Here is a 57,671-nt window from a genome sequence, read left to right on the forward strand (position 1 = left end):
CGTGTAAGAAGAAACCTCTGAAGCCTGAAGCACTTCTGAGCAAAGGTTTGAGAATTTCACTCGTGAAATATGGTTCAAGGCATGCTCTCTGTTTACATTATCTTGGAACATGATATATGGATAGCCTGATTCTGAGCGTAGAACAGCCAATTTTTCAAGAAGCTTTCTCGGATTGACTTTTTCTTTTTTGACTTTCGGGTTTTCTACAAGCTCGTCATACATTTCTTCCATGTCCATCTCATCAAGATGCTGTCCATATTCTTTATAGACTGTATGCGGATAGAAGGTGTAGGCTGTTTTATCTTCTCTAGCAAGCTCGATAAATTTATCCGGGATGACGACTCCGATGGATAGTGTTTTCACGCGAACATCTTCATCGGCAGAGATTTTTTTCGTATCTAAGAAATCATTGATATCTCTGTGGAAAATATTCAAGTAGGCGCTGCCTGATCCTTGTCTTTGCCCCATTTGATCTGCATATCTGAATGCATTATCAAGAAGCTTCATCACGCCGACGACACCTTTTGTCGCGTTTTCGACATCTTTGATTGCTTCGCCTTTTGCACGAAGTTTTGACAGGTTCAAACTGACGCCGCCGCCTAATTTTGACAGCTGCATGGAAATATCAATCGCTCTTGAAATATCGTTTAGTGAGTCATTTACTTCAAGCAAGAAGCAGCTCACAAGCTCACCGCGTCTTTTACGTCCGGCGTTCAAGAAAGTTGGTGTACTTGGCTGGTACTCTTGATTGATCATCAGTTCTACAAACTCAAGTGCTTTTTCTTTATCTCCACCCGCAAAGAAAAGTGCTACAACTGAAATGCGGTCTTCATAGCGTTCAAGGATTTTCTTTTTATCATTTGTTTTCAGTGCATAGTCATTGTAAAACTTAAACGCACTCATAAATGATGGGAATCTAAATTTTTTGGCATATGCAGCTTCAAAGACTTCTTTAATATCTGCCATGCTGTATTGTCTTAAAAATTCTTCCTCATAGTAGTCGTTTTCTATTAAGTAATCAATCTTCTCTTCTAGATTGTGAAAAAAGACCGTGTTTTGATTAATGTAATCTACGAAATAACTATGTACAGCTTCTTTGTCCTTATCGAACTGAAACTTTCCTTCTTTTTGAATCATAATTTCGTTATTTAATTGTATCCACTTTGGAACCTGATTTTGTGACAATTCTTTCTACCTCCTGTGTAAACAATTCAACATCCCTTTTTGTTCCGCTTAGTTCAAAGGTGTGCAAAATAGGAACTTGATATTGTTTAGAAATCGTATCGGCGCTTTTTGCAAAATTATCTCCCCACACTTTGTTGCCACTCACCGCAACACCTAGTAAAAGGTGAGCATTTTTCTCTAAAAAGGACTGAGTGGTACTAGGGACTTGTCCAAATCCTGTCGTAAAGGTGACGAGAATAAACGGCGTATCCAAAAACTCTTCTCCAGTCAATTTTCGTTTGTCTGTAAAAGGGGTCTTGTCCAAAAAGCGTTGAACATTTCCTGTTTTTGAATCAAATACGATTTGAATCAATTCCATCACGACCTAGTTTTTAGTATTGTTGATCATTTCGTTATTCACTATATATAGTATACTATGTTTTTTCAAAACACAACATATAGATGTTCGAAACGAAAAAAATCAACCAACCCGGCCGAACCTTCATAGCCGAACTCGTACGTTCAAATAAATAGAGCAGAACAGGATCTAAAAATAGACTGCTCTACTCCCTATTCAACTGAAACCGAAATCTATCATAACACGAAAAAAAATCGCTTAGTAGACTAGACTTTTTGTTTTATTTTTTGTAGGCATCGCACTGTAAATCTTCTGACACTTCTGTAATTTCCACTTCAACACCTAATTCTTTTAGCACCGCTTCAAGCGCAGAGACGATTGAAGCTTCTCTCACTAATTCTTTCCCATTTACAGAAACGCTTGTTCCATATTCGAAACAGGAATCGTCTTCACAAGTTTGTTCCCAATGATTAATTTTAATTTTATGTGTCATGAACTCATCCTTTTCTGTCTAGATGTCTGATGCATGATTATAGTGTAGCGGCTTCACATTCATTTGTAAATTTACGTGCTTACTCTTCTTCATCAAGGTCATCATCATATTCTTCGTCGTCCCATTCATCTATGTATTTCGTTGTAACGAGAGTCAGCTCTCCTTCTTTTTCATCAAATCGGTACACATGTACTTGATCATCTTTCACAACAGCAAAATGATTATTTTTTAGTGCAGCAGATGATGGTAAAACGCCATCTGCATTTTCATGAGAATGGTTATTCCAATTTTCTTGTCTCGTTTCAATGTTTGAGATAGCGCACGATCCAAACAAGACAACAATTCCAATCAAAAGGAGGATCACTCTAATCCTTCTTAATTCAAGCTCTGCATTTTCCATATGAATCCCCTCACCCTTCTAATATCCAATAAGGAATGATACGGAAAATTGGCAGAAAAGTTTCATTGCATGCAAAATAGCCCCTCTGCACTGACAAAAAACGTAGCGGGTTCCGGCCGGTTTATTCGCAGAGGCATGGGGCTATTTTAAATACAACATATCCTATTCTAATTCTAGATTTACATTCTTTTGAGGTGCAAATGTAGAAATGGCGTGTTTATAAATAAGCTGCTGCTTCCCTTCTGTTTCAAGCAGCACCGTGAAATTGTCAAACCCTTTCACTTGACCGCGAAGCTGAAAGCCATTCAGCAAGAATACTGTGACAAATGTATTGTCTTTGCGGATCTGATTCAAAAACTGCTCCTGAATATTAATCGGTTTCATGTTTCGTCCTCCTTGATTCTGATAACTACAGTTTCGCTTTAAGTCCAAGCTTTCCTGCTATATATGCGAAAATTTCCTCTTTTTTGTCTGAAAAGTGGCAAGGCGGTGTCATATCAAACCAAGTGACCGCCATTTTATTACGGAACCACGTGAACTGACGCTTCGCATATCTACGGGAATTTTGCTTTAATTGCTGGATGGCTTCATCAAGTGAGCAGTCACCTTGAAAATAGGCATACAGCTCTTTATAACCAATGGCTTGAACAGACTGACAATCCTTCAAACCAGATTGATAAAGTGCTCTCACTTCTTCAATTAAGCCTTCATCTATCATCATATCAATTCTTTGATGAATGCGCTCGTACAAAACCTCTCGATCCATTTTCAGCCCAATGAAGGCTGTATCATAAAGAGGAACTTCTTGATGCCCGTTTTGCATCTCCGACATTTTCTGACCTGTTGTATGAATCACTTCCAGCGCCCGGATCACGCGGCGGACGTTATTTGGATGAATAGCGTTTGCCGCATCAGGATCTACTGCCTTTAGCTTTTCGTGCAGCAAAAGCGCGCCGTGCTGCTGTTCAAAGAGCGTCATTTCTTCTCTAAAAGCAGGATCACTTTTCTCATCCGTAAATGTGTAATCATATAAAACAGATTGGATATAGAGGCCTGTTCCGCCGACAATCATTGGCGTTTTCCCTCTAGCGGCAATCTCTTTGATTTTCGCACGAACCAGCTGCTGAAATTCAGCTGTAGAAAAAGATTCGTCCGGCTGTTTAATATCAATTAAATGATGCGGGATGCCATTCATTTCTTCGGGAGTGATTTTAGCTGTTCCGATATCCATCCCTTTATAAATCTGCATAGAATCCCCGCTGATAATCTCTCCATTAAATGCTTTGGCTATATCAATGCTCAATTTGGTTTTGCCGACAGCCGTCGGCCCTACTAACACGATTACTGGCTGCTTCGCTTTATTCATAACATCACTCACTTTTACAAAACTGCCTACAGTATAGCATAACTTTTCTTACTCTCCTATCTCCTGCCCATTACCAGCCAAGCGGTTCATTTCCAACCACTTCATATGTTTTTCCTTTTAAACGATGCTTATGTGTTGGCCGCTTCTCATCTGGACTATAGACGACACCTCCATATGGAATGGGAACAGAATCGAGATAGGCTGAATAGGTGACTTCCTCGATCTCGTGATAATGTGTTCCATCCACTCTTGGAATTGCCGGCCCTGTGACCCCGTAGTACCTGTGAAAATGACCTCTTTCAAAGGAGGTGATCCCGCGATAAAAATGAGTATGCCGGTCGGTACTGCTACCATTTACAGGCTGAGAAATACCTTCTATTAAATGATAATGCCCCTCCGTTATATCTGTACGTGCTTTATATGCATGAGCATGCGGCGGACACTTTGCCCAATCAGATGGATACAGGCCCATTTCTAACATTCCTCCTTATATTAGGCGTTCACCCAAACATCTGTAGGCTGCTGGAATACACTGATGTCAGTTACAGTGATTTTATGAGAAAGGAGCCTTTTATTATGAATTATTTTGACGCACCTCCGTTTATTCAAGAAGACATGAGAAGACCTTTTGGATTTGGGTTTGGCCGACCTGGGTTTGGATTTGGGAGACCTGGGTTTGGCTTTGGCCGCCCAGGCTTTGGCTTTGGAAGACCTGGATTCTTTGGACCTCCATTTTTAGGTGGTTTTGCTGGAGGCCTGCTTGCTGGATCTCTGCTTGCGCCAGGATATGGCTATGGATACCCTTATCCGCCATACCCGCCATATGGACCATACCCTTGGTATTAAATATGACGTTTAAGTGAAAACATCCGTTCATAAAATGAATCGATTGACACACTCTTTTTTCATGGGTTAACATTTACTTTACCGACTGTTCAGTAAAGTAGGTGTTTTTTTTTATGTCTAAAACCAAAAAAGAGCAAATTTTTGATGCAGCTGCCAGTACGATTTTAAAAGAAAGGTTAAGCCAGCTCACCCTTCAGCAGGTGGCAGAGCATGCAAATATGACCAAAGCCGGTCTGCTTTATCATTTTTCAAGCAAGGAAGAGCTCATCCAACAAATGAATGAGCATGCGATTCTTTGTTTTCGTCAGCAGCTCGAGACGTATCAAGAAACATACAAACACGAAAAAGCGCCTTATGTACGCGCATATCTATTGGCCACATTACATGATTTAGACATGCAGCATACGACCCAGCTATGTACAAGTATGCTGGCTACCATGTCATTTGATAATGCGCTGCTGCACCCTTGGCGTGCTTTTTATGCGGAGTTCAAAGAAAAAGCAGCTGAGGAAATAAGCGATCCTGCACTGAGTCAGCTGATCCGCCTTGCATGTGATGGGATATGGTTTTCAGAAATGTTTCAGCTAGAACCGCTGAAAAGAGAGGAAAAAAACCTTTTACTTCATCGGATTTTACACCTATTAGAGGAGGGATGATCATGATCCTCGGATATCTTTTTTTGGCTGTGGCCATTTTTTCAGAAGCCATTGGCGCCGCGATGTTAAAATTATCTCATGGTTTTACGCGCTGGAAGCCTAGCGCGGTTGTTGTGGCTGGCTATACACTTGCTTTTTATATGCTGTCATTGACACTGAACATTATTCCGCTTAGCATGTCTTATGCAACATGGTCTGGGGTTGGTACGGTCCTCACGGCTATTTTTGGCGTGCTCTTTTTCAAAGAAACCTTGAACCAAAAAGCCGTCATTGGCATGGCGATGCTTGTCTCAGGGGTCGTACTATTAAATATGTCATAAAGGATGTGGGAGATGATGAAAGGAATACTCTACTTAACAGGAGCCATTTTGACGGAGGTTTTTGGCAGTACAATGCTGAAGCTTTCTCAAGGCTTTTCGCAGCTGCTGCCGAGTATCGGGGTACTGATCGGATTTGGATGCGCCTTTACTTTCCTGAGCTTGGCACTTAAAACCATCGAGCTCTCGTCTGCCTATGCAACCTGGTCTGGCGTTGGAACAGCTCTCACTGCTCTTGTAGGACTTGTGCTGTTTAACGAAACGATCAGCACGAAAGGCTACATCGGCCTTGCACTTGTCATCTGCGGCGTGATTGTCTTAAATCAATCCAAGAAGCAAAAGAACGAAACCAAAGCACAACTCGATCAAACCGAATGGACGTCATAAAAAAAGTCATTTTCTCCATATTTCTAGAGAAAATGACTTTTTTGTTTTAACGGCCGACTTGAATGGTTTCTTCTAAGGAAATGTTCACATTCCCCTGAACAGCTCTTGAAATCATACATGAGCTTTCGGCTTTATGCGCAAGCTTTCGGGCCAGCTCAATATCATGTGCGGAAGCGGACTCTTTGAGGGTGATGACAGGCCGATGAATGATTTCCTCATAAGTAAACACACCATTTGTCACATCTACGACGGCTTCAGAGCTCATCGATAGATCCTCTTTGTCTAATTGACTCCGCTCCATCATGGCTGCAAGTGTAATGATATAACACGTAGCCGCTGCACCTAAGAGCATCTCATCTGGATTGGTTCCAATACCTGGACCGTCCATTTCCTTTGGAATCGAAATCTTTGTTTTTAATTGTTCACATGCGATTGTACCCACATCGTTACGCAGACCGGGCCAGCTTGCCTGAAGATGAAAATGATGACGCGCCATATCCGTCTCTCCTTTTGTTATCACTGTTCATAGTGTAACAAGAATTCCCCTGCTTGTCTTAACATGTGCACAGCCCTTACGTATATTCTTCATCCAGCACTGTCCGAATCGCCCTGACATAACGATAGAATGTCTCGTTTTTTGTACTTGACCGTCTCCGAAAATCGAAACTGTCAAATAAAGCTTCACGCTGACTTCTACTAATCTCAAGCTGCACACTTTGCCCTGTTTTTGTAAGATTATTAATATTATGATTGCTTGTCCCGCTCAGGGTTGCGTGTGCGACAGCTAGTTCAGCAGAAAACCCGTTCCGCTCTAATGAGCTCACAATTTTCTCTGCACGATCGTAATCTGTTCCGCCGACGAGAGTATGGTCAATTCCTTCCTCGCCTTTGTATCCATGCACTGCTAAGATGTAATCATGTGCTTTTGCCTGCGCGACGCCGATTGGCTCATCAAAGTTTGTACTTGTAATATGAAGTTCTGATGCATTCTCTCTTAGACCTTCAAATAAATAGGTCGAAAAATCGTTGTCAAAAAAATGGACGATCTCGCTCACGCCGCCTTCGATCCTCCCGCCATGAGGTGACATCACAAGAAGGCGGCTGCCAGGCACTGGGTTGGCTGTAATGTTATAGCTGCTTGTTGATTCGTTTTCTTCAAGTTCTTTAAAATTTCGATAAATATCATTTGAACCGCTTTCGTCTTCCCCACCTGATGACACTGGCTCATCATGTTCCTGTGCTTGCATAGTATAATAAACGCCCCATCCGATCGCAAGCAGGAGAAGCAAAGCAAAAAACTTCTTCATTCCCGTTCTCCTTTAACAGATTTCTAAGCCGTTTCTATGATTAATATTGAATCATCATTTCTTATCATTTTTTCCACATTTTCTCTTCACGTTTGATCATAACACTCTAGATCATGAGATTCCTCAAAAATAAGATAATTGCATTTATATACACAGAAACGCCTCTCCTCTTTGAAAACAGAGTTAGAATAGTATGACAAAAAAATGACGTTATGTTTAATATGACCTAGTCCTATCCAGTCTGTTTTCTTTAATTCGGCTTTTTTTGATAAGGATTTGATGTTTTCCATCTGTCACGCATCACATTTATATGAGCATTGACCCTGTCCACAGCCCTCCTTTTTCTGCAAAATCCTTTGTTTCACTGGTTCTCTCAGAAGAACTCTCCCACCTATCATCGGCAGATTCTACGTGAATTCCACCTTTTTCTATTATTTTACAAAATGTAAGCGCTTTTCTTTTTTTGAAAGACATAAGCAAGCCGCCAATATAAAGAAAAGGAGGGACAAGAATCCGAACCAAGCAGTTCTCATTCTCATAACGTAAGAGTGTACGAGAATGGATAGCTGGAATGGAGGGCATCACATGTTTGGATTTTCTATGGTGCAGATGGTCAGAACACATGCTAGTAAACTAGATCAGCCTTTAAGAGAGACCGTTCTTCACCTTTATAAACCTTTTAAATGGACGCCATGCTTTCTTCATCGTTTTTTCGAAGGCAGGCTGAAGAAGAAAAAGAAGCTTCGTGTGATCATTGAATTTAAGGAAGGTGCAGCCGAGGCAGGGATTCAAAGCACAAAGCAGCTCATGAAAAAAAGCAGAAAAACAAATATAAGACGGCATTTTTCACATATCGACTGCTGTGCTGCTGATTTAACGCCTGCTGCTTTAGAGGAGCTATTAGCAAATGGTGAGCATATTCGTAAAATTTATTTAGACCGGAAAGTTCATGCGCTGCTGGATGTAGCCACACAAGCAAGCCATGCTGAAGAAGTCATCCGAAACGGGACAACTTTAACAGGAGAAGGCATTACGGTCGCTGTCATTGACACGGGAATTTATCCACATGAAGATTTAGATGGAAGAATTCGAGATTTTGTGGATTTAGTCAAACAAAAAACAAAGCCTTATGATGATAATGGCCACGGTACTCACTGCGCGGGAGATGTCGCTGGAGATGGAGCCGCCTCAGACGGCTTATACAAAGGACCTGCCCCAAAAGCAAATCTGATTGGCGTGAAAGTGTTAAATAAACAAGGGGCTGGATCACTTTCTACTATTATAGAAGGTGTTGAATGGTGCATACAATTCAACGAAGACAACCCGGATGATCCAATTCATATTATCAGTATGTCGCTGGGCGGAGCTGCGCAGCGTTATGATGACGAACAGGACGATCCAATGGTGCGTGCTGTCAATGCGGCTTGGGATCAAGGGATTGTTGTATGCGTCGCTGCCGGAAACTCTGGTCCTAACAGCCAGACGATTGCAAGCCCTGCTGTCAGTCAAAAAGTCATTACGGTCGGAGCCTACGATGACAGAAATACACCAGAATCAAGTGACGATGTCGTGGCACCGTTTTCAAGCAGAGGACCAACGGTTTATGGGGAGGCAAAGCCTGATATCCTCGCACCTGGAGTAAACATCGTTTCTCTCAGATCACCAAGATCCTTTCTGGATAAACTTGATAAATCAAGCAGAGTCGATCGTGATTATACAACGTTATCTGGCACATCGATGGCAACACCGATTTGTGCTGGTATTTGCGCTCTACTACTAGAGCATTCACCAGATTTAACACCGGATGAAGTCAAAACCCTGTTAAAAGAAAATACAAGCAAGTGGTCTGGGGATGACCCGATGGTTTATGGAGCAGGTGCAATTGACGCAGAAAAAGCAATCAAAGAATAAAGAAAAAAGCCCTTTACGTTTTGCGTAAAGGGTGTTGTTTGTCTCATTTTTAAGTGTGAAGTCTTTCATCTACTTGAGCAGCTGACATGTTATGCTTCGTTCTCATACATCTCATCTCCTTTTTGAATGTGCGTACGCGCTTCGATCACAATCTCAAAAAAAGTGGAGGATTCCTTGTACATGTCGCGTTCCTTATAATAATTAGCCGCATCAAGTGCTAATTCCTCTAAATCAGCAAACATTTTTTTATTTCTCAGACCAAAAAGGGCCGACCTCAATTGCTCACAGCCGTCTTTCTCTATATAGAGCGCCTGCAAAAATTGGAATTTCAACTGATAAATTTCATCTTCCAATACACAAGCCTCTTTCATTCCTGTAGATATGGCCTCGCCCGCCCGCTTGATATCTCCGAGTTTAAAACAAGTAAGGGCAAGTGAAAACAACGATTTGATCATCGTGGATGCTTGATCTTTCTGATAAAGTGAAATGGCTTGTTCAAAAAAGACAGTCGCTGTATGATACGTTCCCATACTATAATGACAAGTGCCTAAGTTATTAAGAGCCATTGCTTTAAAATAAGATGTGCATTCTTTTTGTTCCATCGCTTCACAGACCTTTAACGCTTTTTCTAAATAAGGAAGCGCTTTTTGATACTGATTAACATCAATCCAATTACCTGCCATGACAAAATCACATTGAATGCTTCTTTTTCCATAAAGCTGATGTTTCTTGTAGATGTCTCTTGCCTTTTTAGCGTAGTGCATGGAGAAATAGGTTTGTTTCATATGATAGTATACTTCTGCGATTTTATAGTAAAATTCTGCTTTTTCGATCTCATCTGTCACTAAAATCAGTTGATGTTCCGCATGCTTGTAATATGAAATGGCCTCGATATACCGGCGCTGGATAAACGCATACATTCCATGAAAAAAATGAAAATAATAGCCGAGTAAGCCTGTCATTTCATCTTCTGCATCGTCAATTTCTTTAGGAAAGGACACTGCTTGAAGCGTTTCACTCCCTGCATGGACTGGCGCTAAGTGCTGAAGCATCATTTGATGGCGAAAATCCATTAGAGAATAGTATAGGAGTAAATCTTGATCCTCTTCCATATCATGAATTTCTTCTTCAACAAGGCGCTTCATGCCGTTTGCCTGTTCAACTTCAAATTTGCAAATATGCGTGTACCATTGATTGATCTTTACACCTACTTCGGAAGATGGTATTTTGTGTGCCATCCACTTCAGCCCCATTCTATCATATCAAACTGATAACTATTATTTTACATAATTTATGTTTTCAAGGCAAATTGTAAGTTATTACATATTTTATGTTCAAATCGCATATTCCTATCTTTTTTACCAAGTTTAAATAGAGCACTTTTGCCCATCAAACTTTTTTACGAAGACGGATCGAATTCTCTTAGTACTTCTTTTAATGCATTAATATAGCGTCTAAATGCTTTTTTCTTTCCTTTTCTCGTCTCAAAATTATCAAAAAAAGCTTCTCTTTGCGCTGTACTAATTTCGAGCTGAACGCTTTCACCACTCGCATTTCGATTATTTATATTTTTGGGATCTGTACCAGAAAGCCGTTCGCCTTTTTGTACCATTTCTGCGGAAAATCCCCGATCTTTTAGTTCTCGTACAACGGCTCTTTGCATTTTTTCATTTGTGCCGCCAACGAGCGTGTGTCTTTTATCACTTTTATAGCCGTGGATGGAAATTGAAAAAGGATACGTTTTAATCATTTGAACCAAAATGGGTTCATCAAAATTGGTACTCGTGATATGCAGGTCCCGGTTATTGTCTTGCTTTGTACCTTCAAACAAATACGTAGAGTAGCTTTCTTGAAAGGCTTCTACAATTTCACTTGTTCCTGGTTCAATTTCACCTCCATGAGGAGAAAATACAAGTAAATCACTTCCGCCCTTTTCGTGAAATTCTATCTCATAACCGTCTCTTTCATATCGCATGAGCTGTTTAAAGCTTTCATATTGATCGCCTTGTTTTCGCTCTTTTTGATACTTTTCTACCTCTTGATGATGCTGCTTTTGCTCTTTTTTTTCTTGAACAGAATGGCTGCATTTCACCATTAAAAGAGTACACAGAATAAGAAAGATGAATCCACATATTAGTAGCCTTTTCATTTCACCGCTCCTTTTTTCTCTTAGGTGTCATCTTACCGCAATATTTTACTATCAATGGCTTAGAAAATTCAAAGGTTGTCCGGCTCATTTAAATGAATCAGGAGAAGTTACCTGTTTTTCATATGATCTAGGTATTTCAGAGGTCTTTAAATTTTTGTTGTGAACGTAAAAACTAAATCGTATGACCTCATTTCAATTTTAGTTAAAACCACCTACAAAAATGGCAATATTACTCTTTTTTTCAAACAAAAAAGCTGTAAACAAAAGAAGTAGTCCCCTTCAGTTTACAGCTAGTCTCTGTATATCATCATTACATTCTTAATTCATTCTCTAAAGCTGTCATCACTTCATCTTGCGTCAGTCCCTGTGCAAGTGAAATCTCACTCACTAACATGCCTCTTGCATCTTCAAGCATCTTCTTTTCACTTGAATTTAACGCTTTCTTCTGATTTCGTCTCATTAGATCTTTGACAACGTCTGCACCATCTTCGATCGCACCTGTTTTTAGCTTTTTCAGATTTTCATCATATCTTTGCTTCCAAGTAAGCGTGTCGTCGTTTGTTTCTTCTGCAAAATTGTTCATCACAACTTTCAGCGTTGCTTGGTCTGCTACCGGACGTATACCTAGTTGATTGATTCTGCCTTTTGGGACCATCATCTGCATATTCGGCATTTGAATCAGGAAATATTCCTGCGTCTTACCTAAAATCTCTTTTTCTTCCATTCCTTCAATCACACCGGCTCCATGCATTGGATAAACAATTTTATCACCTATTTGAAACAAATCCGCCACCTCCGAAAGTATTCACAATATCATTATAACACATTTCTTCAGAGGATAAAAATTTATATTTTATCATGTTAATTTAGCACTAGTCAATTCTTTTTATTTGAGTTTTTTCAGAAAAAGCCTTTTTTTATAAAAGAAGCATGAGCATCCAGTCCTCATGCTTCTTTCTTGCATATACTAGCATTGAGTCACATTTAGGAGGGATGACAATGTGCAAATGCAAGTGCAAACATTCCCACTCACACTGCCATAAAAAGCATGACGATCATTGCCATGAGGATCCATGTAAAGAAAAAAAGTTTTGTCATAAAAAAGATAAATGGTTTGAGAGCGATTTTTGGGATACCTCTCGAAGCTACGATCCCTGTTATTTTCCTAAAAGTGTCTGCAGCAGATGTAAAAAGCGTCGCAGAAGAAGACACAGCTACACAATTTAACGCTTGACGCTTTACCTGCTTTTCCTTTTCCCGGCTGAAAAGCCGGTTTTTTTCTTTTATATGGATAGGCTCATGAAGCAGAACTGTCTCATAGGATATGGCAACCTGACATAAAGGATGAGATATACATGAACGATATGAACAGCCAAATGAATCATTATCACCAAGAAAATCCCTATCACACATTTGAAAATGTGTATACAGCCAATCATGAGCATATGGTCGCGCCAAACATGCATGATCATATGAATATGCCAAACCATTATCATAGCGGCAAAAAAGATATGTATAACGCGCACCATCCACATCATCATTCAGTTTATTCACCGTTCCCAAATCAGCATGATACCTTTTCAAAGCATGTTCCAATGAAAGATCACCATCATCTAGGCCATTATGGTGGATATGGGATGATGCCACACCATCCATATGGTTATCAAGATATGCATATGATGATGCCAACAAACCAGCAAATGCCAGGCCATTATTACGGAATGAATCAACCAAATGCGCTATTTCCCCGCTATTACTAAAGAATGACAAAATAAGGGTATAATTTCCCATTTAATACCATATGGTAATATGGTAACATTATAGGTAAATAATGGGTGTAATCATCTATTATTTACCTATATTCAACAAGGGGGAAGGAAAAAATGAAAAAAACGTGGACGATTCTTATGATGGGGATGCTCACATTGGTTATGGCACTGTCTGTACCGCTTTCTGCATCTGCTGAGGAAGCCGGCAAAGCAACAACCAATGCAAAACCAGCTGCACTTTACGCAAAAATTACAGGAGCAAGTAAGCAGGAATGGTCTTTTTCTGACATTGAGCTGACGTACAGCCCAAATTCTGTTCTAAGTCTTGGTGCGGTTGAGTTCACTCTGCCAAAGGGTTTCCAAGCAACGACTAAAGACATTATGAACGGTAAAGCATTAAAAGACAGCTACATTTTGAACAACGGACAAACCGTTCGTATTCCGCTCAGACTGGATTTACTTGGAATTTCCAAATATACATTAAAGCTTTCACATAAAGTACTCCCTGCTGCAGGTACATACACGTTCCGTGCAGAAAATCGAGCCATCAGCATCGGTTCCACATTTTATGCAGAAGATACGATTGATATTAATACACGACCAGTTGTGGTCACACCGCCAGATCCTTGCGGATGCTAAATAAAAAAGCGCTCTGATTAGAGCGCTTTTTTTATATCACATCACCCGTTTAAACATTTTCTCCATCTCATATGTCGAGTGATGAATGATGATCGGCCGGCCGTGCGGACAGGTGAATGGGTCCTTCGTTTGCCGAAGTTCATCTAATAAGGCTTTGATTTCATCATGACGCAAATGACGATTTGCTTTGATTGAGCCTTTACAGCTCATCATAATCGCCGCTTCTTCTCTCAGTTTCTTGATATCAACACGTTTTTCATCAAGCACTTGCTCTATAATCTCTTCGATCAATTCAGCCTCTTCACCTTTTGGAAACCACTGCGGATGCGACCGAACGATGTAGCTACCTGAACCAAAGGGCTCTAAGAAAACCCCCACTTTCGCGAGAATATCCTTATGCTCTTCAATGATCAGCATATCGTTTTTAGAGTAGTGAAATGTTAAGGGGACGAGCATTTCTTGCACTTCCTGTTCGATCTCTCCCACCTTCTCACGATAATACTCATACTTGATTCGCTCTTGAGCCGCATGCTGGTCGATGATATAAAGCCCTCGTTCATTTTGAGCCAAAATATATGTGCCATGCATTTGCCCAATTGGATACATCACAGGGACGCGTTCGTTTTCAGGAATCGTTTCTGTCACATCTTCATGCAGTACCGTCTCTTCATATTCAAGTGAAGCGGCGGATTCCTCTAAATGAACACGCTCAGATGAGGCTTCTTCATAAAATACTGGTGATGATGCTTCTGCCTTCCCTTGTTTAGGCATTCCGTATGCATCGGTATGACTTGTCTCGTATACGACCGACTCGTGCGGCTCCGGCTGATAGGTTAGCGGTGTTTCCGCTGGGCTTGCGTTCCTTTGTTTCGCATCAAAGGTTAAGGATTGCTGCTCATTTTTCACAGCTGGCATTGGTGCTTTTTTTGGTACTGAAGCACTTGGAATGAGCTGCTGCTTTTGAAATACTTCCTTAATTCCTTGTTTAATCAAATCATGAAGTTCCTGTTCTTTACTTAGCCTCACTTCTAGCTTCGATGGATGAACGTTCACGTCCACTAGAATGGGATCCATCTTCATCTCAATGAATGTAATTGGATGACGGCCAATCGGAAGCAGCGTGTGATACCCTTCATGGATCGCTTTCACGAGCGGAAAATGTTTGACATATCGGCCGTTTACAACAGAAGACATATAATTCCGTGATGCCCTCGTCACTTCTGGTAAGGAAATATATCCTTTCACTTCAAAATCAAGTGATTGTACGTGAATCGGCAGCATTTTTTTAGCCACAGCTGTCCCGTAAATGGCCGCAAGTACATGACGCACATCTCCGTTTCCATTCGTCTGTAGCAGGACTTTCCCTTGATGACGCAAACGGATCGATACTTCGGGATGAGCTAGCGCAATTCGATTGACAACATCCGATATATTGCCAAGTTCCGTATGAACGGTTTTCATATATTTTAGACGGGCTGGTGTATTGTAAAATAAGTTGGTGACCACAATCTCGGTGCCGCGGCGGCCAGAGGTTTTTTTCTCTGAAATAATCTTCCCGCCTTGCAAAGCTAAGTGTGTCCCAGCTCCTTCACCAGTACTTGTTTTCATTTCTAGATGAGAGACGGATGCAATACTTGGCAGCGCCTCTCCCCTGAATCCGAGGGTTCTGACACGGAACAGATCATTTTCATCTTTGATTTTACTCGTTGCATGGCGCTGGAAGGCGAGCTTACAATCTTCAGCATCGATTCCAACACCATTATCAATAATCCTGATAGAAGAAAGACCTGCTTCTTCTACATCGATTTCAATGACTGTACTTTTTGCATCGATCGCATTTTCCACAAGCTCCTTTACAACAGAAGCCGGGCGCTCGACCACTTCACCTGCAGCAATTTTATTGGATAGGTCATCGGATAACTGAATAATCTTTGCCATTTCTGCTCACCTCACCTTACATTATAATTTCTTTTGCAATTCATACAGCTTTGTCATTGCTTCAAGCGGCGTCATATCCATTAGGTTGTAAGACTTTAATTCGTCGATGACCGCTTGATCCTTCTGTTTTAGCACAGCTTTCGGCTGCGGTTTTTCTTCTACTTCAAAGAAAGAAAGCTGCTGTTTTTCTACAGTCTTTTCTGCTTTTGGTGCTGCAGATACGGTTGGAGTCACGTCATGTGATCCGCTCTCAAGCTCCGTTAAAATAGTCTGGGCTCTATTAATGATGGCATCAGGCAATTCAGCAAGCTGCGCTACATGAATACCATAGCTTTTATCAGCTGCACCTTCTTTGATTTGATGTAAGAAAACGACCGTGCCTTCATGCTCTTCAGCTCGCACATGAACATTTTTCAGCTCGCTTAATTGGGATTCAAGGACCGTGAGCTCATGGTAATGTGTAGAAAATAGGGTTTTGGCCCCAATATGATCATGAACAAATTCAATGATCGCCTGCGCAAGAGCCATTCCATCATAGGTGCTTGTCCCGCGTCCAATTTCATCAAATAAAATCAAGCTGTTTTTCGTAGCATGCACCATCGCATTTTTTGCTTCGAGCATCTCTACCATAAAAGTACTTTGACCAGAAATCAAATCATCTGCTGCACCAATACGTGTAAAGATTTGATCGAAGATTGGAAGTGTCGCCTTTGACGCAGGAACGAAGCAGCCAATCTGCGCAAGAATCGAGATGAGCGCCATTTGTCTCATATACGTACTTTTCCCTGACATATTTGGTCCAGTGATGAGTAAGGTTTGTCTTCCTTTTCCCATATGGCAGTCATTCGGTACATATTCCTGGTGATCCAGCACTTTTTCAACGACAGGGTGACGGCCATCTTTGACATCCACGTCATCCTCTGAGAATTCCGGCCGGATATAACGGCGCTTTTCACTGACAGTCGCAAAGCATTGAAGCGCATCAAGCTCGCTCATTTGTTTTGCGAGCAGCTGTAATCTAGGAATATAGCCTTTCACTTGCTCCCTGAGAGCTGTAAATAGTTCATATTCCAATTCGTTAATATTTGATTCTGCTTCAAGAATCAGTGCTTCTTTTTCTTTTAATTCAGGTGTGATATACCGCTCTGCATTGGCAAGCGTTTGTTTTCTTTCGTAACGCCCTTCCTCCAGCAGATGTGTATTTGCGCGTGTCACTTCGATATAATAACCAAACACTTTATTAAACCCGACTTTTAAGGAGCGAATGCCGGTATATTCTCTTTCCTGCTGTTCAAGCCGTGCAATCCAGTCCTTTCCGTTTCGGCTGGCATCACGGTATTCATCTAATTTTGCATTGTAGCCATCTTTAATCAAATTGCCTTCTTTTATTGTCATCGGCGGATTTTCATGAAGTGCATCTTCTAATAAATCAAGGAGGTCACCACAAGGATCAATCTCATTCGCTCTTGATTTCGCCATTTCCTCTGGTAATGAATGAACGAGTTGTTTAATATCCGGTACTTGTTTTAAGGATTCTTTGAGCTGGATGAGATCACGGGCATTCACGTTGCCAAATGCCACGCGGCCCGCTAAACGCTCAAGATCATATACTTGCTTTAATCGTTCGCGCAGATCCTCTCGCTCAAAGAAATGATCCATCAGGATTTGCACCATTTCCTGACGCTCATTAATTTGCGAAAGGCGAATGAGCGGCCGGTCGATCCATTGCTTGAGCAGTCTGCCGCCCATCGCTGTTTTTGTTTCATCTAACAGCCATAATAAAGAGCCTTTTTTGCTTTTTGAACGAATCGTTTCTGTTAATTCAAGGTTTCGTTTTGAGTAAAGGTCGATTTTCATCGTTTGTTCAAGTTCAAACACTTGAACTTTCTGAAGATGATCCAAACTTCTTTTTTGCGTTCTTCTTAAATAGGCATATAGTGTTAAAAATGACGTTTTTAACTTTTCGTCTAGATGGGAAACGAGCCGTTCAGCTTCATCTAATAATGCATCACTATCTTCGTATGAAATGGTCGCTTGGCAGCGTTCTTTAAGGGTTTTGATTGTTTCCTCATCCAGCTGCTTTGACACCACAATTTCTTTTGCACCGACAGAATAAATTTCTGATACGACTTCATCTAATCGATCGATGAAAGCCGCCATGTTTTCACCCGTTGATAAATCAGACAGCGCAAGACCGTACCCATTTTGAAAGCTGGTAACAGACGCAATAAAGTTGTTCTCGTTTTCACTTAAACCTTTACCATCCATGACGGTTCCTGGTGTAATCAGTTGAACGACTTCCCTTTTGACTACACCTTTTGCCGTTTTAGGGTCTTCCACCTGCTCACAAATGGCGACCTTGTATCCTTTTGAAATCAACTGTTCTATGTATGCAGAAGCAGAATGATAAGGAACGCCGCACATTGGAATTGTGCCGCCGTCTCTGCTTGTTAACGTAATTTCTAGTTCTTGCGCGGCTTCCTTTGCATCATCAAAAAACATCTCATAAAAATCGCCTAGGCGAAAAAATAAAAAGGCATCTTGATAATCTGCCTTGATCTTTAAATATTGCTGTATCATGGGCGTATAACTTGCCATATTTCTAATCCCTCACTATATTACTTTCGAATTCATACCATCTCTAATTATAGCATAAAAAATCACCTTTTTTCTCCTAGATCAAGCACAAAAAAACTAGGGGGATATGCGCCCTAGTCATTCCTTACTCTTCTGTCTCACCTGCTAGGAATTCTGGATGAATATCCTCTAACTCCTCATCCACTTCTTCTTCCCACTCGTGATCATCTTTTTCTTTCCAGCTTGAATCGACCTCTACGACAATTTTTGTTTCACCGACTACCTCAGCAATGAATTCACGCTCTGCCTGAACGATAATTTTATTGCCATTTGGAGAAATGGTCACTTCTAAGCAATTGGGCTGCTGCAATACTTTCGCAATTACTTCGTGCTCATCATCAAGGAAATTTTTATCTTTATATCTCAGTTTAATGATGTCTACATACTTCACACGCTCTGTGACGACTTCTGTTTTCGTATTGTCGGCGTAAGAGTACCATACGTTAATATCAAATGTTCCTTCGATCTCAACGGTTTTACCGACCTTTTCAGCATCATACTTATGATTAATGATCCAACCACCTAGGATGCTGGTTGGTTTTTGCGATGGAGAAATGGTGTGTGTGCTTTGGGTGAATTTCCTCCCTTTTGCAACCACCGCTTTTGTAATAATTTCTCTGTATTCAGACATTCCGGCATGCCTCCTTGTTCTTGATCGTTTTATCTTATGCTGGGCATTCGTCTAGTGTGTCACGATTTTGAACTTCATGTTTAATTAAATTCATTTCTGTTTCAGTGTATGCATGGTCGCCCATAAACTTGCCTTGAAAATTGGAAAAGTTGGAGAGTGAGAGATTGGGGTTGACTGAAATGGTGTCATTTGATGTAATAAAGATAGTAGCCCTTCTTTATATAAGGAGGAGATATTATGAAACAATTTAATATTATAATAAACATTTTTGGATTAAGCATTGAGCTTCAGTTCAAATCTTTTAATCTGTAGAATCAATTCATTTTTAGTTGATAACACTTCAATATAATATTTATTTTTTACGAAATATAAGGGCTACTGCATCAACATTTTGTTGTTGATGCAGTAGCAAAATACAAATAACATATATTCTATATAATAAAAACCCCGCATCTGCGGGGTTTTCTCATTTAATGGAGCAACTTGGTGATGAGTTTTTTACTTTTGAACCGGTTTCTCCTAATAAGAGGTCGCCGCCGGTTGAAAGAATGATTTCATCTGTTACTTGATTCGAAATTGTGTGCGCTACAAGCTGAAGCAGGGAATTGACTTCCATTTGTGATTCTTTGAATTCTTGAATGACTGGGATGTCATCCAGTTCTTCTTGCAGGGCATCGATTTTTTCTTCGACTTGCTTTAAGGCTTCATGTTTGCCGTAATGCTTTAAGTTCACAGCTTGTTTTTGAAGCGCCTTAATTTGATTAATGATCGTTGAAATTTTTGTATTTTCATTGATTTGCGCTTCTGCTTTTTTGAAGAAATCAACTTCTTCCGTTTCAGAAATCATTTTAGCGAGCTCTCTTGCGCGCTCGACAATCTCTTTCTTTGAATAAAGTGTCATTTTAATTCACCTCGATAGCTTCTCCAACCATTTCTCCGTCAAGAGACCAAGTTTTGGCTTGTGTGATTTTCACTTTGACGATGTTGCCAATCGCTTCTTTTGGTGCTTTAAAATTCACAAGCTTGCTTTTACTTGTATATCCGGCTAGGATCTCAGGGTTGTTTTTACTTTCACCCTCTACTAATACTTCGACAATCTGCCCTTCATATTCCTTCATTTTTTTCGCAGAAATTTCATTCACAAGTGCATTTAGGCGCTGCAGACGTTCTTTTTTCACACGCATTGGCACGTTGTCTTTCATTTTCGCTGCCGGCGTTCCTTCTCTTGGAGAATAAATGAATGTATAAGCAGCATCAAACTCAACCTCGCGATAAAGCGAAAGTGTTTCTTCAAACTGCTCATCTGTTTCATTTGGGAACCCAACAATAATGTCCGTTGTTAATGAAGCATTCGGCATAGCTTCTTTGATTTTGCGCACAAGATCAAGGTAACGCTCACGGTCATATTTTCTCGCCATAAGTTTCAGCACAGAAGAACTTCCGGATTGAACTGGCAGGTGAATATGATCGAGAAGGTTTCCGCCCTTGGCAAGCACTTCAATTAAGTGATCATCAAAATCACGCGGGTGACTTGTTGTAAAACGGATACGCGGAATATCAATTTTTCGCAGCTCATCCATCAGGTGGCCAAGACCATATTCCATATCTTCAAAATCTTTTCCATATGCATTCACGTTTTGACCAAGAAGGGTAATTTCCTTATATCCTTCTGCCGCTAAACGTCTGACCTCTTGAATAATTTCATCTGGGCGGCGGCTTCTTTCCTTGCCGCGCGTGTAAGGCACGATACAGTATGTACAGAATTTATCACAGCCGTACATAATGTTCACCCAGCCCTTGATTTTACCTTGACGGGCTCTTGGAAGGTTCTCAATCACGTCGCCTTCTTTTGACCAAACCTCAATGACCATTTCTTTTGAAAGGTAGCATTCAGATAACAGCTCTGGCAGGCGGTGAATGTTGTGCGTGCCAAAAATCAAGTCAACAAATGGGTGTTTCTTCAAAATACGGTTCACGACAGATTCTTCTTGTGACATACATCCGCAGACACCTAAAATTAAATCTGGCTTTTCACGTTTTAATGCTTTTAAATGTCCAAGCTCTCCAAACACTTTATTTTCTGCATTCTCACGAATAGCACAAGTGTTTAATAAGATAACATTTGCATCTTCCGTTGAGTTTGTTGGTTCATAGCCAAGCGCCATAAAAATACCAGCCATCACTTCTGTGTCATGCTCATTCATTTGACAGCCATATGTGCGAATATAAAACTTGCGGCCGTTTCCTAACCCTTGAAACTGCTCGTTAATTTGAAATTGATTGTATTCAACTTCTTCTTTACCCCGTTTTTTTGCATCTTTTAAGGAAGGCGGAATGTACACAGCTTCAAAATATTTGCTGTAGTCCTTCTCGGATTTTTTGTCCGATGAACTTACTTGTCCGCTCGCTTTTCTCTGCTCTTCATTCATGAATTTGTACTCCTTTCAAACCAAGTTCCACCCTACAGTATAGACTATTTTGTGATGAATTGAAAATAAATCATATACGGTTCTTCTATGAAAATTGCCTATTAGTCATAACCATTTTTCACAAAAAGAAAAAAGAGAGCCTGCGCTCTCTCAATCAAGTATGTTTAGTTTTTTTGCTTCTTCTTCAATGATTGTCAGTGCCCGGTCTAGTTCTTCTTTTGTGTGCTCGGCTGTGATGATGGCTCTAATTCTTGCCTTGCCTTTTGCTACAGTTGGGAAGGCGATGCCTTGGGCAAACACGCCTCGTTCTATTAAAGCCTTTGAGAATCGAAAAGTAAGTGCTTCGTCTCCAATCATGATTGGGATAATCGGTGTCTCTGTTGGGGCGACTTGAAATCCTAGGCTGATGACCTTTTCTTTAAAATAAGCGGCGTTCTCCCAAAGTGTATCGATTCGTTCCGGTTCATCTAACAGCACTTCAATCGCTTCTTCACACGCTCTAGTTACAGCTGGCGGATGAGAGGTGCTGAATAAAAACGGTCTTGCTTTATGCTTTAAATAATCAATTAAAACCGCTGAACCAGCCACATAGCCGCCGAGCACTCCGACAGCCTTACTAAGTGTCCCGACCTGAATGTGCACTCTGCCGTCCAGTTTAAAATGGTTGACCGTCCCGCGGCCATTCTCACCAAGCACGCCCGAGGCATGCGCATCGTCTACCATCACAAATGCATCATATGCCTCTGCGAGCCTGACGATCTCAGGAAGTGGCGCGATATCTCCATCCATCGAGAATACACCGTCTGTAACGATGAGGCGGACGCGGTAATTCATTGATTTTTTCAAAATCTTCTCCAGCTCTTCCATATTGGAATGACCGTATACCTTTTTATCTGCTTTTGTTAATCGGATGCCATCAATAATTGAGGCATGATTCAGTTCATCCGAAATGACAATATCATCTTTTGTCAAGATACTGGATAAGACCCCTTGATTGGTCGTAAAGCCTGATTGGAACACAAGTGCTGCTTCTGTCTTTTTAAATGCAGCAAGCTTTTTTTCAAGACGTTCATGCATCGTCATTGTGCCGGCGATGGTACGTACAGATCCTGTACCCGCACCGAATTCATCGATTGCCTCTTTTGCTGCTTTCATCAGCCTTGGGTGTGAGGTGAGGCCTAAGTAGTTATTTGAGGAGAGTTGTATGACAGATTGTTCATTTAATGTCACAGTGGATGATTGTTTTGAGTCGATCTCTTTCAAAGTTTGGTGGGTGCCTTGCTGCTTCATTGTGTCCAATTCATCTTGTAAATACGTGAATTCTTTCATCATTTCTTCCCCCTTTGATATGATGGCATCATCAGTACGACTTTCCCGCACGTACCGCTTTGCATAAGTTCAAATCCCTTTTCGAACTCTTCAAATGGCAGTGTATGAGTGATAACTGGCTTTACATCAATGGTATTCGTTCTTAATAGCTCAGATACTTGACGCCACGTCTCAAACATTTTTCTCCCCGTGATCCCTTGCACGGTTAATCCCCTAAAAACAATTTGATTCGTAATATCAATTGTCACTGGCCGTTCTGGCAAGCTTAGTATATTGACTTTTCCTCCATTTGCACAAGCTTCGAGTGCTTGATTAATGGCAGCTGGATGACCTGACATCTCACACATTACGTCTGCCCCTTCCATCCGCGTGAGCTGCTTAATTATCGCGACTGGATCACCTTTTCCAATATCCACGATATGATCTGCACCCATTTTTCGGGCAAGATCGAGCCTGTATTCATTTTTATCAACAGCGAACACTTGAACAGCCCCGGAGGCTTTTGCAACAGCGATTGCCATTAAACCGATTGGTCCGCAGCCAAAAATCGCCACTGATTTACCTGAAACAGGTGTGTGCAGTACTGTATGGACTGCATTTCCTAGCGGCTCTTGTATAGAGGCAAGCTCAACCGGCATTTGAGCTGGATTATGCCACACATTTTGTTCAGGTACTTTGACATATTCAGCAAAACAGCCATCAATGTCTACCCCTAAAATTTTCGTTTCACTGCACAAATGCTGCTGCCCTGTTAAGCACATATAACATTGATTACATACAACATGCGTCTCAGCCGATACAAAGTCCCCTACCTTTGCTCGTGAGACCTGCTTCCCCACTTTAACAACTTCCCCTGTAAATTCATGTCCAAAAATGTAAGGCGCTTTGACTCTTCCCTTAGCCCAGTCATCCCAATTATAAATATGCACGTCTGTTCCGCATATCGAAGTGGCTTTCACTTGGATCAAAACTTCATGATCTTTGATTTCTGGAATCGGCATCTCCATCATCACCGCTCCGTAAGCGCTTTCTTTTTTAACAATTGCTTTCATCGTTCCACACATGACGTACAACCCCTTTGTTAAAAAACTTCTCCCAATCAGATTTTAACACGACTTATTTTAGTCGTAAATACCACTGTCTACTAGAAAAAGACAAATGAACACCCCACGTATTTTTTTGGATATTTTTCTAAAAAAAAGCAAATCTCCTTTCGATCGGAGATTTGCTTTCATCGTCAGCGTTTCTTTGAAACGGCAACATATAGTGCTGGCACAATGAATAAGGTCAGTATTGTTGAGAAAAAGACACCAGATACAATGCAGATGGCCAGCGGCTTAAAGAGTGGATCATGACTTAATGCAACAGGCATTAGTGCAACAAGTGCCGTAAATGCTGTTAAGAGAATCGGTCTAATCCTTGCTCTTCCTGCTTCAATGACAGCTGTCTGTTGATCAAACCCTTGCTTGCGCCGCTGTTCAATAAATTCGAATAGGACGACCGCATTTCGGACGACAATACCAGCCAATGAGACAATTCCCATTGTTGCCATAAAGCTGAATGGTGTTTGTGTGACAAACAGTCCGATAATGGCTCCTGATACGGCTAAGTAAACCGTTCCTAGAACTAACAGCGGAAGCATCAATGAATTGAACTGGAATGCGATGGTCACGTAAATGAGCAGCAAGACTACTGCAAATAAGAGACTAATTTCAATAAAGAACTGGGTCTGATTTTCATTTTCTCCACCCTGTAAGATGGTCAAATCCTTCGCTGCAGCGCTTTTCCCCACTTGATTGACGACTTCTTTCATATCGTCTTTAAACGAATCTGATGCGCCGGGATACGCCTTCAGCGTAATGGTCGGAACTCCATTTTCATGTGGAATGCTTTCGTACTGCTCTGTTTCTTTTTCTTTTACATATCGGCTAAGAGACTCGAGTGAAGGCATACCGCCTTCATTTGAATTCACAGGCACTTTTATTTCATTTAGCTTTAATCCATTTTGATGTATACCTACATCCTGTTTGACTACTAAGTCGATATCATTTGTTCCTTGTTTAAAGCTGCCTAATGGCATGCCTTCAGTCACAAGACCGAGCTGTCTGCTGACAAATTGAGCACTGAGCCCATCCTCTGCCATTCGCTCACGGTTTAATTCAAAGGAGATCGTTTTCACCGGCTGATTGACATCATCCGTAATCAAGCTTGCTCCTTTGTCTTTCATTTCATTTGTCAGCGTTTCTTTGACATCAATGAGCTTTGAAAAAGAGTCACCCGCAACCGTTACTGTCACTGGCGCTCCAGTTGGCGGTCCTTGTACAATGGTTTTCATAAAGATTTCAGCCTCTTTGAATGTCTCTCGCAAAGGCTCGGTCATACGATCTATTAATGCCTTACTTGTCATCTGATCATTGTCTACTCTCACGACAACCTGACCCGTGTGGTCACTTGCATTTGAAATACTTTCATTAAACAGGTTCGGCACACCGCCGCCTGCAAAAATCGCCGTTTCTTCAATGCCTTTTTGCTGTTTGACCTCTTGTTCTATTTTCTTTAATGTTTCATTTGTTTTGTCTAATGTTGTTTCACTTGGAAGCGTGACAGTGACGACCACTTCTTTCTTATTCGCCGCAGGGAAAAATTCAAATGGTGTGACGAAAATAAGTAAAAAAGCAAGTGTTGCAACGAGCAAACCACTTAGTCCAATAACGAGCGGCCGCTTCACAATGTTTGTCAGCACACGGTCTGCATAGAAATCAGCCAGCCTTTTTAATGGTTTCCCTAGGAATCCCGGCTCTTTTTGACTGTTTTTGTTCTTTCTTTTCCGGTTCACAGTATATTGATAGACCGGTACAAGTGTCAGAGAAATCACCATGGACGCAAGCACAGTCGTCACTAGAACAGACGGTAATGCCCGAATAAATGAACCGTTTGCACCTGATAGGAATACAAGCGGCAGGAAGGCAAACACAACAGCTAGTGTTGATGTCAAAATGGACCCTGCGACTTCTTTCACCCCTGCAATTGTTCCTTTAAGCGGACTTTCGTATTTTTTCATTTGTCTTAAAATATTATCATTGACGACAATGGCATCATCGACAAGTATCCCTAAAGCAATGATAAAGCCGATGATCGAAATTTGATTGAGGTCCACTTGTAAAAATGGCAGCGGAATCGTTCCAATTGTAATGGATAGCGGAATGGCGAGTGAAACGATAAACGCCCCGCCAATCGTGAGTCCAAGTGTGGTAACAATTATGACAGCAATGACCGCAACAATGGCTTCTTTTATTAAATCATTGAAAATGGTATCCACTTCACTTTTTTGTGAATAGTAGTCTACCCACTCCACCCCATTTGGCAGCTGCTTTTCTTTCTCAATGACATCACTGACTTTGTCATACATTTTAGGAATATCAAGCCCTTGTTTAATATTCACAGTAAATGAATAAGCGGGCTTTCCGTTATACGACACAATATCACTTTTCTGTTTTTCTACTTCTTTTAAACTGCCAAGCTGACTAATTGTGACCGGCTCTCTTTTTGTTTTTGAGAAAAGCTCAATTTTTTTAACTTGATCTAAGCGGTCATATGTATCGATGGACAGCTTCACCTTCTCTTTGCCTGCCCGAATATCGCCAAGTGGAGATGTGTCAAATTCCTGATTGATGGCATTTGTGACATCAGTTACATTGAGCCCTTCACCCTCCAGCTTGTTTGAATTTAAGTTTAATAGCGCTTGTTTGTCATTGAAGCCTTTGATAATGACACTGTCTACCCCTTTGATGTCCTCTACTTTTTCCTTCAATGCACGCAGCGATTGCTGACTCTTTGCTAAGTCCGATGATTCATTTGACACAATCATATAAGAGCCAACCGGCACGCTGCCAAATTCATCCTTTACTTCCGGCTCCTTCACCCCGTCAGGAAAAGACGACGCAGCACTTGTGGTTTCATTCTTAATTTGATTTGCCACCTTTTGAAAGTCGGCTTGGTCCTCAATTTCAAGCACAATATTTGAGAAACCAATGGCAGAAATTGAGCTCGTTTTCTCTACACCATTGATATCTGATAGGGCTGATTCCAGTTTATTGGTGACATCTCTTTCCACCTGTTTTGCATCCGCACCAGGAAAAACGGTAGAAATCGTGACGAGATTCGCCTCGAATTCTGGCAGTTCTCGTTTAGGAAGCTGCGCGAATAAATAGCCGCCAGCAATGAGAACGATAAAAAATAAAATAAAAACAAGCTTTCCTCTTTTCAAAAAAGCTTCAAACATTATTTCACCTACTTAAATATTTATTTTTGATGAAGTAAATTCAACTTAATCTTAATTTATCATCATGGTGAAAAAATGCAAGCTCTAATATGTCATATTTATCTATTTCACGAACTGAATATGTTATATAAGAAATGTATAGCGGTAAACAAAAACAACCTGCTTACATGATGTAAGCAGGTTGAAAATAATAAAATTAGAATTATCGTGGTTCAACAATCAATTTGATGGCTGTTCTTTCTTCTCCATCGATCAGAATGTCAGTAAAGGCTGGAATGCATATCAAATCCACTCCGCTTGGCGCGACAAATCCCCTTGCAATGGCGACAGCCTTAACCGCCTGATTCAGTGCTCCAGCGCCGATTGCTTGTATTTCCGCTGCACCGCGTTCACGTAAAACGCCGGCTAATGCTCCTGCTACTGAATTCGGATTTGACTTTGCTGAAACTTTTAAAATTTCCATTTCTGCTCCCCCTTAAATTTACAATGGATAAGTGAGTGTTCATTAGAACAATCTTTGTTAGATGATGCTATTTTTTTGAAAATCCATCCCCAAAATGTTTTTCAAAAATAGCAGGCTACCTACCATTTTTACTATAATCACGATAGAGGGCGCATATTCCTTCTTTCTGATTAATATTTTTCTGAAATAAATATGTGAACATTTATTCAAAGAAAATATGGTCATCATTTATCAAAATTCGATCAATTTTGACAGCTTTTTTCGACTGTTCGTCAATTTCTACGATTACTGCACTTAACGTCGTGCGGCCTTCTGCAATTTCAAACCGGACTGGGAGACTTGTTTTGAATCGTTTAATGATCGTTTCTCGGTCAACACCTAAAATGCCATCATAAGGTCCTGTCATCCCGACATCTGAAATATACGCAGTTCCTTTTGGCAATACGCGGTTATCTGCTGTTTGAACATGTGTATGCGTGCCAACGACACATGATGCACGGCCGTCTGTATACCAGCCCATCGCCTGTTTTTCGCTTGTGGCTTCACCATGAAAATCAATAAAAATAAACGGTGTCCGTTTGGATGCTTCCGCAATTAATTCATCTACTTTTTGAAATGGGCAGTCAATTGGCGGTAAAAACGTACGTCCTTGTAGGTTGATGACAGCCAATTCTTTTCCTTGTTTTTTAATAAACGTGAGACCTTTTCCAGGTGTGCCTTCTGGGAAGTTAGCAGGGCGGACCATATTAGCTACATCATCGATGAAATCGAAAATGTCTCTTTTATCCCATGTATGGTTGCCCATTGTGAGCACATCAGCTCCTGCTTGCAGCAGCTCATGATAGATTTTTTCAGTTAGACCTTTCCCGTGAGCAGCATTTTCTCCGTTGACAATGGTAAAGTGCGGCTGATATTTTTTCTTTAGCTTTGGCAAATATTCTTTCAGTGTGTCTCTGCCAGGTGAACCGACAATATCTCCAACAAATAATATTTTCATGCGCTTTTGAACCCTTTCTCTTTTAAATTGATCTTCTTATCAGTGTTGCATATTTACACAAAAAAATAAAGCGGCGCTAAGCGCACCGCTCTATTTTGCATACTCTACTGCGCGAGTTTCTCGAATGACTGTCACTTTAATGTGACCAGGGTAATCGAGCTCGTCCTCAATTCGCTTACGAATATCCCTTGCTAGACGGTGAGCTTCAAGATCATTAATTGAATCTGGCTTCACCATAATACGTACTTCACGTCCAGCCTGTATCGCAAACGATTTTTCAACACCTTCATAAGATTCAGAGATATCTTCTAATTTCTCAAGTCTCCGAATGTAATTTTCAAGCGTCTCACTTCTTGCACCAGGGCGTGCTGCAGATAATGCATCAGCTGCCGCAACAAGAACAGCGATAATAGATGTCGGTTCTTGGTCACCGTGGTGAGAGGCAATACTGTTGATGACAACAGGATGCTCTTTATATTTCGTCGCAAGCTCAACGCCAATTTCTACGTGGCTTCCTTCTACTTCGTGATCAATGGCTTTTCCAATGTCATGCAGAAGACCTGCTCGTTTTGCAAGCTTTGCATCTTCTCCAAGCTCTGAAGCCATGAGACCTGCAAGATGTGCAACCTCAATTGAATGCTTCAGGACATTTTGTCCATAACTTGTACGGAATTTTAAGCGGCCGAGAATTTTGATCAGATCCGGATGCAGACCGTGAACTCCGACTTCGAATGTCGTTTGCTCACCCATCTCGCGGATATAATCATCGACTTCACGGCGTGATTTTTCCACCATTTCTTCAATTCGTGCAGGATGAATGCGGCCATCCTGGACTAGCTTGTCCAGAGCTATCCTCGCTGTTTCACGTCTAATCGGATCAAAGCCCGATAGTATAACAGCTTCAGGTGTATCATCTATGATCAAGTCAATACCTGTTAACGTTTCTAACGTACGGATATTTCGTCCTTCACGTCCGATAATACGACCTTTCATCTCATCATTTGGAAGATTGACTACAGATACCGTTGTTTCAGCCACATGATCAGCTGCACAACGCTGTAACGCAAGTGAAAGAATATTTTTCGCCTTTTTGTCAGCCTCTTCTTTCGCTCGGTTTTCAGATTCTTTCGTCATGACTGCAATGTCGTGGGAAAGCTCATTTTCAACTTGATCCAGAATGATTTGTTTCGCTTCATCTCGAGTTAGACTTGAAATACGTTCCAACTCGGCTTTCTGCAAACGAATCATATCATCCACTTTGCTTTCCATCTCTTCAATATGTTGTTGTCGTTCATTCAGAGAATGATCTCTCTTCTCCAACAGGGACTCCCGTTTATCTAAAGATTCGTCTTTGCGATCAAGATTTTCCTCTTTTTGAAGTAAACGGTTTTCTTGTCTTTGAAGCTCATTTCGTCTTTCACGAACTTCTTGCTCCGCCTCTACACGAAACGAATGAATTTCATCTTTCGCTTCCAAGAGCGCTTCTTTCTTCAATGCTTCCGCATCACGCTTTGCATCCTCAACAATTTGTTCGGCCATGTTTCTTGCGCCGGATATTTTTGCTTCTGCAATGGTTTTACGAACAAAGTAGCCAACAACTAAACAGATTAGGCTCAGCAAAATGGAGATGATCGTAAACATCGTAGGCGACATATTTTCACCTCCTCTTGCTATGAACTTGGTTTTACAAATAAAGTGTCGGCATGTACATTGTTTTGTGTCTCAACATACAGGGCCTTCACAGGGAATGAGATCCTCACTGCCCTTGTCAAGTTTAAATTAGTTATCAATCATGTTAAGAAAAACAAGTGATACATTCCCATTGTAATTGTGTCGGAAATACTTGTCAAGCTAGCCATCTTAGCGTTTGCAAAAGCAAATCAGAATTATTCTTGATTCAGCAGCTGATATACTTTATTGTTCACTTGGCCCAGTTTAGTGTTATTTTGTATATTGGAGAACAAAACAACGATGGTTTGACCAGATTTGCTAAAGCTGTTCAAAATGTTGAAGCCCGGCACGACACCATGGCTTGAATAGCTACCGGGAGCAACATAAAATCCCATTCCGTATGTGGAGCTGCTTCCTGGCGTAAACATCTTTTTATAGCTCTTCTGCGAATACAGTTTGCCGTCTATCAGGGCTTGGTCAAATTTGTACATATCTATAGCACTCATATAAATATCTCCAGCACCGTAAAGCTGAGATAGATCGGGCATATATGGTGTAACCGCTTTGCTGCCTTTCAGCTTATACCCGACAGCAGGATAAGGTTCTTTTTCATATGTTTTGTAAAAGCCTGCATGCGTCATCCCCGCCGGTTTAAAAATATGATTCTTTATATATTGTTCATAGGACTCACCGCTCACTTCAGCAACAATATAAGCAAGAACAGAATAGTTTGAATCCTTGTAGCCCCATACACCCGGCTGACGATTAATTCCCTGACGTTCTATGTCTTTTATTAATTCGTCCGGAGTAATTACGGCGTTTCCTTCAATATGTCCGTTTATTCCCGATGTATGTGTCAGCAGATTTTTCAAAGTAATCGCTTGTCCGTTAGGGAAATGAGGTAAATACGTGCTTACCGAATCACTTGTCTGAAGTTTCCCCTTTTCCTCAAGCTGCAAAATAGCGGTTGCAATCAGCGCTTTTTGTGACGAACCGACATAAAAAGATGTCAAAGGATTATTTCGAACTTTTTGTTTACGGTCTGCATAACCAAAACCTTTATTTGTTACGATTTCTCCATTTCTAACAATCATGGCTGTTCCGCTGAAACCGATCCCATTTAAATAACTGCTGATTTTGTGATTACGGTCCACTGTTTTGATTTGTTTCTCTGATATTTTAGCGGTTTTCCTTTTAACTTCTTTATTCTGGCTGTTTTCTAAAGCTACTGCAGTTTTTTGAAACGGGTTCTTCTCTTCACTATTTCGATGAAGCACATTCCACATCGTTAAGCAAATCATCGCTGCTAAAAAAACAAGCACAAGTTTTCCCCTCTGACTTGGTTGTTTCCGGCTGTGTTTTGCATTTCTTCTGCGGGTCGGGCTTGTCATTCGTTTTTCCTCCCAAAATAAATGCCATTTTGTACAATTTAGACGGATGAAATACTGAAAAAGTTGTCGAAAGTTTTTTGCAAAATAAAAAAGGCTGAGTTTTTTCACCCAGCCTTTTTTATCATTTCATACTGATTTAATTTTTATTCTAATTCTAATTGTTCTAGCGCCTCTTCAGATTCCTGTTGCACTGTTCCGTTATTATCCAAACCGTAATGTTCGCGAATTTGCTCCTGGATCATCAGCATGATATCTTTATTTTCTTTTAGGAACTGTTTCGCATTTTCACGGCCTTGTCCAAGACGTTCCTCTTGGTAAGAATACCAAGCACCGCTCTTTTGTACGATATCTAGCTCGCTTCCAAGGTCGATGATTTCTCCCTCTTTTGAGATCCCTTCACCGTACATAATGTCTACTTCGGCAATACGGAATGGCGGTGCTACTTTGTTTTTGACCACTTTAATTCTCGTTTTATTCCCCATAATGTCATTGCCTTGTTTCAGCTGTTCAGCACGGCGCACTTCTAAACGAACAGACGAATAGAACTTCAGCGCACGTCCACCTGGCGTTGTTTCAGGGTTACCGAACATGACCCCAACTTTTTCACGAATTTGGTTAATAAAGATGGCAATTGTTTTTGATTTATTGATAGCACCTGATAGTTTACGAAGTGCTTGGGACATCAAACGTGCTTGAAGACCAACATGTGAATCACCCATATCTCCTTCAATCTCTGCTTTTGGTACAAGAGCAGCTACAGAGTCAATAACAACAATATCAACTGCCCCGCTGCGGACAAGAGCTTCTGCAATTTCAAGTGCTTGCTCTCCTGTATCCGGCTGAGAAAGTAACAGTTCATCAATGTTGACACCTAGTTTTTGAGCGTAAACTGGATCGAGTGCATGCTCTGCATCAATAAATGCAGCTTGTCCTCCCTGCTGCTGAACTTCAGCAATGGCATGAAGGGCTACTGTCGTTTTACCAGAACTCTCTGGACCATATACTTCGATAATACGGCCTCGGGGATATCCGCCTATTCCAAGCGCAGTATCAAGTGCTAACGAACCACTAGGTACTGTTGAAATACGTGTATCTGTTTGCTCTCCTAGTTTCATAATAGAGCCTTTACCAAACTGTTTTTCTATTTGTTTAAGAGCCATATCTAAGGCTGCTTGACGATCACTCATTCTATTGTTTCCTCCTTTATCAATTCCACTATCTATACTATACCTTGTTTTACGTCATTTGCCAAGAAAAAAACGAACACATATTCGATTTTTTTCTCGGTAGATTTTTTAAGAAAAGAGTGTTTTCTATTAGAAAAAACGCTCTTTTATAAAGGAGTAAACCTAACAAAAAACAAAATTAACTCTCTTTTAATAAGTTGAGTAAGTGATGCAGACCATATTTCACAGCGCGCTTTCGAATGCCTGACCGGCTGCCTGTAAACATCCATTCAAACACGTCCGTCTGGTCTTTCGTCGATAGTCCAATGAACACTTTTCCAACAGGCTGACCCTCTTGGGTATCAGGTCCTGCTACACCCGTAAAGCTAATGCCAATATCACTTCCGGTCAGCTTTCTAACCCCTTCAGCAAGCTCTAAAGCACACTCTTTGCTGACAGCACCATGAGAAGACAATGTTTCTTCCCGGCAGCCAAGTACCTGCTGCTTGACTTGGTTTGTATAACAAACCACACTTCCGTTCAAAATGGATGATGCTCCTTCGAGATCTGTCAGCCATTCGGAGAACATTCCGCCAGTCAGGCTTTCTGCTGCTGCTACTGTTTTCCCGTGCTCGTGCAAGGCTTTGGACGCTTCGCGGACAAGTGATGTATCCCCATATCCGTAGAAGTACTCTCCTACCCGCGCTAAAATTTGCGCTTCTGTTTCTTTTAACAGACGCTCTGTTTCTTTTTCATCCTCATGCTTAGCAGTCAGCCTTAGCGTCACTTCACCGTCAGATGCGAGTGGTGCAATCGTCGGGTTGGTTTGAGCATCAATTAAATCTTCTAGGTCTGTTTCAAGCTGCGATTCACCGATTCCGAAGAAGCGCAGAACAACAGACACGATCTTTTCCTTTAAGCCAAGTTTCTCAGAAATCAGCGGCTTTGCCTCGTTTTCAAACATCGGGTGCAGTTCACTTGGCGGTCCAGGAAGAAGCATATAAAACGTATCGTCTTCTTGAACAAACATACCCGGGGCCATCCCGAAACGGTTCACGAGCACATCAGACCCTTCTAGAACGAGTGCCTGCTTACGGTTGTTCGGTGACATAACGCGTCCGGTCTTTAGAAAGTAGTCTTGAATTGATTCAAATGCTTCTTCATTTAGTACAAGCTCTTTGCCAAGCGTACTCGCAATGGTTTCTTTTGTTAAGTCATCTTTGGTTGGTCCAAGACCACCTGAGAAGATAATAAAATTAGATCTTTCCTGCGCCACCTGAATGGCCTGTTTTAAACGCTCTGGATTGTCACCAACTGCTGTGTGATAATAAACATTCACACCAATTTCAGCTAGTTGTTTGCTGATGAATTGTGCATTCGTATTCGTAATTTGCCCTAGCAATAGTTCGGAACCGACTGCAATAATTTCTGCTTTTCTCTCTGACTTCAAAGCGTACACGTCCTTTTTAGTTAGAATTCTTTAAAGCTTCCCAGTTTTTTGCAAAGTAATCCCAGCCTGAGACAACAGTGAAGAACACCGCTACCCACATCGCTAGATCACCAAACGGGAATGACACAAGTTCAAACGGCAGATTATGCAGTAAAAGTGCTGAAATCGCAATGATCTGCGCCCATGTCTTCACTTTTCCAAGCATATTCGCTGCCACTACTTCACCGCCTCCGGCTAATACAAGCCTTAGACCTGTTACAGCAAATTCACGGCTGATGATCACAATCGCCATCCATGCCGGTGTGAGGTTGTATTGAACAAGTATAATTAAAGCAGCTGAAACAAGCAATTTATCTGCAAGCGGATCTAAAAATTTACCAAAGTTCGTCACTAAATTAAGCTTACGTGCATAGTATCCATCAATCCAGTCAGTTGTTGAAGCAATAATAAACAGGATCGCTCCAACAAGGTGCGTCACTTCGATGCTGACGTCGCCAAAGCGCGCAACACCCCAATCTAGCGGTGCAAGCATAATAATCATAAAAACAGGGATCAAGGCGATCCTAGAAAGGGTTATTTTATTCGGTAAGTTAAACATGAAATCCAATCCTCCAATAATGCAATTTTATTATGTATATAATAGTAGGAACAAAAGAAAAGTCATCTACTTGCTTAAGATGACTTTTCCTTTCCTTTATTCACAATCACAATGTTTTGTGTCATGGTGTCCTTAGGGTCTAATTCGTACTTAAGTGTCTCTTCATTTACCTTGATATCAATTCCAGACGCATTGCCTAGACGGATATCGACCTGAGAAAGATCAGACAGGTCTGTTTTAAACGATTCGCCATCTTTTAGTTCACCCATCTTCAGCACTTTTCCAGATTCGTCTCTTACACGCAGCCATGAAGCTTGCGAGGCAGAAATTTTTAACTCCATTTCGTCTGCACCTGATACTTCATACGTTGTTGTCGAGCCTTCTGTATTCGTCGCCTTTAAAGATACAGTTTCATCGTCTTTTGATGAATCATCTTTTTTAGATGATTTTTCTTTATCATCTGACGAAGCTTTTTCTTTTTTCTTTTGATCTTTTGCAAGAGATGAATCCTCAGATACTTCATATTTAGATTCTGATTGCTGAGGAGCCGCCTGATTATTCTTCTGTCCGCTATCATGATTGACCGCCTGCACGATCACATAAATGATGGCGATGACCACAATGATGCCTCCAATAATTAAAATTGTCGGCAATAGTTCAAGCACTTTCGAAGCAGGCTTTGGCAGCTCTCTTTGCGGCTTAATATTCGATAATTTATCAGATACTTCATCGTTATACGTGCTTGGAACATCTTTACGAAATTCTTCGAACAATTGTTCAGGATTCAGTCCAACGGCTTCGGCATATTGTTTAATAAACGCTCTGACGTAAAATTTACCTGGAATAATATCATAGTTTCCTTGTTCGATTGCTAGCAAATAGCGCTTTTGGATCTTGGTCACCGTCTGAAGATCCTCCAGCGACATCCCTTTTTCCTCTCTGGCCTCAACGAGCCGTTTTCCCAATTCAGTCAAAACAAACACCTACCATTACCATATTAAAAATCGAAGCCGGAAAAACCAGAATGATCAAACACTTGTGGTTCTTCAGCGTGTTCATATGTAATCTCTTCGTCTGCGCTATTACGCAATTCAATGATATAGTCGAAATCATCCATTGTATATTCTGAATTTTGAATAAAGATGTCTGGATGCTCGACCACCTTCGTTGCCGGCAGTCTCATAATTTCCCTTAAAAGCTGCAAGTGCTTCTCAGAACCTCTTCTTGTCGACACAATCCCATCAATAATAAAGACGTTATCTGGGCTGTATTCATCTGCGATCAGCTGACTTCGAATCGTCTGTTTCAAAAGAGTTGATGATACAAACAGCCATCTCTTGCTTGCACAAACACTTGAAGCCACAATTGATTCTGTTTTTCCGACACGCGGCATTCCGCGAATCCCAATCAATTTATGTCCTTCTTTTTTAAAGAGTTCAGCCATAAAATCAACAAGAAGACCGAGCTCGTCTCTTTCAAAACGGAACGTCTTTTTGTCATCCGCATCACGCTGTATGTATCTTCCATGACGAACAGCTAAGCGGTCACGAAGCTTCGGCTGTCTTAATTTCGTTACTTTTATCGTTTCCATTGTATTTAAAATTGATTCAAGCCGCTTAATTTGATCTGTGTGGTCACAGCGTAAAAGCATTCCGCGTCTTGATACATCAACACCATTAATTGTCACAATATTAATTGAAAGCATCCCCATTAGAGAAGAAATGTCTCCTAAAAGTCCGGGACGGTTTACCTGTATCTCATATTCAAAATACCATTCGAGCTTTGCCAAATGATATTACCCCCTTCATTGTGGCAAATTTTTACCTTCCTTTATCATAAAGCATTTTCACATTTTTAGAAAGCACAATGTTGTGAAACGGTTAAAATAAAAAGAGAGGCACAAACGACCTCTCTTTTTGTTTAGTGCGAGCTATTATTTTCAACCAGCTTGACCATCATATTTGCAATGGCACGCTGCTCATCTTCTGATGCAACGCTCCAAAGGTCAGCAAGTACTCTTTCCTGCTCGTTCTTTGCCTCAACTTCGTTAGCTAGATATCCGCCAATTTCATACGCAAGGTTATTGATGGTCTCATCTTCTAAACCTTTATCCTGCGCATGATTTAAGCGATCACCTAAAAAGTTTTTCCAATGGTCCCAGTTCTCAAGTACAGACATGTCGATTCCTCCATTCGAAAAGATGAATTACAGCCATAGCTTTTGTCATGGAGAGCCGAATTATACACGTTTTTTAACAGTACCAGCCGCCATTGACAGATAAAATTTGACCTGTGATATAACTTGACTGTTTTGAGGCGAGAAACCAAATGACATCTGCAACCTCCTCAGGCGATGCAAGCCGGCCAAGCGGAATTTCTTCTTCCAGCATTGCGATGTCTTCCTGCGTAAAACGATTCATCATGTCTGTTTTGACAGCACCTGGCGAGACAGCATTTGCTCTAATTCCACTTGGAGCAAGCTCTTTTGCTAATCCTTTGATAAACGCATTTTGCGCACCTTTGACCATGCTGTACAGCACTTCACATGATGCTCCCGTTTCTCCCCATATCGAGCTGACCGCAATGATATGGCCTGCTTTCTTTCGAATCATGGCGGGTAAAAGGGATTGGGTAAGCTCATATGGACTTGTGACATGAAGCTGCACCATACTGGCTAATACGTCTTTTTCTGTGTCTGTCACCAATCCGACATGGCTTCTGCCGCTGTTTAAAACAAGAATATCTGGACAGAGCGGCAGACGGCTGACAAGCTCATCTGCTCCGCCCGTTTTAGATAAATCGGCTTGAACGACGTGCGTTTGAATGGAATATGCCTCATCCAAATGAGCGGCGAGGCGCACAGCTGCCTGTTCATTTTTATGATAATGGAGCATCACATGGCAGCCTTCTTGGGCAAGCTTTTTCGCTGCTGCCTGCCCAATCCCGCCACTGGCACCTGTTATCAGCGCCCAACGACTCATCACATTGATTCCTTCTTTCTATATAGAATACCTATTCTTTTCGTTTAAATGGGAACCAGTTGGCTGATCCGAACAATTTCACCATTACAGGTACGAACAATGGTAGCACAACGAGTGCGTACAGTAAAAGTCCTGTGAGGACAAGTGTTGCAATCTGCAGGAGAGACAGCACACCTGATGGAAGCATGGCGGCAAATGTTCCTGCCAAAATAACAGCAGCAGACATAATGACAGACCCCATATTTTTCATTGATTCAGTCATGGCAAACTGGATGTCTTTTGTTTTGTATTCATTGAACCGCTCCATTAAGAAAATCGAATAATCGACTCCGAGCGCCATTAAAATCACAAATCCAAAGAATGGTACAGCCCAGTTAATGCCAGGATATCCGAAGAAATGGGTGAAAATAAATTCTGTTACACCGATTGCTGTAAAGTAAGTCAATATGAGTGAACCTACCAAGTAAAGCGGCATGACAAGCGAACGGAACAAGATCACCAAAATAAGGAAAATACCAATCATCATGTAAAGCACTGTCTTATTGAAATCTTGGTCTGACAGTTGTTTTAGATCAGCGTTCATACTTGATACACCTGAGACGCCAAATGATGCATCTTTTAGGTTTGTTTCAGGAAGTGCCCGCTCGACAGAAGCTTCCACTTGTTTAATCGTCGACAAGGCGTCATTTCCATATGGATTTTTCTCTAAAATGACATCAATCTTTGTCATCTTGCGATCATCTGACATGTATGAATCAAATACTTGCTTGAATGCTTTATTTTTCAAGACGTCTTTTGGAATAAACCAGCCGGCCATGTCTTGATCTGGTGCATTTTTCAGTTCGTCTAAGTAGTCACCTGCACCCATTAAGCCGCTCGAAATTTTCTCCAGTCCATTTACACTTTTGTTCAGGCCGTCTGTCAGCTTGGTCAGGTTATCCCCAAAGCCGCCAATCTTTTCTTTCATTTGCTTTTGGCCATTAATGATGTCCCCCGCTCCATTTGCAAGCTTTGGCATATTTTCGGCTAATTGTCCTTGACCTTTAGACGTTTGATCCAGTCCATTTTCAACTGCATCTAAGCCAGCAATGAGTTCATCGATTTGATTTGTCAAGACTTTTTGCTGCTCAGAAGCTTTTGCGATAAAGGCATCAGCTGCTTCAAGCTGCTTTCTAGCTTCTTTCGCTTGTTTGGCATAGCTGTCTGCCTGTTTCGCCCCTTCTTGCAAGGTCGCAGAAAGTTCATTGTACGAACCTTTAATCGCTTGATACGATTGATTTTCTTTTACTTGCGGGATTTGCTTTTCAAGGGTACTAAATTGTGTATTTGCTTGTTTGATTAACGCTTTTACATCTGCTGCGGCAGAGGATGACGTATCCACTTGCGCTAATGCTGCCTTTAATTCTTTGGAAATACTTTTATATAGTGAAACTTGCTGATTCACTTGTGCGACTTGAGCCATTAATTCCTTTTTTGCACCTTTGATTTCATTTTTAATGGCTGCTACACCTTTTTTATTTTGGTCGATGCCGTTTTGCAATTTTCTTAAGGATTTTTCAACATTTTGAATCCCTGTTTGCACAGATTCTGTACCAGAAATCAATTTGTTAATGCCTTTTCCTGATGATTTGATTTGCGGTGTTTGATCCTCAATGGATTGACTCATTGTTGTCAGTGCATCTTGGATGTTTTTCAAGCCTTCATTGCTTTTATCAAGTCCTGTGTTCAGTTCTTTGGCTTGTGATTTCACGTACAGATCACTCAGCCCTTTACCGACAGGACGGGTGGCACTTCTCACTTTACTGACCCCATCTGTTTGTTCAATTGCACGGCTGAGTTTTTCGACGGCAATCAGCCCTTCATTGTTGTCTAAAAGGTCAGATGATTTCACGACCACTGTTGCCGGAAGTGCTTCACCCGGTCCAAACTTATCAGAAATGGTATTGAATGCGTTAACCGATTCGTATTTATTACCAATTTCATCTAAGCTGTTATAAGATAGAGTTCCTTTATACATGAGAATTGGCGGAAGCGTAATGATTCCTACAATTAATAAGCTGAAAAGCGGTTTCTTAAATGAAAAACGACCTGCTGTTTCCCACATTTTTGACTGCGGATGGGCAATATCGCCTTTAATCGGCCAAAATAACACCTTTCCTAAAACTGCCATAAAGAACGGCACAATCGTGAGAAGAGCCACAATGAGCACAGCAACCCCAACTGCTACTGCAACAGCTGATTTATAAAGCTGGAATTGTGCCAGACCAATACATGTAAAACCGATCAGCACTGCAATTCCGCTGAATAAGACGGTCTTTCCTGCTGTTTTATACGTAATCAGAATCGCCTCAATTTTATCTTTACCATGTGCGATCTCTTCCTTAAAGCGGCTGAGAAGCAGTATACAGTAATCTGTTCCAATTCCAAACATGATCGCGACCATAAAGATCTGAGTAAAGGTCGAGAGCGGAAAGTCTACATATTTTACTAAATAAGCCACGATTGATTGACTCACCAAGTAAGACAGTGCCACTGCGACTAACGGAACGAAAGGCGCCACAGCTGACCTAAAAACAAGAATAAGGACAACGAGAATAAACCCAATCGTAATGAATTCTGTTTTCTTCAGGCCTTCCTGCGAACTTGTGATAACATCATCATCAATTAACGGCTGCCCTGTCATTTCAAATTTCAGGTTTAAGCTTTTCAGCTTTTCATTGACTCTTTCTTTAAAATCGGACGCTTTGATTTTGTTTGAGTCATATGTAACTGGAACAAGGAGTGTCGTTTGATCTTTAGAGAGCATTTGTTTTTTGATATCTTTATTGGCTTCAAAGTAAGAAGTGATGTCCTCTATGTGGAGATCTTGATCCTTTTCTAAAATATCCATTGCCTTTTTTAAAGATGTTTCTCTTTCTTTCACAATGTTCTTTTCTTGAAAGACAATGACGATTGATTTTTCTGTATCGCCGTTTTCAGACATTTTCTTTAATAACTGATTGGCATATGAGGACGGGTAGCCGTCTGGTACAGAAATTTGCCCCTTTTCTTTTGTTAATTGCGCCATATTAGGAGCGGTGATGAGTAACACTGCCGCTAATACGATCCACAGGATCGTGATCAGCCATCTACCCTTTATGATTGCTCTCATTAGTACTTTGTGCCTCCTCTTCGATGATCACTTGATAGATCTTTTCATATGTTTGAATAAATGATTCCATTTCTTTTTCTTCAAGCTTTTCAAAATAAGATCGAACCAGATCTTGAAGCTGCTTTTCCATTCGGCTGACCACATCTTTGCCCTCTGGCGTGACGTACAGGTGAACATTTCTTCTGTCAGCTTGATCATGTTCACGAAAAATATAGTTTTTCGTAAAAAGACGATTAGTCATGGATGTTACAGCACTTTTGTTTACATTACATACATAAGCAAGGTCCGTAGATGTACATCCTGGATGTAAATTGATGTATCGAAGCGAGTAATATTGATCAAGCGTCAGCTCTTTATCAAGCTTTTCGGTGATCATACTCGAGACTTTTTTCTCCATCCAGAGATAGACATCTGCATACCTCTGGATAAGCTGGGCAATTTTATTTTGTTCCATACGCTGCTCCTTTTTAGTTTAAGTGTTTAACTATTAAAGAGTTTAACTAATGTCCAAAACAATTGTCAATGAATATCCTCCCAAATAAAACGGCTTTTTCAATGAACATAAAAAAGACAAACTCTGCCGATATGAGTTTGTCTTTTTACATTTATTTTGTTTTTGGGACGACTTTGAAAACAGACATCCGTTCTTCATCAATTTCTTCGTCTAAAATTTGCTGAATATCAGCTAATTGAATTTGTTCCAGCATTGAGACGACATCAAATAAGCTCATGTCTAAGAATGCATATCGAGTAAATTGGTTCGCAATATATTCTGGAGAATTCATGGCTTTTAAAAAGCTGCCGATTTTTTTCTTGCGCGCGAGTTCAATTTTCTCTTCTGTCATGAGGCTTTTTGCTTGAAGAAGGGTTTCTTTTAATACCTTTGCGAGTTGATCAGGATCATTTGTATCCCCGCCAACTGAAGTAAAGCCAAAGCCGCCCTCTTCTGTATAATCGTAGCTGAATGTTTCATCAATTAAGCCTTTTTCATACATCTGTTCATATTGTAAGGAGCTTTTGCCAAACAGCGTCTCTAAAATGAGGTTCATCCCAAGCTCATGCTTTAGCAGCTGATTTCCTTTTTTATGCGGATTCTTTGTTTTCAAACCGAACATACATTTAGAGCCTTGTACGTTCATTGGAAGTTCGTATTCTTTCCGGTACACACCTTCTGGCTCATTGATGTCTTTTCGTTTGATCTCCGGCTGATCTGTAAATGGCTTTTTCGCCTGATTCGCTCTGACTTGATCTAAAATTTGCTTCGGATCAACAGGCCCGACGACGAATAGAAGCATATTGCTCGGGTGATAGAACGTTTCATAACATTCATACAAATGATCTTTTGTAATAGGGGCAATGCTCTCTACTGTTCCAGCAATATCTATTCTCACAGGATGCTCTTGATATAAATTTTCAATCAGACCAAAGAATAAACGCCAGTCTGGATTGTCATCATACATGTTAATCTCTTGGCCAATAATACCCTTTTCTTTTTCGACTGTTTTTTCAGTAAAATAAGGCTCCTGAACAAAATCAATAAGTGTCTCAAGATTTTGTTCGACATTTGAGGTGCTAGAGAATAAATAAGCCGTTCTCGTAAACGTTGTAAAAGCGTTTGCGGATGCTCCTTGTTTACTAAATGTATGAAACACGTCTCCATCTTCTTTTTCAAACAGCTTATGCTCTAAGAAATGGGCAATTCCGTCAGGCACTCGAATCATGTCTTCTTTGCCAAGCGGCACAAATTCATTATCAACTGAGCCATATTTTGTTGTAAAGGTCGCATAGGTTTTGTTAAACCCTTGCTTTGGCAGCACATAGACGTCAAGTCCGCTTTCCATTTTTTCGTGATAGACCGTTTCTTGCAGCTGATCGAATTGAATTGTTTTCACTGTCATGAAGCACCCTCCGTTCCTTTAAGAAAATAGGTCGTATCCCACTCGATTTTCTGACCCACTTTGATGATGTCCTCTTTTGTCACTCGGTCTAATGCTTCCAAAAAGGAATCAAGGGTTTCCCCAGTTGGCACAACGGCATGCTGATACAAATATTCTGCTGTCCCATATGATGTATCGATCGTTTCAAGCAGCTGGTTTTTGACGACTGCTTTTGTTTGATCAATCGCTTCATCTGAAAAATCACCTTTTTGCATCGCTTCAAATTGTTCTTTGATGATGTCCACTGCCTGCTGGTAGTTGCCGACTTCAATCCCTGACATGACCATCATCAAGCCTTTAAAGCTTTCAAGTCTAGACACAGCGTAGTAAGCTAGACTTGCCTTTTCACGAACATTAATGAATAGCTTAGAATGCGAGAAACCGCCGAATATGCCATTAAACAAATGCAGCGCCGGATAATCTTTATCTGCAATCGTTGTATGTGTACGAAAGCCAATATTCAGCTTGCCTTGTTTCACGTCCTCTTCATCAATGACTTCTTTTGGTTCATTTTGAGGTCTTGCTGATTCAGCCTGCTGTTTGACTGGTTCTCTTTCACTTGTTTTAAAGTATTGGGAGACCATGCGGCTGATGTCTTGTTCGTCAACATCTCCGACAACATAAAGATCAAGCTGGTTTGATTGAAGCGCATGCTCATAAGCTTCAAAGAGCGAGTGAGGTGTGATTGCGTCGATGTCTTCCATTTCGCCATTGACGTGCAGCGCATATGGTTCACCTTTACACATTTCCTGCACGAGTCTTAAGTTCGAATAACGCATTTTGTCATCATAAACTGCCTGAATTCGCTGTTTTAATGTGCGTTTTTCTTGGTCTACATATAATTGACTAAACACTCCTTCTTCAACATACGGGTGGAATAATAGGTCAGATAGTAAGGCAATCCCTTTTTCTAGTAAAGGGGTTTGATCCTTTAAATATTTTTCATTCGCCATTTCTAGGCGAAAGGTAATGATGTGATTCTCACCTTTTTTCGCCATGTCGGCGGAAACGGTTGCTCCATAGAGCTCATCAAAATAGGCACGCAGTGCGCCTGTTTTCGGCATCTTTTCTGTTCCTCTTAACAGCACATGCGGGAAAAGAGAACGCATGGTGACGTCATCTTTGGATAGCGGTGCAAGCATTTTAAAAAGGATTGTCACGGTTTTAAATTTTTCTGTTTTGACAATATGAGTATGAAGACCCGGTGTGTCCAGTGTCTTCTCTTGTAAGTACGTCATGAGAAACCTCCTTTGTTCATCCTATTTATTATGTATTAGAACATAGCTGATATATACGTGAAACAGCCATTTAATAGACATTATATCAATCAGAGGAAAGGATAGGAAATAAAAACGCCTCTGCTCATAGCAGAGACGCCAGTCGTTATTTCATTCTAAACGGCCACCAATTCCATTTACCAAAAATACGAACCATGACCGGAATAAAGAGGGGCAATACAACAAAAGCATATAATAAAAGTCCAATGAGTACGACTGTTGCAATTTCAACAAGCGATAATACTCCTGATGGCAGCATAGCAGCGAACGTACCTGCTAAAATGGCCACTGCAGAAATAATAACAGAACCCATATTTCTCATCGCTGATATCATCGATGCTTGTACATGCTCTCCCTTCCATTCATTAAAACGATCCATGAGGAAGATGGAATAATCGATCCCGAGCGTCACAAGAATGACAAAGCTGAAAAATGGGACAGCCCAGCTGACACCATCGTAGCCAAAAAATGTTTTAAAGATCCATTCTGTTAACCCGATTGATGTAAAGTACGTTAAAATCAGTGAAAGTGTTAAGTATATCGGCATGACGATTGACCGTAATAAAATAATTAAAATAATAAAAATACCAATTAACATGAAGATAACAGTTCGAATAAAGTCACCGTCAGACGTTTCTTTTAAGTCCACATTTAAGCTTGAGATACCAGATACACCGTATTTGGCATTTTTGAGTCCACTTACAGGTAAATATTGATCAAGGGTTTCCTCAATTTTCGCGACACCTTTCATCGCTTCATTGCTGTATGGATTCACATTTAAGATGACTTCAAAAGTCGTTAATTTACGATCTGGAGACATATACGTATGAAAGATTTGCTTAAATTCTTGGCGTTTCAGCACTTCTTCTGGAATAAACCAGCCCGTTATTTCTTCATCTGGCGCTTGCTGAAGCTGCTTTAAGTAGCCGTCAGCCTCGGTGAAGCCGCTTTTGACCTGCTCAAGCCCTTCAATACTTTCACCTAATCCATCTGTTAACAATGTAAGTTTTGATGAAAGCTGGCTAAATCCTTTTTTGATGGCTTTTTGGCCGTCTGTCAGCTGATCTGCACCATCTTCGATTTTAGGCATTTCTTTAATCAATTGTTTTTGGCCCTCATTTGTTTGGTCAAGGCCGTCATAAATTTGATCAAGCCCATCCATGAGCGCTTGCACTTGGCGTCTTACTTCTTTTTGCTTGCTTGATAAGGTTTGAATCACTTGATCTGCCTGCTTGATCTTTTGCTTAAAGTGAGCGGCTTCCTCTTCATATACACTCATTTGATCCCCTGCTTGATCAAGCATTCCTTTTGTTTCTTTGAATACCTTCTTGATTTCTTTATATTCATCCATGTCTTTTACTTCTGGAAGACGATTTTCTAGTGCTTCAAATGAAAGATTTTCATAGGATGCCCTTACTTTCTTAATGGTTGTCATCAGCTGCTGATTCGATTTCGCATGGCGTTCAAGTGTATTCACCACTCGCTCTAGCTCTTGAAGCATCGTTTCGCTGCTGCGATATTCTTGCTCTAATTCTTTTTTCGCTTTTTTGATTTTACTTCGAATGGTGCCGACGCCTTCCTTACTGCGTCTCACTCCATCTTCTAAAGAGATTAAGGATTCCCTGACTTCTCCGATACCGCTTTTGATTGCTTTTGTTCCATCAATCAGCTGGTCAATGCCTTGAGCGGATTCTTCAATTTTTGGTTTTTGTTTGAGAAGAGCGAGATTTGTTTCGGTCAAGCCATCTGAAATTTTCCCGATTCCTTCATGGCCTTTGCCGAGTTCTCCTCCAAGCTCTTTCGCTTGAGATGTGACATAAAGCTGGCTCAGCCCGTCCCCAACAGGCCGCGTGACACTGCGGACTGTTTTGACTTCGTCAATGTCATTTAATTTACGAGTCAGTTTTTCAATCATGACAATGTTTTCCTGATTATCCAGCTTATGATCATTTTCGACAAGCACATTCAGCGGCAGCGCTTCACCAAAGCCAAATTGCTCTGATATCGTATTAAATGCTGACACCGACTCATACTTATTCCCAATTTCATTTAAACTGTTATAAGATAGGGTGCCGTCGTACATCAGAATAGGAGGCACCGTAATAAGAGCGACTAACCCTAAGCTGATCAGCGGCCTTTTAAATGAAAAACGCCCAGCCCATTCCCACATTTTACTTTGCGGATGCCGAATGTTTTCTCTTTTAGATGGCCAGAATAGAGATTTTCCGAAAACAGACATAAAAAAGGGAACGATGGTGACAAGGGCAATCAGCAGAATGCCTACTCCAACGGCAACACTAACGGCTGATTGATACAATTGGAATTTAGCAAATCCAATACTTGAGAAGCCGACTAACACGGCTAAGCCGCTGAAAAATACCGTTTTCCCTGCACATTGATATGTGACGATAATCGACTCTTTGACATCACGGCCTTGCCCGATCTCCTCTTTAAAACGGCTTAACAGCAGGATGCAATAATCCGTTCCGATACCGAACATAATGGCTACCATAAAAATCTGAGTAAAATTAGATAGAGGAAATTGTGTATATTCTACGAGAAAAGCCACAATACACCGGCTGACAGCGTAAGAAATGCCTATCGTAATGAGCGGAACAACAGGTGCCAATATCGATCTGAAAACAATAATTAAAATAAAGAAAATAAAAATCATCGTGATAAGTTCAGTTTTCTTCAGACCTTGTTGAGAGCTTTGAATGACATCTGAATCCACAAACTTTTGACCCGTTATTTCATATGAGACATGATAGGGCTTTAAAACTTCCTCAATTTGTTCTTTAATCTTCACAGCTTTTGTTTCGTAGTGGTCGAATTTGAATGGAACAAGAAGTGTACTTTTATCCTTTGATAAAAGTTGTTTTTGAATGTCCGGATCTACATGAAAATACGAAGTAATTCCGTCAATGTGGAGTTCTGGGGCATTTGACATGAGTGCAGCTAAAGCCTTTTTTAATTCCTGCTCTTTCGCAGGGAACAGATGTTGTTCGGAGAATACAAGCACACCTGTATCTTTTTTCCCGTTCTTATCTGACAGCTTATCCAATAGGTGAAGTGCCTCAGCTGTTGGTGTCCCCTCCGGAACCTTTAATTGCCCTTTTTCTCTTGTTAATTCCTCTAAATCGGGCGCAGTAATAAACAGAATCACAGCTGTTATCATCCACACCACTAATACAATCCATCTTGCTTTAATTATTTGCAACATAGCTGCTTCAAGCTCCTTCTACTTCTTCAATCAATTTGCTGTATTTGAGCGTGTCTGAAGTGCTGACTGCGTCTCCTTCAAATGGCAGGATGACCTATTCAATTGTCCTTTCGTGTTGAAGAAGCATATCTCCATCATCAGCACGCGAGCTCAATTTCTGCCTAAAGAAAGACAGAAAATGAATGTTTTTGAACACCTCCAATTTGGGATAATTTAAAAGATATTACTATACATTAGTTTAACTATCAAAATTTTACATGTCAATTTATAAAAAAGAAAAAAGATGGCAAAATACCATCTTTTTTCTATATTTAAACCGTTTTCAATCGTTCACTCTCATCCTCTTCATCTGGCTGGATGAAAAAGAGGACCAAAAATAGTGAAATGAGACTGCAAATGGTCGAGAGAATAAAAACAATGGAGTCCCCTTTATCCATTAGATAGGCAAAAATCGGAGGTCCTAAAGCAACACCGATAAAACGCATACTGCTATAAAATGACGTAATGGTACCGCACTGCTCTTTTTCAATTCCTTCTGTAATCAGCGCATCAAGTGCAGGCAGCACAATACCGATGCCCACTCCGCCAATGCTTAAACAGATAAACAATACGAAAAAGCTGTGATTCCACCATAAAAAAATATAAGAAAGTGATAACAAAGCCATCCCTACGATTAAAAAGATTCTCATTTTTCCTTTTTCTTTTCCAATCGTTTTTCCAGCAATGTAGGAACTGATTGATAGAAAAAGGAGCGGAATACTCAGCAGGAGTCCTTTTTTAACGCCTTTTATTTGATAAGCTGCCTCGAGGTTATCGGATAAGTAAAAAAGCACACCAAAAAGAAGAAACATAATAAAACCGCCAATAGCAAAAATGGCATAAAGCCAGCGTCCCTCATGCTTAAAAATGGTCTTTGTTGATTTTAAAAATTCTTTAAATGTAGGCGGGTCCTCCTCTTTTTTCGCCGACTCTACCATGAACAGTACCATGAGAAAGCTGATGATCGAAAAGAACGGAATGAACCAAAACGGCACAAACCAAAACCATGAAGCAAGAAGTGCCCCAATAATAGGGCTTAGTACCTTACCTGCTGTATTAGAGGTTTCAATGGCGCCAAGTCCGGCACTGACCTCTTCATCATCATGAAACAAATCTCCAATAAACGGCATAACGACAGGTGCGGCTCCAGCTGAACCAATCCCTTGAAGGACCCTGCCAAATAGAATCCACATATAAGGTTCTTTCATGATCGTTGAGGCGACTGCTGCCACAGCTCCTCCAAGTCCAGCGATTAAAAGACACGGCAGCAGTACCTTTTTCCGCCCAATCCGGTCTGATAAGTAACCGGCGATTGGAATACATAAGATGGCTACAACCGAATATACCGTAATAATGAGAGAGACTTGAAAGGAAGTAATCGAGAGTTTCTTTTCTATCTCTGGCAATACTGGTATTAACATCGAGTTCCCTAGTGTCATGATTAGAGGCACTGATGATAATGCAATGATATTCTTTTTACTGACTGTTTTCTCGCCCAACATCATTCACCCAATTCTATATACTGTTACGTATTAGTGTGGCAAGTTTGACGAGTATTATGTATGGGCGAACAAAAAGCAGCCGCCTATGGAAGCGACTGCTTATTAAAATCGTTTGCGTATGACATGAAAGCTGAATTTATCCGCTCGAAAATAATTGAGGGAGTATAAGACCGGCTGATCATCCTGATCATAGTGCATTTGTTTCAGTAATAATAACGCCGTTTCAGGGTCACAATCTAGAATCGGTGAGACCTGATCGTGGTAGCCAATTGGTTCAATATCAGCAACTGCATATTTAATCCCGCTGTGCGGTTCTCTTCCAAACAGCTCAAAAAGAGACTCTTCTTCATGTGTAAAAGAAGCGGGAAGATGTTTGACCGGAATTTTATCTAAACAATAAACAACTGGCTGCCCATCTGCCGTTCGAACGCGTTCCATTGAAAAAATCCCATCAGATTTATCACACTGAAAACGAATGACATCATTCTCTGTTGGCTCCCCTTCTTGCGAGGATAAAAAGATGGTGCCAGGCGTCATATTGACCTGCTCAATCATTTTCGTAACACTTGTCAGCTGTTCTATGCCTGTCGAAAAAAGCGGTCTTGAATTGACGAAAGTCCCTACCCCATGCCTTCTAATTAAATACTTCTCTTCTTCTAATATACGAAGGGCCTCACGCAGTGTCGCTCTGCTCACACCTAAAAGTTTTGAGAGCTCAAACTCAGAAGGCAGTTTTTCTTTTTCAGCATATACACCTGTTTGAATATCTTCTTTAATACGGTCAATCACTTTCAAATATAAATGGCGATTGTCTGTTTTGGTCGACATGTTTTCCCTCCGTCTAATCAATGCAAATGATAAGATGAGAAATCTCTATTCCGAGATAAGTTGAACATAACTATATCATGTTTTTGCAAATAAATAAATAGTCTGACATCCAGTTAACATAATCATACTATTGTTCACTGTTTTTCAGGAAAGCTCTCTTCAATTTATGAAGAGAGCTCGTCATATTGTTCTTTTGAGAGAAGAACTTCTCTCGGTTTACTTCCTTCATATGGGCCTACCACGCCCCGCTCTTCCATTGCGTCAATGAGACGTGCCGCCCGGGTATAACCGATGCGAAATCTTCTTTGCAGCATAGAAACAGAAGCCGTCTGCATACCGATGATCAATTCTACTGCTTCATCATATAGATCATCTTCCACAGCCGCAAGCTGATCCTGCGTTTCTTCGCTCGGAATCATTTCCTCTTGGTATTGTGCTTTTTGCTGTGTGATCACGTGATCCACAACATGTTCCACTTCTTCATCTGATAAAAAGGCGCCTTGCACACGAACCGGCTTGTTTGCACCAACAGGTAAAAACAGCATGTCCCCTCTGCCCAGCAGCTTTTCTGCGCCTCCCATATCAAGGATCGTCCTTGAATCTGTTTGAGAGGATACGCTAAAGGCAATGCGGGATGGGATGTTGGCTTTAATGACACCTGTAATGACATCGACAGAAGGTCTTTGTGTGGCGATAATCAAATGAATTCCCGCAGCACGAGCCATTTGAGAAAGTCGTGTAATGGAATCTTCCACATCAGAGGAAGCGACCATCATTAAATCTGCAAGCTCGTCTACAATGACAACAATATAAGGAAGCTCTGGCTGTTTAGCATCTTCTGTTTGATTCATCCGTTTAATGTAATCATTGTATCCTTCAATATTTCTTGTCCCCGTATGCGAAAACAATTCATAGCGGCGTTCCATTTCGCTGACTACTTTTTTAAGGGCCTGCGATGCTTTCTTAGGGTCTGTTACGACAGGAGCCAAAAGATGCGGAATGCCGTTATACACATTTAATTCAACCATTTTCGGATCAATCATCATCATTTTCACTTCGTGAGGCTTCGCTCTCATGAGAATGCTTGTGATAATACCATTGATACACACACTTTTTCCGCTTCCAGTCGAACCTGCTACAAGCAAATGCGGCATTTTGTTCATTTCAGCAAGCACAGCTTCACCCGAGATATTACGGCCGAGTCCAATGAGGAGCTTAGCATTTGGACGGTCATTTTGCTTCGATTCTAATACCTCTTTTAATGAAACCATAGCAATTTCTGCATTCGGAACTTCGATGCCGATGGCTGATTTACCAGGAATCGGCGCCTCAATACGAATGTCCTTTGCTGCAAGTGCAAGGGCTAAATCATCACTTAGATTGACGATCTTACTGACCTTCACGCCGACATCTGGATATACTTCATATTTGGTCACAGCTGGACCTAAATGAACCTGTGTGACTTTTGCTTTCACACCAAAGCTTTGGAATGTTTTTTCAAGTTTTCTGGCATTTTCATAAATATTTTTCTTATCTGTTTGCTGACCTGAATGCTGAGGCTCTGCCAAAATATCAAGTGACGGCAATTCATAATCTTTGTTTTCAAGTTCTGTAAATGTCATCGGAGGCGCCTCTTTTGGTTCATCGGCTGTATCTGATTGAACTGGTGCACTTTGCACAGAGTCCTGAAGAGGCGCTGTCTCTTTTTCCGCCTGCTTTTTTTGAACCGGCGGTGTGAGAATGTCATCTCTATCTGCAAAGCTTGAAATAATCGGCTGGCTATTATCAGAAGACGGCGTTTCCTCTTCGATCAAGATCAGATCATCCTCTTCTTCTTCTTGAATGCGTGAACGTTTTTTCTTTTCACCTGTTTTCTGAGAGGACGCGCTCTTTTTCGCCTGCCTGATTCCTTTCATATCTTCAACAAACGCTTTCCACTGCTTCACCATAAATTGTGATACAGGAATCGTCACTTTTTTCACCATTTCCTGAAGGGATCGGTTTGTCATCAGGACAATTCCAATCAGCATCAGAACAATCGCCATGATTTGCGAGCCTGCTTGCGCAAATAAGAAATAAGAAGCAGCGAACAAGACGGCTCCGATCATGCCGCCCCCTAAATCAGGCGATCCTGTTTCACCTTTCATATCCATCAAGAAAAGCTCAAATGTATTTCTAATCACACTTTGAGAGCCAATGACACCAGCAGATGAAAGATGCTGAAAAAGCTTCACATGTGACAAAAGCAAGATGCTCGCAATGATGCAGTAGAGACCTGCTTTTCTTCTTGTTAAAATATCTGGGATTTGTTTTTTCCAGAAAATCGTCACACCAAAAAGAAATAATCCGATAAGGCAGAGAATGAACCATTCACCTGCAAAGAATCGGAATAGATGTACAAAGGTTTGTCCAACAACGCCCAGCTGTAAAATGGCAATGATCGCTATGGCAATACAGACTAACCCATTTAATTCATATTTCAGTTTTAGCTGTTTATTTTGTTTTTTTCTCGTTTTCCGTTTTCTCTTTTTAGCCATACTCATCACCTTACTACGAAAGAAAATATAACCTACCGAAAGATCAGAAAGAAAGCAGCCTGGTTTTGGCTGCATCTTGTTGTAAGTTTTCCCTTTATTATAGCATAGAATCATTCATATGAGTCGGTTTGATTGGTGCCTAAATGTAACTTCAATCGCTTGCCTGGTGCAAGCTCTTGATTGAGAAAATCCATTGGATTGGTGCTCATGACTTGAACGATTTCTGCTTCATCTTCTTTCATTTCAACCATCACTGGCACACCTTGAATGTTTACCTGTTGGAGTTTGCGTTCTCCCTGTTCCTCAGCGTAAATGGCTTCATATGGCATAGGCGTATATAAAATCATTGGATCAGCCCCTCGTTTTGAGATGCCCTGTCTCCGATAAGTTCGTTCAACTTTTTAATCGCTTGTCCTACACCGCCCACTTCATTCATGAGTCCGTATTCTGCTGCCTCATGACCAACGACATTTGTTCCGATGTCTCTCGTCAAATTGCCTTTTGAGAACATGAGCTCTTTAAACTTCTCTTCTGTAATGTTGGAGTGGCTTGTGACAAAGTTAATGACTCTTTCCTGCATTTTATCTAAGTATTCAAAGGTTTGCGGAACACCAATCACAAGACCTGTTAAACGCACAGGATGAATGGTCATCGTAGCTGTTTCTGCAATATACGAATAGTCACACGATACAGCAATCGGGACCCCTATCGAGTGGCCGCCGCCAAGCACAATCGAGACAGTTGGCTTTGATAAAGAAGCAAGCATTTCTGCAATCGCAAGTCCCGCTTCAACATCTCCCCCTACTGTATTTAAGATGATCAGAAGACCTTCTATTTTAGGGTTTTGTTCAACGGCTACGATTTGTGGAATGACATGTTCGTATTTGGTTGTTTTATTTTGCGGTGGAAGCTGCATATGGCCTTCAATTTGTCCAATAATGGTGAGGCAATGGATATTTGTATCTTGCGGCAGCTGCGGAACGGCTGTTTCACCAAGCTGCTGTATTTTGCTCATAATGCTGTCTTTTTCTTCTTGCTTTCGCTCAGGCTGCTGTTCATTCTTTTCGTCCATTTGTCTCCATCCTTTCCTCAAACTCTTCTCCTATTATGAACAAATAGGGCATATTCCATCCGCATTCCTCATGCCACATCAAAAAAGCCCAAAGAGCTTATGCTCCTTGGGCTTTTCTCATCACACTTCCATAATAATTGGAATGATCATCGGCTTACGTTTTGTTTTTTCATAAAGGAATTGATTTAGCACATCGCGCATGGATTGTTTCAATGTTGACCATTCAACAATTGAGTTTTCCGTTTGCTCTTTGACAATCCCTTTGACCATTTCTGTTGCTTTCACAATCAGCTCTTCGGATTCTCTTACATAGACAAATCCTCTTGTGATGATTTCAGGTCCAGAAATTAATTGTTTCTTTTGTTTATCGAGCGTAATGACAACAATCAAGATGCCGTCTTGAGACAATAGACGTCTATCGCGTAACACGATGTTTCCGATATCACCAACGCCAAGACCATCGATCAAAATGTTTCCTTGGTGAACTTTTTCACCGATTTTGACATTCTGTCCTCTAAACTCAACAACATCTCCTTTATCAATCAAGAAAATGTCACTGCGTTTCATGCCTACTTCTTCAGCAATACGAGAATGTGCTTTTTGCATACGATATTCGCCATTCACCGGAATTAAATACTTCGGTTTTAGTAAGTTCAGCATTAGCTTTAACTCTTCTTGGCAGCCATGTCCAGATACATGTACACGTTTTTGCGCAAAAATGACTTGTGCTCCGCTTCTTGTAAGGAAATCCACTGTTTTAGAGTATGTGAGTTCTTGTCCAGGAAGAGGTGTAGATGCAATCACAACTGTATCATCTTTTTCAATATGAAGCTGTTTGTGATTTTGCTTCGCCATTTTTGTTAAAGCAGCAAGCGGCTCTCCGTGGCTTCCAGCGGTCAGGATAACCACGTCGTTTTTCGCCATTTTCTTCACTTCTTGAACGGGTACAAATAATTCTTCGTCTGCTGTAACATAACCAAGCTTGATCGCCAGCTGAAGGGTTGTCATCATATTTTTCCCTGCAACGGCAAGCTTACGGCCATTTTGATTTGTTGCATTAATGATTTGCTGCACGCGGTTAATATTAGATGAAGACACAGCAACAATCACACGATTTTCAGCATTGTACATCGCATTTGAGATTTCGTCTTGGACGAGCGCCTCAGAAGGTGTATAGCCTGGTTTTTCAGCATTTGCACTGTCTGAAAGTAGTGCTAAAACGCCGTTGTTTCCAATTTTCGCAATCTCTCCGATGTCACAGGCTTGGTTAAGCGCTGGGGTTTGATCAAATTTAAAATCACCTGTGCATACGATTGAACCAAGAGAGGTTTTGAAGCTGATCCCAACTGAATCAGGAATGCTGTGATTCGTTCTAAAGAACGATACTTTTGTTGTTTCAAAAGTAATAACTGATTTTGCATGTACCTCACGCAAATCAGCTTTTTGATTGAAGCCATACTGCTTTAATTTTTCTCGAAGTAACGCAAGGGTCAGCTTCGTTCCGTAGACTGGTACAGACAATTTGCTCAAGCAATGGAATACGCCTCCGATTGCTTCATCATGTCCGTGGGTAAGAAAAATTGCTTTCACCCGATCAGCACGCTCTGTTAAATAAGAGATATCAGGAATGACGACGTCAATGCCCAGCATTTCATTTTCTGGATGCATTAAACCTGCATCTACTACATATATGTCCGAATCAATCTCAATGACATATAGGTTTTTTCCGATTTCTCCAACGCCTCCGAGTGCAATAATTCTTACGTTCTCTGTATTTTTCTTTTTCAAAATTCTTATCCTCCTAGTCTCAAGCCCGTCCATCATCGCTTAATGCTATTATAACTGAATCTAATTTTAGAAAACAAGATGAAGTCACATTTTAAGAAAGTGTTTATGTATAAAAAACGGTCATACTCAGGGACATCTGAGAATGACCGCTTACGAAATCTTTTGTTTTGATCAGCTGTTTAAAACGCTGCTTAAATCCAGTCTCTCTTCTTCTGACAAAGGCAAAAGCGGAAGACGAACAGATCCGACGTCTAGTCCTTTCAGCTGAAGGGCTGTTTTGACAGGCGTTGGATTTGGTGCTGAGAAAAGCTGTTTCATGATTGGAAGCAGCTTTTGGTGGATCAATGCTGCATTCGCTGTTTGGCCTGAAGCATAGCTTTTCAGCATTTGCTGCATATCCAGTCCTACGATATGAGACGCAACAGAGACAACTCCTTTTGCACCAACAGATACAGCCGGAAGTGTTAAGCTGTCGTCCCCTGAATATACGTCGAAATCTTCTGGCGTCTCTGCAATGATTTTTGTCATAGCATCAAGATCGCCGCTTGCTTCTTTAATGGCAACAATGTTAGGTATTTGCGCAAGCTTAATCGTTGTTTCTGGTGCTAATGAAGCTGCCGTTCTTCCTGGTACATTGTAAAGCATGACAGGAAGAGATGTAGACTCGGCAATGGCTTTAAAGTGTGCATACATGCCTTCCTGTGATGGCTTGTTGTAATAAGGTACGACAAGCATCACTGCATCAACGCCCGCTTCTTCTGCTTTTTTCGTTAGTTTGATAGACGCATTTGTATTATTACTGCCTGTTCCTGCAATGATTTTACAACGACCATTTGCTAATTTGACCGATTGCTGAAAAAGAGCGACTTTTTCTTCATTCGATAAAGTTGGCGATTCGCCTGTTGTCCCTGCAACGACTAAGGAGTCACTGCCGTTTTTTAACAAGTAATCAATGAGAATTGATAGCTTTTGGAAATCGATGTTGCCCTTTTTATCAAAAGGTGTAATCATAGCTGTTGCGATATTTCCGAAATTCATTTTTTTCACCTCATCATGATTCAATCACATTTATCTTGAAAGTTCAAACACTTCATGCAGGGCATTGACAGCCGCTCTCATGTTTTCTTCGTTCACTAACACCCAAATGGTCGTATGACTGTCAGCCGATTGTAAAATCGGAATGTTTTGCTCGGATAGAGCTGTTACAATTTTAGATGTGACACCTGGTACACCCATAATGCCTGCGCCAACAGCTGATACTTTCGCACAATTTGTTGTCACAATTGGTGTATAGCCAAGATCTTTTAGGATCGACGTTGCCTTTTCAGTCATTGCACCTGTCACTGTATACACAATTTCACTCGGTGTGATGTTGAAGAAGTCGACACTGATTTGTGCGTTTGCCATTGCTTTGAAGACCTCTGTTTGTACGCTGTACTGACCTTCTTTTGCAGGGACTTTGATTTGTGTCACATCATTGACATGTGCAATACCCGTAATGAGGCGGTCATACACATCATGGCTCATTTTATCGGAGTAGTGTGATGTAACGAGTGTGCCCTCATCATCAGAGTATGTTGAACGGACCCTCATTGGTACTTTTGCCTGCATCGCAATTTCGACAGCTCGCGGGTGAATGACTTTTGCCCCTTGATATGCAAGGTTGCAAATTTCTGTATATGTCACGACTCTTAGCGGTTTTGCATTTTCAACAATGCGGGGATCTGCTGTCATAACGCCTTCTACATCTGTAAAAATATCAATAAAGTCCGCCTGCAATGCAGCGCCTAAAGCAGCAGCGGACGTATCACTGCCACCTCGTCCGATTGTTGTCACGTCTCCATTTTTCGCAGCTCCCTGGAACCCAGCGACAACGACAACATCATGTTCAGAGAGTGCTGCCTCCAGACGTTCGCACTTCATGTCAATAATTTTCGCACTTGTATGCTCCTTATCTGTCACAAAGCCCGCCTGAGCTCCAGTCATCGCTACAGCCTTTAGCCCATTTTCATTCAGCATACTTGAAAACACAACAGCTGAGATATTCTCTCCGCAGGAAACAAGCAAGTCTTTTTCTCGATTTGTCATGTTCTGCGCGCTGCCGTAAAGCAGACCAAGCAGCGTATCTGTCGCATAGGGATCACCTTTTCGTCCCATTGCAGAAACGACAACAACCGACTTATAGCCTTTCTCTTTTGCAGATAAGATATGTGCAAGTGCCCTTTTTCTACCTTGATCATCTTTGACAGATGTACCGCCAAATTTTTGGACAATTATTTTCACTGTTTTCACTCCAAGTTCATTCTGACGTAACAGAAGAGAGCAGGCGAAAGATGCCTAACTCTCTTCTGTTCGTCCTCATCATCCATTGAATGTTAAACTAATTTTAATGCTTTTAAACTTTCTGCAATTTGAACTGAGTTCCATGCAGCGCCTTTAAGCAGGTTATCAGATACAATCCACATATGGAACCCGTTTGGACGGTCCAAATCTTTCCGAATGCGGCCGACAAATACGTCGTTTTTCCCAACAGCATCTGCAGGCATTGGATAAATTTGCTGAGACGGATCATCTTGCAGCGTAATTCCTGGTG

At 41.0% G+C, this 57,671-nt stretch carries 52 protein-coding genes (2 of these 52 only partly in view); 7 read left to right on the forward strand and 45 right to left on the reverse strand.

Annotated elements, in window-relative coordinates; all coding sequences use genetic code 11:
- From nrdE to JJ692_RS12620, 7 genes are all read right to left on the reverse strand, one after another.
- Nucleotides 1–1,185, reverse strand: partial view of a class 1b ribonucleoside-diphosphate reductase subunit alpha gene (gene nrdE, locus JJ692_RS12590; protein WP_044330425.1) — the 5' portion only. The gene continues 918 nt to the left of window position 1, outside the view; 1,185 of the gene's 2,103 nt are visible here — the first part of the coding sequence; the start codon lies at nucleotides 1,183–1,185; its stop codon lies beyond the left edge, outside the window.
- The gene (gene nrdI / locus JJ692_RS12595; protein ID WP_008360380.1) at nucleotides 1,145–1,537 is read right to left on the reverse strand and encodes a class Ib ribonucleoside-diphosphate reductase assembly flavoprotein NrdI; all 393 of its coding nucleotides are present in this window, start codon (nucleotides 1,535–1,537) and stop codon (nucleotides 1,145–1,147) included. Before nrdI ends, nrdE begins: the two co-directional genes overlap by 41 nt.
- 265 nt (nucleotides 1,538–1,802) lie before the next feature.
- Nucleotides 1,803–2,015, reverse strand: coding sequence for a hypothetical protein (locus JJ692_RS12600; protein ID WP_003212415.1), 213 nt, complete (start codon nucleotides 2,013–2,015; stop codon nucleotides 1,803–1,805).
- 79 nt (nucleotides 2,016–2,094) lie between these two features.
- On the reverse strand, nucleotides 2,095–2,415 hold the full coding sequence (locus tag JJ692_RS12605) for a YmzC family protein (protein WP_206533837.1): 321 nt from the start codon (nucleotides 2,413–2,415) through the stop codon (nucleotides 2,095–2,097).
- 162 nt (nucleotides 2,416–2,577) lie between these two features.
- A complete protein-coding gene (gene hfq / locus JJ692_RS12610) occupies nucleotides 2,578–2,799 on the reverse strand; it encodes an RNA chaperone Hfq (RefSeq protein ID WP_024424088.1) in 222 nt (73 codons plus the stop codon).
- A 25-nt stretch (nucleotides 2,800–2,824) separates the two neighbouring features.
- Nucleotides 2,825–3,781 (reverse strand): tRNA (adenosine(37)-N6)-dimethylallyltransferase MiaA, encoded by a 957-nt coding sequence (gene miaA / locus JJ692_RS12615; RefSeq protein ID WP_025093277.1) that lies wholly within the window; start codon nucleotides 3,779–3,781, stop codon nucleotides 2,825–2,827.
- A 70-nt stretch (nucleotides 3,782–3,851) separates the two neighbouring features.
- Nucleotides 3,852–4,253, reverse strand: coding sequence for a YmaF family protein (locus JJ692_RS12620; RefSeq protein ID WP_044330437.1), 402 nt, complete (start codon nucleotides 4,251–4,253; stop codon nucleotides 3,852–3,854).
- 104 nt (nucleotides 4,254–4,357) lie between these two features.
- Between JJ692_RS12620 and JJ692_RS12625 the strand changes: the two genes are divergently transcribed.
- From JJ692_RS12625 to erbB, 4 genes are all read left to right on the forward strand, one after another.
- Nucleotides 4,358–4,627, forward strand: a complete 270-nt coding sequence (locus JJ692_RS12625; protein ID WP_024424091.1) for a hypothetical protein — start codon at nucleotides 4,358–4,360, stop codon at nucleotides 4,625–4,627.
- A 113-nt stretch (nucleotides 4,628–4,740) separates the two neighbouring features.
- Entirely contained in the window at nucleotides 4,741–5,283 is a 543-nt protein-coding gene (locus JJ692_RS12630; RefSeq protein ID WP_206533838.1) for a TetR/AcrR family transcriptional regulator, read from the forward strand.
- Nucleotides 5,284–5,285: 2 nt separating this feature from the next.
- Complete coding sequence (gene erbA, locus JJ692_RS12635; RefSeq protein WP_024424092.1) at nucleotides 5,286–5,603, forward strand: SMR family multidrug efflux transporter EbrA; 318 nt, start codon at nucleotides 5,286–5,288, stop codon at nucleotides 5,601–5,603.
- 15 nt (nucleotides 5,604–5,618) lie between these two features.
- Nucleotides 5,619–5,987, forward strand: a complete 369-nt coding sequence (gene erbB / locus JJ692_RS12640; protein ID WP_024424093.1) for an SMR family multidrug efflux transporter EbrB — start codon at nucleotides 5,619–5,621, stop codon at nucleotides 5,985–5,987.
- Between the two features lie 46 nt (nucleotides 5,988–6,033).
- Here the strand turns inward: erbB and JJ692_RS12645 are convergent, their stop codons facing one another.
- Together JJ692_RS12645 and JJ692_RS12650 are read right to left on the reverse strand one after the other, a co-directional pair.
- A complete protein-coding gene (locus JJ692_RS12645) occupies nucleotides 6,034–6,483 on the reverse strand; it encodes an OsmC family protein (RefSeq protein ID WP_024424094.1) in 450 nt (149 codons plus the stop codon).
- 76 nt (nucleotides 6,484–6,559) lie between these two features.
- Nucleotides 6,560–7,294, reverse strand: coding sequence for a poly-gamma-glutamate hydrolase family protein (locus JJ692_RS12650; RefSeq protein WP_025093280.1), 735 nt, complete (start codon nucleotides 7,292–7,294; stop codon nucleotides 6,560–6,562).
- Between the two features lie 585 nt (nucleotides 7,295–7,879).
- Here JJ692_RS12650 and JJ692_RS12655 point away from each other — a divergent pair.
- On the forward strand, nucleotides 7,880–9,205 hold the full coding sequence (locus JJ692_RS12655; RefSeq protein ID WP_206533839.1) for a S8 family peptidase: 1,326 nt from the start codon (nucleotides 7,880–7,882) through the stop codon (nucleotides 9,203–9,205).
- An 89-nt stretch (nucleotides 9,206–9,294) separates the two neighbouring features.
- Here JJ692_RS12655 and JJ692_RS12660 read toward each other — a convergent pair whose 3' ends face one another.
- From JJ692_RS12660 to JJ692_RS12670, 3 genes are all read right to left on the reverse strand, one after another.
- Nucleotides 9,295–10,443, reverse strand: coding sequence for a Rap family tetratricopeptide repeat protein (locus tag JJ692_RS12660; RefSeq protein ID WP_024427032.1), 1,149 nt, complete (start codon nucleotides 10,441–10,443; stop codon nucleotides 9,295–9,297).
- Nucleotides 10,444–10,604: 161 nt separating this feature from the next.
- On the reverse strand, nucleotides 10,605–11,354 hold the full coding sequence (locus JJ692_RS12665; protein ID WP_103132403.1) for a poly-gamma-glutamate hydrolase family protein: 750 nt from the start codon (nucleotides 11,352–11,354) through the stop codon (nucleotides 10,605–10,607).
- A gap of 310 nt (nucleotides 11,355–11,664) precedes the next feature.
- Entirely contained in the window at nucleotides 11,665–12,138 is a 474-nt protein-coding gene (locus JJ692_RS12670; protein WP_024424099.1) for a CarD family transcriptional regulator, read from the reverse strand.
- Nucleotides 12,139–12,709: 571 nt separating this feature from the next.
- On the opposite strand from JJ692_RS12670, the gene JJ692_RS12675 reads away from it, so the two are divergent.
- Both JJ692_RS12675 and bslA read left to right on the forward strand, forming a co-directional pair.
- Complete coding sequence (locus JJ692_RS12675) at nucleotides 12,710–13,114, forward strand: hypothetical protein (RefSeq protein ID WP_024427030.1); 405 nt, start codon at nucleotides 12,710–12,712, stop codon at nucleotides 13,112–13,114.
- Nucleotides 13,115–13,237: 123 nt separating this feature from the next.
- A complete protein-coding gene (gene bslA / locus JJ692_RS12680) occupies nucleotides 13,238–13,762 on the forward strand; it encodes a biofilm surface layer hydrophobin BslA (RefSeq protein WP_024424102.1) in 525 nt (174 codons plus the stop codon).
- Between the two features lie 36 nt (nucleotides 13,763–13,798).
- On the opposite strand, the gene mutL is transcribed toward bslA, so the two are convergent.
- From mutL to asd, 33 genes are all read right to left on the reverse strand, one after another.
- Entirely contained in the window at nucleotides 13,799–15,700 is a 1,902-nt protein-coding gene (gene mutL, locus JJ692_RS12685; protein ID WP_206533840.1) for a DNA mismatch repair endonuclease MutL, read from the reverse strand.
- A 21-nt stretch (nucleotides 15,701–15,721) separates the two neighbouring features.
- The gene (gene mutS / locus JJ692_RS12690) at nucleotides 15,722–18,298 is read right to left on the reverse strand and encodes a DNA mismatch repair protein MutS (protein WP_206533841.1); all 2,577 of its coding nucleotides are present in this window, start codon (nucleotides 18,296–18,298) and stop codon (nucleotides 15,722–15,724) included.
- Between the two features lie 124 nt (nucleotides 18,299–18,422).
- Entirely contained in the window at nucleotides 18,423–18,968 is a 546-nt protein-coding gene (gene cotE, locus JJ692_RS12695; protein ID WP_024424105.1) for an outer spore coat protein CotE, read from the reverse strand.
- A gap of 466 nt (nucleotides 18,969–19,434) precedes the next feature.
- Complete coding sequence (ricA, locus tag JJ692_RS12700; RefSeq protein WP_008358013.1) at nucleotides 19,435–19,869, reverse strand: regulatory iron-sulfur-containing complex subunit RicA; 435 nt, start codon at nucleotides 19,867–19,869, stop codon at nucleotides 19,435–19,437.
- 1 nt (nucleotide 19,870) lies between these two features.
- Nucleotides 19,871–21,397 (reverse strand): tRNA (N6-isopentenyl adenosine(37)-C2)-methylthiotransferase MiaB, encoded by a 1,527-nt coding sequence (gene miaB, locus JJ692_RS12705; RefSeq protein ID WP_149126640.1) that lies wholly within the window; start codon nucleotides 21,395–21,397, stop codon nucleotides 19,871–19,873.
- 150 nt (nucleotides 21,398–21,547) lie between these two features.
- Nucleotides 21,548–22,729 carry a glycine C-acetyltransferase gene (locus tag JJ692_RS12710; protein ID WP_206533842.1) on the reverse strand — a complete coding sequence of 394 codons (1,182 nt, stop codon included), beginning with the start codon at nucleotides 22,727–22,729 and terminating at the stop codon, nucleotides 21,548–21,550.
- Nucleotides 22,726–23,790, reverse strand: a complete 1,065-nt coding sequence (tdh, locus tag JJ692_RS12715; RefSeq protein WP_206533843.1) for an L-threonine 3-dehydrogenase — start codon at nucleotides 23,788–23,790, stop codon at nucleotides 22,726–22,728. Before tdh ends, JJ692_RS12710 begins: the two co-directional genes overlap by 4 nt.
- A gap of 173 nt (nucleotides 23,791–23,963) precedes the next feature.
- Nucleotides 23,964–27,008, reverse strand: a complete 3,045-nt coding sequence (locus tag JJ692_RS12720; RefSeq protein ID WP_206533844.1) for an efflux RND transporter permease subunit — start codon at nucleotides 27,006–27,008, stop codon at nucleotides 23,964–23,966.
- 202 nt (nucleotides 27,009–27,210) lie between these two features.
- On the reverse strand, nucleotides 27,211–27,471 hold the full coding sequence (spoVS, locus tag JJ692_RS12725; protein ID WP_003211281.1) for a stage V sporulation protein SpoVS: 261 nt from the start codon (nucleotides 27,469–27,471) through the stop codon (nucleotides 27,211–27,213).
- A 202-nt stretch (nucleotides 27,472–27,673) separates the two neighbouring features.
- A complete protein-coding gene (locus JJ692_RS12730) occupies nucleotides 27,674–28,468 on the reverse strand; it encodes a TIGR00282 family metallophosphoesterase (RefSeq protein WP_206533845.1) in 795 nt (264 codons plus the stop codon).
- 90 nt (nucleotides 28,469–28,558) lie between these two features.
- Nucleotides 28,559–30,121, reverse strand: a complete 1,563-nt coding sequence (gene rny, locus JJ692_RS12735) for a ribonuclease Y (protein WP_003211958.1) — start codon at nucleotides 30,119–30,121, stop codon at nucleotides 28,559–28,561.
- A gap of 233 nt (nucleotides 30,122–30,354) precedes the next feature.
- Nucleotides 30,355–31,530: a serine hydrolase domain-containing protein gene (locus JJ692_RS12740; RefSeq protein ID WP_024424110.1), complete on the reverse strand. Its 1,176-nt coding sequence runs from the start codon at nucleotides 31,528–31,530 to the stop codon at nucleotides 30,355–30,357.
- Nucleotides 31,531–31,673: 143 nt separating this feature from the next.
- Nucleotides 31,674–32,717, reverse strand: coding sequence for a recombinase RecA (gene recA, locus JJ692_RS12745; protein WP_024424111.1), 1,044 nt, complete (start codon nucleotides 32,715–32,717; stop codon nucleotides 31,674–31,676).
- Between the two features lie 178 nt (nucleotides 32,718–32,895).
- The gene (locus tag JJ692_RS12750; RefSeq protein ID WP_024424112.1) at nucleotides 32,896–34,146 is read right to left on the reverse strand and encodes a competence/damage-inducible protein A; all 1,251 of its coding nucleotides are present in this window, start codon (nucleotides 34,144–34,146) and stop codon (nucleotides 32,896–32,898) included.
- Nucleotides 34,147–34,162: 16 nt separating this feature from the next.
- Nucleotides 34,163–34,744, reverse strand: coding sequence for a CDP-diacylglycerol--glycerol-3-phosphate 3-phosphatidyltransferase (gene pgsA / locus JJ692_RS12755; RefSeq protein WP_070325845.1), 582 nt, complete (start codon nucleotides 34,742–34,744; stop codon nucleotides 34,163–34,165).
- Nucleotides 34,745–34,818: 74 nt separating this feature from the next.
- Nucleotides 34,819–35,718, reverse strand: a complete 900-nt coding sequence (locus JJ692_RS12760) for a helix-turn-helix domain-containing protein (protein WP_151039480.1) — start codon at nucleotides 35,716–35,718, stop codon at nucleotides 34,819–34,821.
- A 23-nt stretch (nucleotides 35,719–35,741) separates the two neighbouring features.
- Nucleotides 35,742–36,533, reverse strand: a complete 792-nt coding sequence (locus JJ692_RS12765; RefSeq protein ID WP_003211480.1) for a DUF3388 domain-containing protein — start codon at nucleotides 36,531–36,533, stop codon at nucleotides 35,742–35,744.
- Nucleotides 36,534–36,664: 131 nt separating this feature from the next.
- Nucleotides 36,665–36,922 carry a DUF3243 domain-containing protein gene (locus JJ692_RS12770; protein WP_024424114.1) on the reverse strand — a complete coding sequence of 86 codons (258 nt, stop codon included), beginning with the start codon at nucleotides 36,920–36,922 and terminating at the stop codon, nucleotides 36,665–36,667.
- A gap of 73 nt (nucleotides 36,923–36,995) precedes the next feature.
- The gene (gene ymfI, locus JJ692_RS12775; RefSeq protein WP_024427021.1) at nucleotides 36,996–37,724 is read right to left on the reverse strand and encodes an elongation factor P 5-aminopentanone reductase; all 729 of its coding nucleotides are present in this window, start codon (nucleotides 37,722–37,724) and stop codon (nucleotides 36,996–36,998) included.
- 31 nt (nucleotides 37,725–37,755) lie between these two features.
- Nucleotides 37,756–40,875: an MMPL family transporter gene (locus tag JJ692_RS12780; protein ID WP_151039479.1), complete on the reverse strand. Its 3,120-nt coding sequence runs from the start codon at nucleotides 40,873–40,875 to the stop codon at nucleotides 37,756–37,758.
- Nucleotides 40,853–41,329, reverse strand: a complete 477-nt coding sequence (locus tag JJ692_RS12785; RefSeq protein WP_151039478.1) for a MarR family winged helix-turn-helix transcriptional regulator — start codon at nucleotides 41,327–41,329, stop codon at nucleotides 40,853–40,855. The genes JJ692_RS12780 and JJ692_RS12785 overlap by 23 nt, the downstream gene beginning before the upstream one ends.
- 151 nt (nucleotides 41,330–41,480) lie before the next feature.
- Nucleotides 41,481–42,773: an EF-P 5-aminopentanol modification-associated protein YfmH gene (yfmH, locus tag JJ692_RS12790; protein ID WP_151039477.1), complete on the reverse strand. Its 1,293-nt coding sequence runs from the start codon at nucleotides 42,771–42,773 to the stop codon at nucleotides 41,481–41,483.
- Nucleotides 42,770–44,050, reverse strand: coding sequence for an EF-P 5-aminopentanol modification-associated protein YfmF (gene yfmF, locus JJ692_RS12795; RefSeq protein WP_103132409.1), 1,281 nt, complete (start codon nucleotides 44,048–44,050; stop codon nucleotides 42,770–42,772). Before yfmF ends, yfmH begins: the two co-directional genes overlap by 4 nt.
- Nucleotides 44,051–44,195: 145 nt before the next feature.
- Nucleotides 44,196–47,312, reverse strand: a complete 3,117-nt coding sequence (locus JJ692_RS12800; RefSeq protein ID WP_044330517.1) for an MMPL family transporter — start codon at nucleotides 47,310–47,312, stop codon at nucleotides 44,196–44,198.
- A gap of 311 nt (nucleotides 47,313–47,623) precedes the next feature.
- Complete coding sequence (gene bcbE / locus JJ692_RS12805) at nucleotides 47,624–48,853, reverse strand: bacillibactin exporter BcbE (protein WP_241258068.1); 1,230 nt, start codon at nucleotides 48,851–48,853, stop codon at nucleotides 47,624–47,626.
- Between the two features lie 102 nt (nucleotides 48,854–48,955).
- Nucleotides 48,956–49,681 carry a GntR family transcriptional regulator gene (locus JJ692_RS12810; RefSeq protein WP_024424122.1) on the reverse strand — a complete coding sequence of 242 codons (726 nt, stop codon included), beginning with the start codon at nucleotides 49,679–49,681 and terminating at the stop codon, nucleotides 48,956–48,958.
- Between the two features lie 164 nt (nucleotides 49,682–49,845).
- Nucleotides 49,846–52,218, reverse strand: a complete 2,373-nt coding sequence (locus JJ692_RS12815) for an FtsK/SpoIIIE family DNA translocase (RefSeq protein WP_206533847.1) — start codon at nucleotides 52,216–52,218, stop codon at nucleotides 49,846–49,848.
- A gap of 110 nt (nucleotides 52,219–52,328) precedes the next feature.
- Nucleotides 52,329–52,565, reverse strand: coding sequence for a YlzJ-like family protein (locus JJ692_RS12820; protein WP_008344712.1), 237 nt, complete (start codon nucleotides 52,563–52,565; stop codon nucleotides 52,329–52,331).
- Nucleotides 52,562–53,290, reverse strand: coding sequence for a ClpP family protease (locus tag JJ692_RS12825; protein WP_206533848.1), 729 nt, complete (start codon nucleotides 53,288–53,290; stop codon nucleotides 52,562–52,564). The genes JJ692_RS12820 and JJ692_RS12825 overlap by 4 nt, the downstream gene beginning before the upstream one ends.
- Nucleotides 53,291–53,410: 120 nt before the next feature.
- Nucleotides 53,411–55,078 (reverse strand): ribonuclease J2, encoded by a 1,668-nt coding sequence (gene rnjB / locus JJ692_RS12830; protein ID WP_012010007.1) that lies wholly within the window; start codon nucleotides 55,076–55,078, stop codon nucleotides 53,411–53,413.
- Nucleotides 55,079–55,249: 171 nt separating this feature from the next.
- Entirely contained in the window at nucleotides 55,250–56,116 is an 867-nt protein-coding gene (gene dapA / locus JJ692_RS12835) for a 4-hydroxy-tetrahydrodipicolinate synthase (protein ID WP_024427012.1), read from the reverse strand.
- Between the two features lie 30 nt (nucleotides 56,117–56,146).
- Nucleotides 56,147–57,361, reverse strand: a complete 1,215-nt coding sequence (gene dapG, locus JJ692_RS12840; protein WP_024424126.1) for an aspartate kinase — start codon at nucleotides 57,359–57,361, stop codon at nucleotides 56,147–56,149.
- Between the two features lie 92 nt (nucleotides 57,362–57,453).
- A protein-coding gene (gene asd / locus JJ692_RS12845; protein ID WP_024427010.1) for an aspartate-semialdehyde dehydrogenase crosses the window boundary here: on the reverse strand, nucleotides 57,454–57,671 show its end. The gene runs 802 nt beyond the window's last position; the window shows 218 of its 1,020 coding nt (coding positions 803–1,020); its start codon lies off the right edge, out of view — the gene reads right to left on this strand; its stop codon occupies nucleotides 57,454–57,456.

The sequence above is a fragment of the Bacillus sp. 3a genome (genome assembly GCF_017161885.1).
GTDB lineage: Bacteria > Bacillota > Bacilli > Bacillales > Bacillaceae > Bacillus > Bacillus safensis.

Bases quoted from the DNA above. Each gene is read 5' to 3' on its own strand.
- JJ692_RS12600 (WP_003212415.1), bottom strand. From the start codon at position 2,015: ATGACACATAAAATTAAAATTAATCATTGGGAACAAACTTGTGAAGAC.
- JJ692_RS12605 (WP_206533837.1), bottom strand. From the start codon at position 2,415: ATGGAAAATGCAGAGCTTGAATTAAGAAGGATTAGAGTGATCCTCCTT.
- hfq (WP_024424088.1), bottom strand. From the start codon at position 2,799: ATGAAACCGATTAATATTCAGGAGCAGTTTTTGAATCAGATCCGCAAA.
- miaA (WP_025093277.1), bottom strand. From the start codon at position 3,781: ATGAATAAAGCGAAGCAGCCAGTAATCGTGTTAGTAGGGCCGACGGCT.
- JJ692_RS12620 (WP_044330437.1), bottom strand. From the start codon at position 4,253: ATGGGCCTGTATCCATCTGATTGGGCAAAGTGTCCGCCGCATGCTCAT.
- JJ692_RS12625 (WP_024424091.1), top strand. From the start codon at position 4,358: ATGAATTATTTTGACGCACCTCCGTTTATTCAAGAAGACATGAGAAGA.
- JJ692_RS12630 (WP_206533838.1), top strand. From the start codon at position 4,741: ATGTCTAAAACCAAAAAAGAGCAAATTTTTGATGCAGCTGCCAGTACG.
- erbA (WP_024424092.1), top strand. From the start codon at position 5,286: ATGATCCTCGGATATCTTTTTTTGGCTGTGGCCATTTTTTCAGAAGCC.
- erbB (WP_024424093.1), top strand. From the start codon at position 5,619: ATGAAAGGAATACTCTACTTAACAGGAGCCATTTTGACGGAGGTTTTT.
- JJ692_RS12645 (WP_024424094.1), bottom strand. From the start codon at position 6,483: ATGGCGCGTCATCATTTTCATCTTCAGGCAAGCTGGCCCGGTCTGCGT.
- JJ692_RS12650 (WP_025093280.1), bottom strand. From the start codon at position 7,294: ATGAAGAAGTTTTTTGCTTTGCTTCTCCTGCTTGCGATCGGATGGGGC.
- JJ692_RS12655 (WP_206533839.1), top strand. From the start codon at position 7,880: ATGTTTGGATTTTCTATGGTGCAGATGGTCAGAACACATGCTAGTAAA.
- JJ692_RS12660 (WP_024427032.1), bottom strand. From the start codon at position 10,443: ATGGCACACAAAATACCATCTTCCGAAGTAGGTGTAAAGATCAATCAA.
- JJ692_RS12665 (WP_103132403.1), bottom strand. From the start codon at position 11,354: ATGAAAAGGCTACTAATATGTGGATTCATCTTTCTTATTCTGTGTACT.
- JJ692_RS12675 (WP_024427030.1), top strand. From the start codon at position 12,710: ATGAACGATATGAACAGCCAAATGAATCATTATCACCAAGAAAATCCC.
- bslA (WP_024424102.1), top strand. From the start codon at position 13,238: ATGAAAAAAACGTGGACGATTCTTATGATGGGGATGCTCACATTGGTT.
- mutL (WP_206533840.1), bottom strand. From the start codon at position 15,700: ATGGCAAAGATTATTCAGTTATCCGATGACCTATCCAATAAAATTGCT.
- mutS (WP_206533841.1), bottom strand. From the start codon at position 18,298: ATGGCAAGTTATACGCCCATGATACAGCAATATTTAAAGATCAAGGCA.
- cotE (WP_024424105.1), bottom strand. From the start codon at position 18,968: ATGTCTGAATACAGAGAAATTATTACAAAAGCGGTGGTTGCAAAAGGG.
- ricA (WP_008358013.1), bottom strand. From the start codon at position 19,869: ATGACACTTTATTCAAAGAAAGAGATTGTCGAGCGCGCAAGAGAGCTC.
- miaB (WP_149126640.1), bottom strand. From the start codon at position 21,397: ATGAATGAAGAGCAGAGAAAAGCGAGCGGACAAGTAAGTTCATCGGAC.
- JJ692_RS12710 (WP_206533842.1), bottom strand. From the start codon at position 22,729: ATGATGAAAGAATTCACGTATTTACAAGATGAATTGGACACAATGAAG.
- tdh (WP_206533843.1), bottom strand. From the start codon at position 23,790: ATGTGTGGAACGATGAAAGCAATTGTTAAAAAAGAAAGCGCTTACGGA.
- JJ692_RS12720 (WP_206533844.1), bottom strand. From the start codon at position 27,008: ATGTTTGAAGCTTTTTTGAAAAGAGGAAAGCTTGTTTTTATTTTATTT.
- spoVS (WP_003211281.1), bottom strand. From the start codon at position 27,471: ATGGAAATTTTAAAAGTTTCAGCAAAGTCAAATCCGAATTCAGTAGCA.
- JJ692_RS12730 (WP_206533845.1), bottom strand. From the start codon at position 28,468: ATGAAAATATTATTTGTTGGAGATATTGTCGGTTCACCTGGCAGAGAC.
- rny (WP_003211958.1), bottom strand. From the start codon at position 30,121: ATGTCGCCTACGATGTTTACGATCATCTCCATTTTGCTGAGCCTAATC.
- JJ692_RS12740 (WP_024424110.1), bottom strand. From the start codon at position 31,530: ATGACAAGCCCGACCCGCAGAAGAAATGCAAAACACAGCCGGAAACAA.
- recA (WP_024424111.1), bottom strand. From the start codon at position 32,717: ATGAGTGATCGTCAAGCAGCCTTAGATATGGCTCTTAAACAAATAGAA.
- pgsA (WP_070325845.1), bottom strand. From the start codon at position 34,744: ATGTTTAACTTACCGAATAAAATAACCCTTTCTAGGATCGCCTTGATC.
- JJ692_RS12770 (WP_024424114.1), bottom strand. From the start codon at position 36,922: ATGTCTGTACTTGAGAACTGGGACCATTGGAAAAACTTTTTAGGTGAT.
- ymfI (WP_024427021.1), bottom strand. From the start codon at position 37,724: ATGAGTCGTTGGGCGCTGATAACAGGTGCCAGTGGCGGGATTGGGCAG.
- JJ692_RS12780 (WP_151039479.1), bottom strand. From the start codon at position 40,875: ATGAGAGCAATCATAAAGGGTAGATGGCTGATCACGATCCTGTGGATC.
- JJ692_RS12785 (WP_151039478.1), bottom strand. From the start codon at position 41,329: ATGGAACAAAATAAAATTGCCCAGCTTATCCAGAGGTATGCAGATGTC.
- yfmH (WP_151039477.1), bottom strand. From the start codon at position 42,773: ATGACAGTGAAAACAATTCAATTCGATCAGCTGCAAGAAACGGTCTAT.
- yfmF (WP_103132409.1), bottom strand. From the start codon at position 44,050: ATGACGTACTTACAAGAGAAGACACTGGACACACCGGGTCTTCATACT.
- JJ692_RS12800 (WP_044330517.1), bottom strand. From the start codon at position 47,312: ATGTTGCAAATAATTAAAGCAAGATGGATTGTATTAGTGGTGTGGATG.
- bcbE (WP_241258068.1), bottom strand. From the start codon at position 48,853: ATGTTGGGCGAGAAAACAGTCAGTAAAAAGAATATCATTGCATTATCA.
- JJ692_RS12810 (WP_024424122.1), bottom strand. From the start codon at position 49,681: ATGTCGACCAAAACAGACAATCGCCATTTATATTTGAAAGTGATTGAC.
- JJ692_RS12815 (WP_206533847.1), bottom strand. From the start codon at position 52,218: ATGGCTAAAAAGAGAAAACGGAAAACGAGAAAAAAACAAAATAAACAG.
- JJ692_RS12820 (WP_008344712.1), bottom strand. From the start codon at position 52,565: ATGATTTTATATACGCCTATGCCATATGAAGCCATTTACGCTGAGGAA.
- JJ692_RS12825 (WP_206533848.1), bottom strand. From the start codon at position 53,290: ATGGACGAAAAGAATGAACAGCAGCCTGAGCGAAAGCAAGAAGAAAAA.
- dapA (WP_024427012.1), bottom strand. From the start codon at position 56,116: ATGAATTTCGGAAATATCGCAACAGCTATGATTACACCTTTTGATAAA.